Consider the following 55,100-nt stretch of genomic DNA (forward strand, 5'->3'; position numbering starts at 1 on the left):
GCCGGCCCCGAACTGCGCAACAAGCAAGGTGTTTCCCTCGGCGACACGCTGTCGCATGAACTCGGCGTCTCGGCCTCGGGCTTCGGCGCCGGCGCATCCCGCCCCATCATCCGCGGCCTCGAAGGACCGCGCATCAAGGTGCTGGAGAACGGCATGTCGGTGGCGGACGTGTCCACGCTGTCCAACGACCACGCGGTGGCAACGGAATCGTCCACCGCGCGCCAGATCGAGATCCTGCGCGGACCGGCGGCGCTGCTCTACGGCTCGGGCGCGATCGGCGGACTGGTCAACGTGGTGAATGAACGCATTCCCCAGGAACTGGCGACGCAACCCTCCGGCGAAGCCGAGCTGCGGCTGGGAAGCGCCGACCGCGAACGCGGCCTGTCGCTCTCGGGCGACGCCGCGGCGGGCAGCCTCGGCCTGCACGTAGATGGCAGCGCCCGCACCACTGGCGACTACGCGATTCCCGGCCTGGCCGCGCCCAACGATCCCGCCGGTCCGCGCGACCGCCTGCCCTCGTCGGCCACCCGCGCAAGCACCCTGGGCTTCGGCATGTCGCGCATCGGCGACTGGGGCTATGCCGGCGTCTCGGTCGACACGCGCAACAGCCGCTATGGCATCCCCACCGCCGAGCGGTCTTTCATCGACCAACAGCAAACCCGCTTCAACGTCGAAGGCATGGTGCTGCGGCCCGCCGACGGCATCGAAAGCATGCGCTTCAAGCTCGGCGCTTCCGATTACCGTCATACCGAAAAGCTGCAGGACGGGACGCCGGCCACCGACTTCAGCAACCGCAGCAACGAGGCGAGGCTGGAGCTGGCGCATGCGCCGCTTGGCGGCTGGCGCGGCACCGTCGGCGTGCAGGCGGAAACCAGCCGTTTCTCCGCCTTGTCGGCCGAGACCGGCCGGGCGGACACCGTCCCGGCAACCCGTTCGGATTCGGCGGCCGCCTTCGCGGTCGAGGAACGCGAGTTCGGACCGGTGCGCGCCAATGCCGGCCTGCGCCTGGAATCGGTCAGCCGCCGGCCCGACCAGGGCATGCAGCCCGATCGCCGTTTCAACCTGGCGTCGGCATCCGCCGGCGCGCTGTGGCACTTCGTGCCGGGCTACGCAGCCGGCGCCACGATCTCGCTTGCCCAGCGTGCGCCATCGATCGAAGAGCTCTATTCGGAAGGGCCGCATGAATCGACGGCGACCTTCGACATCGGCAACGCCGACCTGCGGAAGGAAACCTCGCGCAACCTCGAACTTAGTTTGCAGAAAACCAGCGGCAAGCTGCGCTGGAAGGCGAACTTGTTCGAGAACCGCATCCGCCATTTCATCTTCGGCCGCATGGACGGCACCATGGTCGGCGAAACCGGCGCGGCCGATGCGGCGGGCGGCTTCATGCGCCGCGTCTGGTCGCAGGGCGATGCCACCATCCGCGGCGCGGAAGCCGAGGTCGGCTGGAACCAGACCGGTTCCGGCTGGTCGCTGCGGGCCTTCGGCGACGTCTCGCGCGGCAGGCTGGACGACGGCAGCAACCTGCCGCTGCAACCGGCAGCCAGGATAGGCGTGGAGACCGGCTATCGCGCCGGTCCGCTGCGCAGCGGCGCGTCGCTCACGCGCGCGCTGGCGCAGGACCGGCTCGCGCCCTTCGAATCCTTCGCCACCCCGGCTTATACGCTGCTCGATGCCAACGTCTCCTACACCTGGAAGACCGCGCGCGCCGAATGGACCGGCTTCGCGATCGGCAAGAACCTGCTCAACCAGGACGTCCGGCTATCGACCTCGCTGCTGCGCGCCGTGGCGCCGCAACCCGGCCGCGATCTCATCGTTGGCGTGCGTACAACGTTCTAGGCGCGGCTGCCGCCAGCGGTGCACCGCAACGGTGCTCCGACTGGCTAGGCATGGCTGCCTGTGTTACCTTACAGATTGCTTGCAACCGGGAATCACTCCCGCTTGCCGGCATCGAACAAGCGTCGCATTCGTGGACATTCGCGGACCATTCTCCATCCTGGGAACACGTGGGAATCTTTTCTTTATTCGGCAAGAAAGACCGTCAGCAGTCGCCTGACGATGCGTCTTCGCGCGCGAAGAAAGGCGGCGCCCGTTCCTCCGCGAAGCCGGGTGCGCGCACGCCGCCGAAGCGGGATGCCCAGACCGCGCTCGCGACCGCGATGAAGATCGATGCCATCGAATCGGAAATGTCTTCCGACTTCCTGCTGAGCCGGGCCATGACGACCATCGCCCGGACGACGCAGGACGGTACGCCTGTTCCTCCTGTTTCATCTGCCTCATCCGCCTCATCGGCGCCTTCTCCCACACCTGCCGCACCCGCTGCGCCGGCAAGATCCGCCAAGCCCGCCGCGCCGGCGCCCGTCGCCAGGCCGCCCAAGCCCGTCGTTCCCGCCGCATCGTCGCTGGATGCCGTCGGCGACCTGCCCGGCCTGACCGACATGGGCACGACCACCCAGTTCCTGCTGGGCGGGTCGAGTTCGCTGGGCGCGGTGGCGGTGGCGGAATCGGAAGTCGCGGCGGTCGTCGAGGAGGCCGCCATCCTGTTCGCCAATGGCCAGTTCACCCTGGTCGAACAGTTGCTCAACAATGCCATCCTCGACAAGCAGGGCGACGACATGCAGTCCATCTGGCTGATGCTGTTCGACCTGTACCAGATCACCGGCAAGCACGCCGAATTCGACAACCTGTCGATTGCCTACGCCAGCCGTTTCGAACGCTCGCCGCCCGCGTGGGCCGGCTCTTCTGCACGCTCGGGCGCGACCGGCGCCGCGGCCGGCAGCGGTTCATCGCCCGCCATTCCGTTCTCCGGACGGCTGGACGCCAACGCCAGGAAGCAGGTCGATCGCGTCGACAAGGTGGCCGAGAGCTACCGCGCGCTGCGCCTCGAATTCACCCGCGTGACCGACGTGGAACCAGCCGGCTGCCGCCTCCTGCTGGACCTGCTGCTGCGTTTGCAGAAGTCGGGCCACGAACTCGTGCTGGTGGGCGCGATGGAACTCGCCGCCAAGGTCCGCGCCACGCTGGAGGTGGGCCGGCAGGAAGATACCGAGCCGGGCTGGCTGCTGCTGCTGGAAATATTGCGCCTGCTCGGCCAGGAAAGCGTGTTCGAGGAAGTCAGCATCGATTACTGCGTGACCTTCGAGGTTTCCCCCCCGGCCTACGTGGCGCCCCAGAACAAGGTCACCACCGCGGCGGCTTCCGCGCCGGCCGGCAACATCGGCAACATCGGCGGCAATGCCGAGGACGGCGAATGCTACAAGCTGCCGCCGGTGATCGACGGCCGGGTCGACAACCTGATCGTCGCCATCGCCGCCTATTCGGACGAGCACTCGCCCGCCATCATCGACTGCTCGGTGCTCACCCGCATCGACTTCGCCTCCGCCGGCCGGCTGATGAGCGGCCTCGCGCCCTTCTGCGGCAACGGCAAGACCTTCGAGTTCCACCACGTCAATCATCTCGTGGCCGCCCTGTTCGAGGTCATCGGCCTGAAGGACATGGTGCGCGTCGTTCCCCGCAAGAACTGACCGGAAAACATCCTCGCCGCCGCCGCCGGCATCGCCTTGTAATTTCCCCCGCCGCCCCCACCTGCCGAAGACTAACGCAGAACTTCAGGGGCATCCATGGAACAATTTCACGGCACGACAATCCTGTCGGTCAGGCGCGGCAATACCGTCGCGCTGGGAGGCGATGGCCAGGTAACGCTGGGCAACGTCGTGATGAAGGGAACCGCGCGCAAGGTCCGCAAGCTGTACCAGGGCAAGGTGCTGGCGGGATTCGCCGGCGGCACCGCCGATGCCTTCACGCTCATCGAGCGCTTCGAAGCCAAGCTCGAGAAGCACCAGGGCAACCTGCTGCGCGCCTCGGTGGAACTGGCCAAGGACTGGCGCACCGACCGCATCCTGCGCCGCCTCGAAGCCATGCTGCTCGTGGCTGATCGCGACGCCACCCTCATCATCACCGGCAACGGCGACGTGCTCGAACCCGAGCAGGGAATCGGCGCCATCGGTTCGGGCGGCGTGTATGCCCAGTCCGCCGCCAAGGCCCTGCTGGAAAACACCGAACTGTCGCCGCTCGATATCGTCAAGAAGTCGCTGACCATCGCCGGCGAACTGTGCATCTACACCAACCTCTCGCACACCATCGAAACCCTCGACTAATCCTCCGGATCCGACACCATGAACATGACTCCGCTAGAGATCGTCTCCGAACTCGATAAACACGTCGTCGGACAAGCCCGCGCCAAGCGCGCCGTTGCCATCGCCCTGCGCAACCGCTGGCGCCGCCAGCAGGTGGAAGAACCCCTGCGCCATGAAATCACGCCGAAGAACATCCTCATGATCGGCCCCACCGGCGTGGGCAAGACCGAGATCGCGCGCCGCCTCGCCAAGCTGGCCGACGCGCCCTTCATCAAGATCGAGGCTACCAAGTTCACCGAGGTCGGCTATGTCGGCCGCGACGTCGACACCATCGTGCGCGACCTGGTCGACATCGGCATCAAGCAGACCCGTGAATCGGAAATGCGCAAGGTGCGCGCCCGCGCGGAAGACAATGCCGAGGACCGCATCATCGACATCCTCGTGCCGCCGCCGCGCGACTTCGGCTTCAGCGCCACGCCCAGCAACGAGGGCGACACCGGCAACAACACGACCCGCCAGACCTTCCGCAAGCGCCTGCGCGAAGGCGCGCTCGACGACAAGGAAGTCGAGGTCGAGGTGGCCGACACCGCGCCGAGCATGGAGATCATGGCGCCGCCCGGCATGGAAGAAATGACCGAGCAGATCAAGTCCATGTTTTCCGGCCTGGGCGGCGGCCGCAAGAAGAAGCGCAAGCTGAAGATCAAGGAGGCGCTGAAGATCCTCGCCGAAGAGGAAGCCGCCAAGCTCGTCAATGACGACGAACTCAAGCAGAAGGCCATCGCCAACGTCGAGCAGAATGGCATCGTCTTCCTCGACGAGATCGACAAGATCGCCAGCCGCGCCGAAACCGGCGGCGCCGACGTTTCGCGCGCCGGCGTGCAGCGCGACCTGCTGCCGCTGGTGGAAGGCACGACGGTCAACACCAAGTACGGCATGATCAAGACCGACCACATCCTGTTCATCGCCTCCGGCGCCTTCCACCTCGCCAAGCCGTCCGACCTGATCCCCGAACTGCAGGGCCGCTTCCCGATCCGGGTGGAACTCGAATCGCTGTCCATTGCCGATTTCGAGCGCATCCTCACCAGCACCGATGCCTGCCTCACCCGCCAGTACGAAGCCCTGCTCGCGACCGAAGGCGTCACGGTCACGTTCGCCGACAGCGGCATCAAGCGGCTGGCCGAGATCGCCTACTCGGTCAATGAAAAGACCGAAAACATCGGCGCGCGCCGGCTCTATACCGTGATGGAAAAGCTGCTCGAGGAAGTGTCGTTCAATGCGACCGATTCGTCCGGCAAGTCGGTGGAGATCGATGGCGCCTACGTGGATGACAAGCTGGGCGAAGTGGCGGTCAATGAAGATTTGTCGCGCTACGTGCTGTAGGCTGGTGGTGCCATGGCGAACAAGGCGCTTGCGAAGCGGCAGAAGTTGATGATCCGGAGCGAGCCGGCACGGCGGCCGGTCAAGGGGCGCGCGCCAGGGACGGGCGTGGCGGCGCGGCCCAACGGCGGTGTGGCGGGTGAGCGCGCGGAGACTGTGCAGCAGAGGTTGTTGAAGAAGTTGATGGGGGAATGAGGGAGTGGTTGACTACCGCTGTCATCTTTGGCAGCAACCGGCATCGCTGCATCGCTCCGTCTTTTCCGCGCTGGCGGGAATCTCATTTCTATTCGGGCCCTACGAAAGTACCCAAAGAAAGCTGCTTTAACACCCATTTGCGAGCCACTTCGGGCGGCTTTGTTCGATGGGTTGAGGGGATGCCGTTCTCTGCGGTAGTAATCACCTGGAAGGCATTCGATGACTCGACCTCCTGCCGTATCGGCATGGCTCTAGCCTGTTCCGACGACGGGGAGCAGGAATCCGCAGACGAATCAGCGCCTCTGTCCTTTCAAGCACCCTCCGCTCTGTCCCCTCCCTTTCAAGGGGGGCCGCCGAGGTGGAGGGCTAGGGTGGGGATGGGTTTCGGTCGTGTTTAAAGAACAGTATTTATTTCGCTGATCATTTCAACGCTGTCCTTTGCTCGCACCGGAAACCCATCCCCACCCCAACCCTCCCCTTGAAAGGGAGGGAGCTTGGTAGTCAGGGCGCGAGTGTGGTGGTGGTAGCGGTCGCCGTCACGCAATGCTGAAGGCGAGCTCGCCGAGGCGAGTCTCGGCAAGCCCACACCTGCGCAGGAAATGACAAAGGTAGCCAGGACACGATCGCCCTAGCCAGGCATGACAGCGCCCCCTACTGCGAGGGCAACGCCTGCTGCATCCCCGCCGGCGGCACCGGCACCGCCGTATTCACCGGCGGCGTCACCCCCGAAGGCAACACCGGATTCACGGCCGGATTGACCGCCATCCCCGGCGCAACGCTCCCCGGCAAACTCACGCCGGAATTCGGCGGCGCCGTCTGAGGCTGCGGCACGATGGGCTGCTGCGTGGCGGGAATCGCCTGGTTGGCGGGAGGCGATACCGGCGGCGGCGAAGGGGGCACGGTGCGCTGCTGGGCGGAGGAAGGCAGCGGGGCCTGCGGCGGCGTGGCTGGCGGTGGTGAGGGCAGGCTTGATGCGGGCGGCATGACCGCGCTGCGGGCCGTGGGCTGGGCCGGCGGCGGAGGCGGCATCGGCCGCGCGGTGACCGGCGGCGCGGAGGCGATCTCCGGCAAGCCCTTGGCGCTCTCCGGCAACTCCACGCGTTTCATCACGCCGTTTTCACTGATCATCACATGGTCGCGGGTGACTTCCTTGACGATCACGCCGGGATTCATTTCCGTGCCGACGCGCACGGCCTGCGCCGGCTTGCCGTCGGCGCTCACGATCGCGACGCTGTCCTTGGTGCCGGCGGCGATGATGCCGCGCAGCTGGTAGTTGCTGGCCACCGCGGTCTTGCCGGCGCGGCCGCCGAACAGCGAAGCGGCGGCGTCGACCGAGGGGTCGGCCTTGACTTCCCGCGGCGGGGCGGCGACCGGGCGCACCGGCGGCTTGAACAGTTGCAGGGCCCAGTAGGCGGTCGCGGCGCACAGGGCGATGAACAGCAGGAAGCTGATCAGGAGCGGCAATCGTCGTTTCATTGTTGTTCTCTTCTCGTGTTTCCCGCTGCGGGCAAGTGTCTCGTGCGCCTCATCTACCGCACCATCTGGTTGATCTCGATGATCGGCATGAGGACCGCGAGCACGATCAGCAGCACCACCACGCCCATCACCAAAATCAGGGCCGGTTCCAGCAGGCCGGCGATGGTCATTGCGCGGCGCTCGAGGTCCTGCTCCTGCGAGTTGGACGCGCGCTCGAGCATGGCGGGCAGTTCGCCGGTGACCTCGCCGGCGCGGATCATGTGGATCAGCATCGGCGGGAAATGCTTGTGGGCCGACAGGGCGCGCGCCAGGCCGACGCCTTCGCGCACGCTGGCGGTGGCTTCTTCCACCTGTTCGCGCATGGCGACGTTGGAGAGGGTGTCGCGGCTGGTCTGCAGGGCGCGCAGGATGGGCACGCCGGAGCCGGTGGTGATGGCGAGCGTGCTGGCGAAGCGCGCGGTGTTGAGGCTGCGCTCGAACTTGCCGTAGAGCGGCGCGTTGAGCAGCCAGCGGTGCCAGCGGTACTTGATGTCAGGGTTCTTGAGCGCGGTGCGCCAGGCCAGGAAGATGGCGACCAGCGCAATGCCGACGATCCAGCCCCAGCTGCGCACGAAGTCGGAAATGCCGAGCATGATGATAGTGAGCACCGGCAGCTTCTGCTTGGTGTTGGCGAACACCGACACGATCTGCGGCACCACGTAGGCCAGCAGGAAGATCACGATGGCGAAGGCAACGACCGTCACGATGGCGGGATAGGTGAAGGCCAGCCTGACCTTCTGCACCAGGGAATTGCGGCGCTCGATGTAATCGGCGAGGCGCGACAGCACCCGCGAGAGCTGGCCGATCTGCTCGCCCGACGACACCAGCGCGCGGTAGATGTCGGCGAAGTCGCGCGGATGGCGGGCCAGGGCGTCGGACAGCGAGGAGCCGCCCATGATCTCGGAACGGATGGAGGCGACGAGGTCGCGCACGTAGGCGCGCTCGGCCTGTTCCAGCAGCGCGGTGAAGGCCTGCTCCAGCGGCAGGCTGGCTTCGAGCAGGCTGGCAAGCTGGCGGGTGAACAGGGCCAGCTCCTGGGTGGACAGCTTGTCGCCGAAGGAAAAGCTGCGCCGGCCTTGCCCCATTTCGTCGACCTGGGCGGTGATGGCATCGACCACGATCGGCACCAGCCCTTGCGCCCGCAGGTCGGAGCGGGCGGCACGCGCGCTGTCGGCATTGACCACGCCCTTGCGCGTCGCGCCGACGGGATCGACGGCTTCGTAACGGAATGCTGGCATCGCTTGGCCTACTCCTTGGTCACGCGCAGCAGCTCGGCCTGCGTGGTCACGCCCTGCTGCAGCCAGCGTTCGCCGTCCTCGCGCATGGTCTTCATGCCGTCGCGCTGGGCGGTGGCGCGGATCTCGTGCTCGGACGCGCGGTCGTGGATCTGGGCGCGGATTTCATCGGTGGTAAGCAGCAGCTCGTACACGCCGACCCGGCCCTGGTAGCCGGTGTGGCCGCACTTGTCGCAGCCCACCGCATGCCAGTGCTCGCCGTCGTTGCGCTTGCACACCGGGCACAGCTTGCGCACGAGGCGCTGGGCCACCACGCCCAGCAGCGAGGACGACAGCAGGAAAGGCTCGATGCCCATGTCCAGCAGACGGGTCACGGCGGAGGCGGAATCGTTGGTGTGCAGCGTGGCCAGCACGAGGTGGCCGGTGAGCGAGGCCTGCACCGCGATCTGCGCGGTTTCGAGGTCGCGGATCTCGCCGATCATGATGACGTCCGGATCCTGGCGCAGGATGGCGCGCAGGGCCTTGGCGAAGGTCATGTCGATGCGGGAGTTGACCTGGGTCTGGCCGACGCCGGCGAGTTCGTATTCGATCGGGTCTTCCACCGTGAGGATGTTGGTGGTGGACGAATTGAGCCTGGTCAGCGCGGCGTACAGCGTGGTGGTCTTGCCGGAACCGGTCGGGCCGGTCACGAGCACGATGCCGTGCGGCTGGGCGATGAGGTCGTCGAACTCGCCCTGCACTTCCTGGCTCATGCCGAGGTGGCTGAGGTCCATGCGGCCGCCTTCCTTGTCGAGCAGACGCAGCACCGCGCGCTCGCCGTGGCCGGTGGGCAGGGTGGAAACGCGCACGTCGACCGGCTTGCCGCCGATGCGCAGGGTGATGCGGCCGTCCTGCGGCAGGCGCTTCTCGGCGATGTCGAGCTGGGCCATGATCTTGATGCGCGAGATCAGCGAGGCATGGATGGCCTTCTTGGGCCGCACGATGTCGCGCAGCGTGCCGTCGATGCGGAAGCGCACCACCGAGACCTGCTCGAAGGGCTCGATGTGGATGTCGGAGGCTTCCTCGCGCAGGGCTTGCGTGAGCAGCGCGTTGATCATGCGGATGACCGGCGCGTCGTCGGCGGATTCCAGCAGGTCCTCGACCGCCGGCATGTCGAGCATGAGCTTGGCGAGGTCGAGGTCGGATTCCACGTCCTCGACCACCGAGGCGGCATCGCCGGCGGAGTTGGCGTAGATTTTCGCGATCGCGGCTTCGAGGTCGGCATGCGGCAGCGACTTGAGCTTGACGCGGCCGAAGCGGCGGCTGACCTCGGCGATGGCGGAGGGCGCGGTGGCATCCGACACCCAGACCTCGACCGCGTTGGCGGCCGTATCGCTGCGGCGCGCCAGCAGGGCGTGGTCGCGCGCGAAGGCGTAGGGAAGCAGGCGGGCGTCGGTCAGTATGGTAGTCATTGCGTTCTTGCGGGTTCGGGCAGCGGCGTGGTCGAGGGCGCCGGCGCGGGTGCGGCCGGCTGCAGGGGTGCCTGGGGCTGCGGGTTGTTGGGCGGGCTGTTGGGCGAATTTCCCGGCTGCACGCCTTGCTGCATGTAAGGCATGGGCTGCGCCGGCTGGTTGGCGGCCGGATTGTTCGATTGCACGCGCGGCATGTTGACGAGCGGCAGTCCCTGCGGCACGCCGTTGTTCAGCGGCGGCAGCATCGGCGCGTTCACGTCGGGCATGGCGAAGGCCGGCTTGGGCTGGCTCGCCGCCTGCACGCCGCGGATGTAGTCGTAGCGGTCGTTGACGAGGTTGACGCTTTGCTCGCTGCTGCGGATCACGGTCGGACGCAGGAACACCATGAGGTTGGTCTTGGTGCGCTTGCGGGTCTGGTACTTGAAGAGGTTGCCGACCACGGGAATGTCGCCCAGGCCCGGCACCTTCTCGTCGCCGTCGCTCACCTGGTCCTCGATCAGGCCGCCGAGCACGATGACCTGGCCGTCGTCGACCAGCACATTGGATTCGATCGAGCGCTTGTTGGTGATGATGCCCGCGGTGTTGGTGGTGTCGCGGATGCTGGACGTTTCCTGGTAGATCGCCATCTTGATGGTGCCGCCTTCGGACACCTGCGGGCGCACGCGCAGCGACAGGCCGATGTCGCGCCGCTCGATGGTCTGGAACGGATTCACGCCGGCCGCCCCGCCGCTGGCCTGGGTGGTGTACTGGCCGGTGATGAAGGGCACGTTCTGGCCGACGATGATGCGCGCTTCCTCGTTGTCGAGCGTGATCAGGTTCGGCACGGAAAGAATGTTGGCGTTGGCGTCGGATTCCAGCGCGTGGGCCAGCGCGCCCAGCGTCAGCGCGCCGTTGATCTGGCGGAAGAGGCCGATGTTCAGGCCGTTGCCGGGCGCGATCGGCGTGCCGGTGCTGCTCTTGGCGATGCCTTGCGAGATCAGGTTGTTGCCGCCGGTCGAGAAGCCGGTGCCGCCGCCGAGGCGGTAGGCGCTGGTGGAATCGCCGGTCAGGCCCAGCCACTGGATGCCGAACTCGGCCGCCTTGTCGGCATTGACCTCGACGATCAGCGATTCGACGTAGACCTGGGCGCGGCGCGCGTCGAGCTGGTCGATGACCGCGCGCAGGTTGCGGTAGACGGCTTCGCTGGCGGTAATGATCAGCGCGTTGGTGGCGGGATCGGCCTGGATGAAGCCGCCGGCGCCGCCGGTGGGCAGCGCGGCCGGGGTATTGGAGGGCTGCAGCTGGCCGCCGCCCAGCGCGCCTTGCTGGCCGGTGGCGTTGAGGGCCGTCTGTTGCTGCTGCGGCTGTTGCTGTTGCTGCTGCACCCCGCCGCTGCCCTGGGCCGCCGGATCGGACGCCACGACGGCGCGCAGGGTCTGCGCCAGGCGCACAGCGTCGGCGTTCTTCAGGTAGACCACGTGCACGTTGCCGGGCAGCGCGGTGGGCTGGTCGAGCTTGGCGACCAGCGACTTGGCGAAGTTGGCGCGGGCCACCGAGGGCGCGCGCACGATGACGGAATTGGTGCGGCTGTCGGCCAGCACCGTGGTGCGGTCCGCGCCCGCGGCCGCGCCGGGAGCGGCGGCGGCCTGGTCGAGCAGGCGGTTCACCATGGAAGCGATGTCGGTCGCCACCGCATGGCGCACGGGAACCACGTCGAGGTCCGAGACTGCCGGGGAATCGAGCGAGGTGATGATGCGCGACAGGCGCTTCAGGTTGTCGGCGTAGTCGGTGATGACGATCGAATTGTTGCCGGGGTTGGCGTTGATGGTGTTGTTCGGCGAAATCAGCGGCCTCAGCACCGGCACCAGGTTGGCGGCCTGCTCATAGTTCAGATGGAAGATCTGGGTGGCGATCTGGTCGCCGCGCACGTTGCCGGCGGCGATCGTCGGGCCGGCCTGCAGCTTGGCGTCGGCTTCCGGCACCACCTTGGTGTAGCCGTCGCTGCGCACCACCGCGAAGCCCTGCAGGCGCAGCGCCGAGGTCAGCATGTCCATGGCCTGGGCCTTGTTGACCGGCTTTTCCGAGACCAGGTTGATGGTGCCCTTGACGCGCGGATCGATGATGAAGGTGGTGCGGGTGAAATGTCCGACCGCCTTGATGACCGACTCGATGTCCGCGCCCACGAAGTTGAGCGTGGCCTGGTTGGACGAAGGATCCTGGGCGTGCACGACCGGCGTGCCGGAAAGCATGCACAGCACCATGGCGGCGGCGCCGATGCGGCGCCATGCCGGTGTGCGTTGGCCATGCCCGGAGGATGCTCGTTCCATGCGGCTTTCGGGGTGCAATGTTCCTGCTGATGATGATTTTTTCATTTGAACTCTAGCGCGATAACATTCTTGTCGCCTTCTCTTCGGCGTTGTCCCAGCAAATTCAGGAGATTTGCCAGCCGTTCTTCCTGCCCTTCTTCTGCTTCCGCCTTGCCGGAAAACTGCATGCGTCCATTCGTCAAACCGCCAGAGCCGTTCAGCAGCAGCGGTCCGTGCAGCGATTTCAGCGCCAGCCGGGCCTGCGGCCCTTGCCAGTCCATTATCAGTTCATAGGCCCCCAGCGGCTTGACGGGCGACAGACGCGAGGCGATGTCTTCCATCCTCAGCGTCATGGTGCCGTTGACGCTGACCTGCGCGCCCTGGCGCGCCACCTGCAGCGGCGTCCACGACAGCTGCATCCGGCCGGCGGGCTGGATGGTGTTGAGCGGGGCGCCCAGTCCGGCCAGGCGCTCGGCCGGCAGCGTGATCGCCGCCGGGCTCACCAGCCACTCGTACCAACTGCCCGTGATCCTGACCGGCTGGCTCAGGGCCTGGGCGTTTTCCAGGTCGGCATCGACCTGCCCGAGCAGGGCCATCGGCGACAGGCGCCAGGCGAAGCGTCCCGGCAGCAGGGGCGTCACCGGATCGGCGCCGCTCGGCGCGCCGCCGATAAAGGCGGAGCCGCGCCACAGGCTGCCTTGCGGATCGCCCAGCGTGAGGCGGCCGCCGGTCTGTCTTTCGACGATGGGCGACATCCACGCTGCCGGCAGGAATGCTCCTGCCGTCAAGGCGATCGTGACCAGGCCGGCCAGTAACCATAGCACAAGACGCAACACGTTCAGCCGCCCTTACTGCGCCGTGCGCTGCTGCCGCAGCGTGATGGTGGCATTGACGGTGTCCTGCTTCTCCTGCGCCTCGATGTTGGCATCGGTCACGGCCAGGCGCGCGGTGCGCTGCGCGTCGGCAAGCCAGTCGGTGATGCCGGCGAAGGAAGCGCCGTTGAGCTGCACCTTGACCTGCTCGCCGGTCACGACCACGCTTTGCGACTTCAGCCCGCGCGACGACAGGGCGCTGTCGATCATGTCCTTGGAAAGCAGCGGCGGCGGCGGCCTGGTCTTGCCGCCGAGTTCGGTGGCTTCACGCGTCATGGACTGCACTTCCGCCGTCTGCTGGCGCAGCGAGGGCAACTGCTTCTGCAGCATCGCGCGCCCGCCGAGGGCCGGGTCGATCAGCAGCACGTAGTAGAGCACCAGCACGAGGGCGATCGCGCCGGCGCCGAGGATGCGGCGCTCGCGGGGATTGCGGTCGCCCCAGAAGCTGGCGACCTGCTGCCTGAACTGGCTCATGGCCGGGGTGCGCTGCTTCATTTGCCGCTCCTGATCTGGAAGATGCCGGCGTTCGGCTGGGTCAGGCTCAGGTTGCGCGCGGCGAGCGCCGGTCGCAGCTGTTCCTCGGTGATGGCGGCGTTGGGCTTGAGCTTCATGGTCAGGGCCCGTTCGTGGTATTCGAGCGAGGCGATGGGGGTTTGTCCGGGCGCGATGCCGCGCATGACCTCGCCGACGGCGGCGGCCATGGAGAGGAAATCATCGGCGGCGAGCTGGCCCGCGTCGCGCTGGCCGGAGGCGATCTTCTGGCGCAGCTGGGCCACCGGATCGATGACCACGGTTTCCTTGGGGAAGGCGTTGCGGTAGGTCTGGGTCATGTTGTTGCGCAGGCCGTCGGCTTCGCGCCGCATGCGCAGCCAGTCGATGTTGAGCCCGACGGCATTGATCGCCAGCAGCAGGGTCGCCAGCACGAGGGGCCAGCGCCAGGGCCGCCAGTCGAAGCCGGCGCTGGCGCCGCCGGCCAAGCCGCTCATGAGGTCGACCTGGGCATTGGACGCGCCGTCGATCCAGCGCGGCCAGTTGTCGGCATGCAGCTTGATGCGTTCGTCCAGCGCGGGGACGATGTTCATCGAGTCCTGGTAGTCGCGCAGGCGAGATTGCGGCACGTAGAGCGTGACCGGCGAATGCGGCACCACGGTGCAGATGGCCTGGATGACTTCGAAGGCGGCGGTTTCGGGCTGGTCGGCGAGGATGGGCAGTCCGATGCCTTCCTGCGGCGCGAGGCGCAGCGCGACCTCGATGTCGTCGCCTTGCTCCATCACCGATGCGGTCACCGTGCCGTCCGGCACCGGCAGGCAGAACTGCGCGGGCAGGGCCACGACCTTGCGCGCGCCCAGCGTGGTGAGCGACTTGTGCAGCAGTTCCACCCAGCCGCGGTCGGCCACCGCAACGGTGCGCAGTCCGTCGAGCGTCGCGCCGGGAACGATCACGCAATCGGCGGGATCGGCCATCAGCGAATCCTCGACCAGGTTGGGCAAGGCGGTGCGCAGCTTTCCGGGAGACAGCGGCGGCACCTTGACGCGCAGCAGCGTGACGTCGCTGGCGGCCAGCAGCAGCACGACGCGCTGGGCGCGGCGGGCCATGTCGCCGAGTTCGGGCAAGGACGTGACGCCTTCGCGCTCGACGCTGCCGTTGGTGGTGGCGAGCGCATACTGGCAATACAGCGGCACGCCGGGCTGCAGGTTGTCGGCGGCGGACTTGCCGGGCAATCGGATGTACAGTGTGCTCAAATCGTGATCTTTCTTGTCGGCGCTTGTTCTAGTTTTCGCGAATCCATACCACGCGCGGGCTCTGGTTCTTCCGCTCGATCAGTGCCTGCATGCGCATCGTCGCGCGGTTGAGGCGCACGTTGCCGTTCACCAGGAAGTAATTGGTCGTGACGCTCAGCTGGCCCGTCTGGATCTCCTTCCCCGCGAGGCGATTGCGAAACGCCTCGACGCTGTAGAACGGCACCGCTTGCCTTCCCGCAACGAGCGCCGTCGCCTCGGCAAGCGACAGTGTACCAATTCTTGCAGCCAGCACCTCCGCCGACGCGGTATTGACGTTGACCGTGGTTTTGCCGGGCAGCACGATGACGAAGTCCTGGATGGCGGCGAGGGCTTCGGGCGTGAAGCCGGGCACTGCCAGCAGGTCATCCACGTGCAGGATCGGCAGCGGACGCGACGTGTCGGAACCGGCCTGGGTGGCGGACATGGCCTGCTGGGCTTGCTGTGCCTGCTGGTCGCCGGTGCCCTGGTTCATCATGCCCTGCGCCTGCTGGGAAGTCTGCTGGGATCCCGGCTGCCCAAACTGCCCCTGCTGCGCCTGCTGCACCGGCTTGGGCTGGGAGGACGCCATCAGGTCCGCCGTGGCCTGAGCCAGCGCCGGGTTGAGGCGGGCATTGCTCAGCAGCCGGCCGAAGGCCGCGACCTCGGCCGGGACGGGCACGCCGTTCTCCGCCAGGCCAGTCAGGTTGAAGCGCCCCTGGGCGTCGGCCAGGCCGCCCGACAGCACGGCGTCGGAGGCTTCCGTTTCGGAGCGGCCGTTCTCCACGTATTCGTCCAGGCGGGTCTCGGCCAGCGGCACCGCCCAGGGTTCGTTCAGGTGATCGACTCGCGTGTCGTCGGTGCGCAGGATGAGGCGGATCCAGTCCAGCGCACCGCGCAAGATCCATTGTTTCTGCAACTGCAGGCGCTGGTTCTCGATGGAGCGCACCTGCACCTGCTGCTGCCAGAACAGGCTGGCGACGATGGTGATCGCCAGCGTGGTCAGCAGCAGGGCGGTGACGACCGCCACGCCGCGCTGGCGATGGCTCCGGCAAGCAGATGCGCGCCGTGATCGGGCGGACCGGGATGGTGGGCGGGCTTGCCGTGTCATACGGTCCCCAGCAGGAAGATCTTGGTCATCGGCGCGCCGCGGTTGAGCAGCTGCAGGTCGACCTGCAGCCCGGTGGGCATGGCGCTGTCGCCGACGGCGTTGCTGTTGGGCGATTGCCCGGGCTGGCGCCAGCCTTGCTGGTCGCGGTACCAGGACTGGACGGCCATGCTGGCGACGTTGCTTTCGAGCTGCACGCCGGGCGGATTCGTGTCGGTGAGCACGGCCTGCCACACGGCATCGAGTTCCTTGAGGTCGCGCGTGCCGGCGGATTCGTAGCGCGTGAGCTTGCCGTCGCGCAGGCGGTAGGCCACCACCTGCATGCGCGAGGGCTGGTTTTCGGCGAATACGACGCGGATCATGGTGATGCGTCCCTGGTCCACCGCCAGCGTGGCGCGGTTGTTGAGTGTCGACGGCAGGACGATGCGGTCGCAGTCGCTCTGCATCTGGGCGAAAGCCAGCTGCATGCCGCGCGTCTGCTCGAGATCGTCGGTCAGGCCGACGCGGGCGCGCACGATGGTGTCGAGGCCGCGCCAGCCGAGCACCGCCACGATGGCCAGCACGGTAATGGCCACCAGCAGCTCGACCAGGGTGAAGCCGCCGGCCTTGCCCGGGTTGGCGCCCTTACGGTCCGTTTTCATTGTAGACAATCTGTGCCAGTTTGATGATGCGCCGCTCCGGCTGCAGGGTATCGACCACGCTGACCTCGACGCGGCGGAAACGCGGATTCGGCGTGGCCAGGATTTCTTCCTCGCAGGTCAGCTGCAGCTCGTCCTGCGGACAGGGGAAGGAACGCTTGGTCAAGGGCGGAAATTCGCGCGCCAGCCGGATCTGCGCGAGGCGGTTCTCGGCGGACCAGGTGGCCATCATGGCGGCGCGCAGCGCGCTGCTGTTCTGGGTGAGGCTGCCGACGGCGCGCAAGCTGGCGCCGAGCGCCGTGCCGACGATGACCAGTGCGACCAGCACTTCGAGCAGGGTAAAGCCGCGTTGCGGCCGGGGCATGCGAGGTTCCATGTCACTCCACCACGAAATGGCCGATGCCGTCGGCGCGAATCGACACGCTGGCATCGTCGGCCGCCAGCGTGAGCACGAAAGGCTTGTCCACCGGCTCGCGGCCGAAGACCACGCGCAACGGATTTGAACCCGCCTCGGTCATGGGCTGGATCGAGACCGACACCGGGGGGCGGCGGAATTCGCGCTCGCGCAGCATGTCGTCCTGGCCCATCGGCTGCCACGACACGTCGTCTCGGATGAGGAAGCGGTAACGGTCCTGCCCGACCTCGAAGGCGATGGGCCGGTTGCGCACGATGGCTTCGTCCCGCGCCAGCTGCATCAGCAGGGCGATGCGACGCGCCTCTTCCTGCAATACTTTCTGCGGGTCGGGAATGGCATTGAACGACACCACGCCGAGCATGATGCCGGCGATGACGATCACCACCAGCAGTTCAAGCAGGGTAAAGCCGGCCGCGTGCCGTTGGCGGGCGGCGGCTGGCCGGGTCGATGTAATCAGAGATCCCACGAACCAATGTCGGCATCGGCGCCGGCGCCACCGGGCTGGCCATCCGCGCCATAGGAAAACACATCCACTTCGCCCTTCACGCCGGGCGAGAGGTACTGGTACGCATTACCCCAGGGGTCCTTGGGCAGCTTGTCGATGTAGCCGCCGGACTTCCAGCCGTTGGCGGCCGGCCCGGAGGTCGGCTTCTGGATCAGCGCCTGCAGACCCTGCTCGGTGGTCGGGTAACGCTGGTTGTCCAGCTTGTACAGCTTGAGCGCCTGCATCAGGGTAGCGATGTCCTGGCGGGCTGCGGTAATGCGGGCATCGTCGGTGCGGCCCATCAGCTTGGGCACCACTAACGCGGCGAGAATACCCATGATCACGACCACGACCATGATTTCGATCAAAGTGAAGCCGCGGCTGACGGCACGCTTGAAGACATGGCGGGGCGGACGGGCGAGTTCGGTACGCATCATAGAAAAGGTTTCTCTGCTTGGAAAAGGAATAACAAAAATCAGAAGTATAAGGCCGAAGCGCCGACGCATCGGCATTCTGGCGGAATCAGCGGGCCGGGACGTGATCGCGTGGCCCATCTTGGAATGCAGCAACATCGTGCCGGAACGATGCGTTTTTTTATTGATATTCAACAATAGCGTTCCGCCGGCACACGCTTCGCGAGGAGGGAAACGTGGCTTTGCACTGCGGAACGTATGACTGGCAGGGTCACGATTAGTTTTCCCGGCTGCAGTAAAAAGCCGTAAATTTTTCGGGGCCGAAAGGCGGCCGGAACGAGGCGCGGCTCCTGCGTGGGCGCACAGGAACAAACCCCGGGCCGGCAGGGTCTTGTTGGAAGTGAACGTCCCTCTCCACCAATACGCCTCCGGAGCAAGCCATGTCCCTGCATCATGCCGAATCGGGTGAAGTCATCGATATCCAGCCGCTGGGCGACAAGCTGCCTTGGGCAGAATCGGTGGCGCTCGTGCGCACGGCCGAATTCGAAGTCATGCGGATGGTGCTGCAGCAGGGCAAGGCCGTGCCCGAGCACCGGGTTCCGGGCGACCTGAGCATGCAATGCCTTGAAGGCTCGGTTGAAGTGCAGGCCGGCGGCAACCATCTCACGCTGGGCGAAGGCCAGCTGGTTTTCCTGAAGGGCAATACCCCGTACGCATTGCGCGCCCTGGACCACGCTTCCCTGCTGGTCACGATGGTCCGCAAGCCCAAGGACAGCGACGAGTAGTCAAAACTCCCGGCCGCGCGATCGCGGCTGACGTCAGGGCGCGGCTTCGGCGCGCGGATCGCGCGACAGCAGGTGCCGGATCATGTCGCCCGGAGCATCGCCGTCGAACAGCACCGCCGCCACCGCTTCCGCGATCGGCATCTCGATGCCCGCGTCCCGCGCCAGCGTGCGCACCGCCTGGGCGCAGCGCACGCCTTCCGCGACATGGCCGAGCTCGCGCACGATCGCGTCGAGCTTCTTGCCCTGCGCCAGCCCCAGCCCGACGCGACGGTTGCGCGACAGGTCGCCGGTGCAGGTGAGGATGAGGTCGCCCATGCCGGCGAGTCCCATGAAGGTTTCCGGTCGTCCGCCGAGCGCCACTCCGAGACGCGTGATTTCCGCCAGGCCGCGCGTGATCAGCGCCGCCCTGGCATTGTGGCCGAGGCCCATGCCATCGGCGACGCCGGTGGCGATGGCCAGGATGTTCTTCACCGCGCCGCCGACTTCCACACCGGCCATGTCGTCGGTGGAATACACGCGCATGGCGCCGCCGTGCATGATGGCGACCACGCTGTCGCGCAAGGCGGCGTCGCGCGACGCGATGGTCAATGCGCAAGGCAAGCCTTGTGCGACCTCCTGCGCGAATGAAGGACCGGACAGGGCGCCGATCGGCAGCGTGTCGCCGAGCACCGCGCGCGCGACCTGGTGCGGCAGCAGCCGGGTGTCTTCCTCGAATCCCTTGCACAGCCAGATGAGGTTAGGAATGTCTTTCGTCGCCAGCCGTTCGCACAGCGGCCGCAGGCCGGCGACGGACGAGGCGATGACGAGCAAGCCTTGCGCCTCTCCCGGTTGCCCGGCGACATGCGCGATGGCGGCATCGAAGTCGGCGGTGGCGCGCACGCCGGGCGGCAGTGCGAAGCCGGGAAGATAGGCGGCGTTTTCGCGGCGCGCCTCGGCATCGGCCATGGCGCCGGCATCTCGGCCCCACAGCACCACGTCATGCCTGGCGGCGAGCGCGATGGCCAGCGCGGTGCCCCACGCGCCGGCGCCGAGCATGCCGATCCTGCGGCGGACGGGAGGGTTGGAAGCCTGCATGCGGATTCCCTTGAAAATGAAGACGGAAGAGGACGCCGGGCGGGGTCAGGCCCGGCGCTGGCGGCCGGGAATGTCGGCGGGAACCGGGCTCATTCGCCCCAGACTTCCTGGGCCCGGACGTAGCCAGCCTGGCCGTCGCGGTGGCGCACCTTCACCCAGCCCGCGCTCAAGGGCTCGACCATGTCGAGCAGCACGCCCTTGTCGGCGGTAAAGACCATGGCCGCGCCATCTTCGCCGGCGGCGCGCACGCGCGCGGAGGCGGCAGTGACGATGACGGTGCGCTTGGGTACCAGGGCCTTGGCTTCCACCCAGGCCAGGTCGCCGCTCGCGTCGCGCACCTTGTTCCACTCGCCGTAGGTCAGCACCACTTCGACCGGCATGCCGCGCGGTGCGACGAAGACTTTCTTGCCCTTCGCGGAAGGGGCGTCGTAGAAGATGGCGGGGGACGCCCCGACGCTCTTGAATTCGACGACGGGCGCCGCATGGGCATTCATCCAGGCAAGCAGCATCGCCGTCGCCACCAGACGCGGAATTCTCATGTTCTCTCCCTGAGGTGTTGCCGGATTGTCGCGTTCGCCGCGTTCGGCTGGCGGCCCTTCCCCGCAGGGAAAAGGCCGGTCTGACGATTACTGGCGGGTGGCCGACGAGCCGTCGGGCATCACGAGGCCGGAGCCGCCCTGCTGCTGGCCCTGCTGCTCGGCGAGCGCCTGCAGGCGCTGCTGGTAGAACACCTCGAAGTTGATCTCGGCGAGGTGGACCGGCGGGAAGCCCGCGCGGGTGATCATGTCGGCGATGTTGGCGCGGAGATAGGGGTAGACGATGTTCGGGCAACCGATGCCGAGCAGCGGGTCCATCTGCTCGGGCGGAATGTTGGCGATCTCGAAGATGCCGGCCTGCTTGCCCTCGACCAGGAAGGCGACCTTGTCCTTGATCTTGGCGGTGACGGTGATGGTGACGGTGGATTCGAAAATGGTTTGGGCCAGGGCTTCGGCGCCGACGTCCACGGACACTTCGATGTTCGGGCCTTCCTGCTCGAGGAAGATGGCCGGCGAATTGGGTTGTTCGACGGACATGTCCTTCAGGTAGACGCGCTGGATCTGGAAGACGGGTTGCTGGTTCTGGTCCTGCTGTTGGTTTTGCTCAGCCATGAGTTGCTTTCTCTGGGTGGTGTTGCGGATTCGTGCCCTCATCGGAGGGGCGCACGAGGCCGGCCGGTTGATAGGGACAAGGGACGGCGGGAGCCATCTAGCCGTCCCCTGGAGCGTCAGCGCCGTTCGCCGCGGCCGGGGATGCGTCGCGGCGCCCTGCCGTGGCTGTCTTGTGAACGCTTTTTCTAGCCAGGGTCGCCAGTCTACGCGCCCTGAAGCAGCGGGTCCAGTTTGCCGGCGCGATCGAGGGCGCTGAGGTCGTCGAAGCCGCCGACGTGGGTATCGCCGATGTAGATCTGCGGCACGGTGCGGCGGCCGGTCTTCTGCATCATGGCGGCGCGCTGCTCGGGCTGCAGGTCGATGCGGATCTTCTCGATGTCATCGACGCCCTTGGCCTTGAGCAGCCGTTCTGCCATCACGCAATACGGGCAGACCCCGGTGCTGTACATTAAGACACGTGCAGTCATGTCAATGCTCCATTATTTGATGAGGGGCAGACCCTGCGCCTGCCAGGCGGCGATGCCGCCGCCCAGGCTGGCTGCCTCGGCGAAGCCCGCCTTCCTGAGCTGGGCGACAGCCTTCGCCGAGGCGCTGCCGTTCTGGCAGACGGCGATCACGGTCCTGGACTTGAATTTCTCCAGCTCTCCCAGCCTGTTGGGCAATTCCTTCAATGGAATGTTCCGGGCGTCACGCAGGTGGCCGGCCTGGAATTCGGCGGGCTCGCGCACGTCGAGGATGAGCGCCTTGTTCTGGTTGATGAGCTGGGTGGCCTGCAGCAGCGACACGGTATTTCCGCGCTGGCGAAGGCTCGGCCACAGCAATGCGCCCCCGGAAATCAGGGCGATTCCGATCAACCATATGTTTTCAATCAGGAATTTCACGTTACTCCAATGGTGTTAGGCAATCCCGACATTATAAAATAGAAGCGCAAGCGCCTTCCAACTCATGCGCGATCCCCGATTCAACCCGATTTCCCAACCACCTTTCCCCTTTTGACATGTACAAAATCGTATTCATGCGCCACGGCGAATCGACCTGGAACCTCGAAAACCGCTTTACCGGCTGGACCGACGTGGACCTGACCGAGAAGGGCGTCGCCGAGGCGCGCGAAGCCGGACGCCTGCTGAAGGAAGCCGGCTTCACCTTCGACCTGGCCTACACCTCGGTGCTCAAGCGTGCCATCCGCACCCTCTGGATCACGCTCGACGAGATGGACCTGATGTGGCTGCCGGTCATCCATGACTGGCGCCTGAACGAGCGCCACTACGGCGCGCTGCAGGGCCTGAACAAGGCGGAAACCGCCGCCAAGTATGGCGACGAGCAGGTGCTGGTCTGGCGCCGCAGCTATGACGTGCCGCCGAACCCGCTGGAGGCGAACGACCCCCGCGCCTCCTACGCCGACCCGCGCTACGCCGGCCTCGAGCACGGACAGATTCCCCTCACCGAATGCCTGAAGGACACCGTGGCGCGCGTGATGCCGGCCTGGGACGAATCGATCGCGCCCGCCATCCGCGCCGGCAAGAACATCCTCATTTCCGCCCACGGCAACAGCCTGCGCGCCCTGATCAAGACGCTGGACGGCATCAGCGACAAGGACATCGTCGGCCTCAACATCCCCAACGGCGTGCCGCTGGTCTATGAACTCGACGCCGACCTCAAGCCGATCAAGAGCTATTACCTGGGCGACCAGGCAGCGATCGAGGCGGCGATGAAGGCGGTTGCCAGCCAGGGCAAGTCGAAATAAACGGCGCGTCCATCCACTTGCACCCCATCGCATGACAATCACCGCAAGCCGGCGCCTGCCCGGATTGCTCGGAGCGCTCGCGCTGGGCGCGGCCGTCCTCGCGTCGGGCGCAAGCGCGCGCGAGAGCGAGCGCCTCCGGCAGAAGCACGCCGCCGAGTCCGAGCGCGCCGAGCTGCAGCAGAAGCTCGACGCGCTCAAGCGCGACATGTCCCGCACCGAATCGGCCCGCAGCCACGCGGCCGATTCCCTCGCGCAGTCTGAGTCGGCCATTTCCCAGGCCAACCGCGCGCTGCGCGACCTCGACGACGAGCATCGCCGCATCGAAGCCCGGATCAGCCAACTGGCCGACGAGCAGGACCGCATCGCCAAGGCTGTCTCCGCGCAGCAGAAACGCCTGTCGCTGCTGCTGCGCGACCAGTACGCCGCCGGCGGCGAGGACCGCATCAAGCTGCTGCTGTCCGGCGACAATCCCAACCGCATCAACCGCGACCTGCAGTACATGGGCTACGTCTCCAAGGCCCAGGCCCGCCTGCTCGAGGCCCTGCGCGCCAACCTCGCGGCGATCGAGGCCAACAAGTTCGCCACGCAGGAGGCGCGCGACGAACTCGACGAGGTGGTGCGCGAACAGCGCGAGCAGATGGCCGTCCTCGAAAAGGAGAAAAAGCGCCATGCCGCCCTGGTGGCCCAGCTTTCCGGCAAGCTCGCCGCCCAGCGCAAGGAAGTCGGCGGCATCGAGCGCGACGAACAGCGCCTTGGCGTGCTGGTCGACCGCCTGGGCAGGTTGATCGAAGAACAACGCCGCGCCGAGGCGGAAGCCGCGAAAGCCGCGGCGGCCCGGGCGGAAGCGGCGAAGGCGGAGGTCGCCCGGGCCGCCGCGGAGCGCCAGGAGAAGCTGCGGCAGGACCAACTTGCGCAGTCCAGGGCGAAAGCGCAGCCGCCGGTCGCGGGAAAAATGAGTTCGGTCAAGACGAAACCGGCCAATCCTGATGCAATAGACAACGACGAACCGCCAAAAACCGTGGCGCGCAATGAACTCGCACCCGAACCCGGCGTCCAAAGCGGGTTGTTTTCCCGGGAGTTCGGTTCCCTGCGCGGCCAGCTTCGGCTGCCGGTCAAGGGGGACCTGATCGCGAAATTCGGCGGCAAGCGCGGCGACGGACCGGCCTGGAAAGGCTTGTTCATCCGCGCCCCGGAAGGATCGGAAATCCGGGCCGTGGCCCAGGGGCGGGTAGTATTCGCCGACTGGCTGCGCGGCTTCGGCAACCTGATCATCCTCGACCACGGCGGCGAATACTTGACCATCTATGGCAACAACCAGGCGGTGCTCAAGCATGCCGGCGATCTCGTCAAGACCGGCGAAGTCATTGCCAGCGCCGGCAATAGCGGCGGCAACGAACAATCGGGTTTATACTTTGAAATGCGGCATCAGGGCCGCGCTTTTGATCCCCTTGGATGGGTGACAGTCAGGTGAAACATGGGCAGTAAACTCAAGAACTTCGGCCTTATCGGTCTGGGCGTCATCGCCGGCGTCGCCGGTTCCATGCAATTCGAGGCCAGCGCGCAAAAGGCGACCGCGCCGCTGCCGCTGGAAGAATTGCGGCAACTGGCCGACGTGTTCGGCCTCATCAAGTCCGACTACGTGGAATCGGTCGAAGACAAGAAGCTGCTGACGGAAGCCATTTCCGGCATGGTCGCCTCGCTCGACCCGCACTCCGCCTACCTCGACAAGAAAGCCTTCAAGGAACTGCGCGAAGGCACCCAGGGCAAGTTCGTCGGCCTGGGCATCGAGGTCGGCATGGAAGACGGCTACGTCAAGGTCATTTCGCCGATCGAGGACTCGCCCGCCTTCAAGGCAGGCCTCAAGGCCGGCGACCTGATCACCCGCCTCGACTCCACGCCGGTCAAGGGCATGACGCTGGACGAAGCCGTCAAGCGCATGCGCGGCGAACCCAACACCAAGATCACGCTGACGGTTGCCCGCAAGGAAGAAGACAAGCCGATCATCGTCACCATTACCCGCCAGGAAATCCGCGTGCAGAGCGTGAAGTCCAAGGTCATCGAACCGGGCTACGCCTGGGTGCGGGTGTCGCAGTTCCAGGAGCCGACGGTCGACGACATGGCGAAGAAGATCACCGCCATCTACCAGCAGGACCCCAACCTCAAGGGCCTGGTGCTCGACCTGCGCAACGACCCGGGCGGCGTGCTGCCCGGCGCCATCGGCGTCTCCGCCGCCTTCCTGCCCAAGGACGTGCCGGTGGTCTCGACCAATGGCCAGCTGCCCGATTCCAAGGCCACCTTCTATGCCCGCCGCGAGTTCTACACGTCCTCGCGCACCGCGCTGACAGACCCGCTGGCCAGGCTGCCCGAGGGCATCAAGAAGGTGCCGATGGTGGTGCTGATCAACGCCGGTTCGGCTTCCGCCTCGGAGATCGTGGCCGGCGCCCTGCAGGACTACAAGCGCGCCACCATCATGGGCATGCAATCCTTCGGCAAGGGCTCGGTCCAGACCATCCGCCAGCTGTCCGCCGACACCGCGGTCAAGCTGACGACGGCGCGCTACTACACGCCCAATGGCCGCTCCATCCAGGCCAAGGGCATCGTTCCCGACCTGCTGGTGGACGAGACCGCCGAAGGCGACGGCATCAACAGCCTGCGCCTGCGCGAGGCCGACCTTACCAAGCACCTGACCAACGACAAGGACAAGGAAGAGGCCCACGCCAAGGTCGACGAGCTCGAGGAAGAGCAGCGCCTCGCCGCCCTCGAGAAACGCCGCAAGCCGCTGGAATTCGGCGGCAAGGACGACTTCCAGCTCGCCCAGGCGCTGAACCACCTCAAGGGCATGCCGGTCCAGCTTTCCAAGTCCGCCAAGGTGGAGAGCAAGAAGGAAAACACCATCAACGAGAAGAAGGATGGCAAGGACGGCAATGGCAACGGTAACGGCAAGAATGGAAACGGCGACAAGAAGTAAGCCGACCTGACCGGAAGAAAAGGCCGCAGTGATGCGGCCTTTTTTGGTGTTGGAGCCGCTTGTCAAGGCTACCGACAGGGCGGCAGCGTTTCATTCCCGCGCAAGTGGGAATCCCATTTTGCCTTTAAGCCGTCGAAGACACCCCGGCGACAATGCAACACCGACATGGGATTCCCGCCTGCGCGGGAATGACAGGATGGGACGAGAATGCGCCGCAGGCGCTCCGTATCACCAGAAAACACGACATGAACGACAACCAGCTCCTCCGCTATTCCCGCCACATCCTGCTCGATGAAATCGGCATCGAAGGCCAGTCCCGCATCCTCGACGCCCATGCCCTCGTCATCGGCGCCGGCGGGCTCGGCTCTCCCGCCGCCTTCTACCTCGCCTCGGCGGGCATCGGCAGGCTCACCCTGGTCGACAACGATACCGTCGATCTCACCAACCTGCAGCGCCAGATCCTGCATACCACCGAGCGCGTGGGCATGTCCAAGGCGGAGTCGGGGAAGCAGACGCTGGCGGGCATCAATCCGGAGGTGGAGGTGATCGCCCTGCAGGAGCGGGTGGATGACGCCCGCCTCGACCAGCTCGTGTCACAGGCGAACGTGGTGCTGGACTGCAGCGACAATTTCGCGACCCGCCATGCCGTCAACCGGGCCTGCGTGCGCCACCGGGTGCCGCTCGTGTCGGGCGCGGCGATCCGCATGGACGGCCAGATCTCGGTGTTCGATCCGCGCCGCGCGGACTCGCCCTGCTACGCCTGCCTGTTCCCCGCGGACCAGGAATTCGAGGAAGTGCTGTGCTCCACCATGGGCGTGTTCGCGCCGCTGGTCGGCATCATCGGCACCATGCAGGCGGCGGAAGCGCTGAAGGTGGTGGCCGGGATCGGCCAGACGCTGGCGGGAAGGCTGATGCTGCTAGACGCGCGGGCCATGGAATGGACCACCATCCGGGTGGCGCGCAGCGAGGATTGCGCCGTATGCGGGCAAGGCCACGGCTGACGTCACCGGCCGAAGCCTGGCGCGTCAGCGCGGCTCCTGCGCGGCGCCGCGCCGCTGGAAATAACGATACGCCTCGAAGTGGCGCTGCCCGGCGCTGGATGGGTCCTGCACGTCGGAGGCATCGGGCATGTCTCCCGCGCCGGACGCCGCGCGGCCGTCGCGCGGCATGCCCCCGCTTTCATTCTGCATGAGTTGCTGCGAACCGCGGCGCAGCGGGCCGTCGCCGCAGGCAACGACGGCGAGCATGGCAGCCAAGGCGGCCAGCGGCACGGCAAGCTTGAAGCCAGACTTCATGTTGTATTCTCCCTGCCCCGATTATTGATGAAACCGCCGGCCGCCTCTTGGCTTGTGTCAATCGCTTAACATCTGCGGATCAAGGCCGCCGCCGATCCGTGGCGCGGCCGCATCAGGTAACGACGATTTCAATGGCAGCGTGGCGCCGTCCGGGTCCCGCACGGCGCGGCGGAACGGGCCGGGTGCTACAATCGAAGCGAACGACCGTTCGTCCTCCGCGCCTTTCCTGTCCCCGATGTCCGCCAGCGATTTCTTCAAGCTTCTCTTCCTGTCTTCCATCTGGGGCGGATCATTCATCTTCCTTCGCATCGCGGTGCCTGAAGTCGGTCCGCTGATGACCGCGCTGCTGCGCACGACGCTCGCCACTGCCGCATTGCTCATCTTTGCCGCCGCCACCGGCGTCTCGATGAACTGGCGGCGCAACGCCAAGCCCTTCGCCATCGTCGGCATCTTTGCCGGCGCCCTGCCGTTCTGCTGCTTTTCCTTCGCGGCGCTGCACCTGCCGGCGGCGCACTCCGCCGTGCTCAACGCCACCGCGCCGCTGTTCGGGGCGCTGTTCTCCGCGCTGTGGCTGAACGAGCGGATGACGGCACGGAAGGCCGCGGGCCTGCTGCTCGGCCTGTCCGGCGTGGCGGTGCTGGTGGGCGCGGGCGCGCTGCCGCTCGATGCGATGACCCTGCTGTCGTTCGGCGCCTGCCTCGCGGCGGCGGCCTCGTATGCCTTGTCGACCATCATCGTCACCAAGACCGGCCGCCCGGGCGGCATCCATCCCATCGCGATGGCCACCGGATCGCTCGCCTTCGGCAGCCTGATCATGCTGCCCACCCTGCCCTTCGCCATCCCACCCGCCATGCCATCGTTGCTGGCGCTGGGCTGCATCGCCGGCGTGTCGCTGCTGTCGTCCGGCCTCGCGCAAGCCATCTTCATCCCGCTGATCGTGAAGATCGGGCCGACCCGGGCAATGTCGGTGTCCTTCCTGATCCCCTTGTTCAGCATGCTGTGGAGCGCGATCTTCCTGCACGAAGGCGTGCACCTGTCGACCGTGCTCGGCGCCGGCATCGTGCTGATGGCCATGGCGCTGGTGCTGCCGACCGCGCACGCGCCCGACGACCTGCATCCGACACGGAGCTGAACCGATGTCCGACGCAGCGCCCTCCTCGCCGAATCCTGTCCTGACCGCGCTGGCCCTCTCGCTCGGCGCCGCAATCTCGCTTGGCATGTCGCGCTTCTCGTATGCGCTGCTGCTGCCGCCGATGCGCACCGACCTGTCGTGGTCCTACCTGCTGGCGGGCGCGATGAACACCGGGAACGCCTTCGGGTATTTCATCGGCGCGCTGGCCACGCCGGCGCTTATGCGCCGCTTCGGCGCGCATGCGGCGCTCATCGGCGGCGCGCTGCTGACCACGGCCTTCATGCTGCTTTCCGGCTTCGTCGTCGATGCCGGCATGCTGCTCCTGCAGCGGGTGCTGGCAGGAATCGCGAGCGCCCTGATCTTCATTTCCGGCGGCGTGCTGGCGGCGAGGCTGGCCGCGGGCCATGCCGGGCGCGCCGGCTTCCTGATCGGCCTGTACTACGGCGGCACGGGCTTCGGCATCATCGCCTCGGCGCTGCTGGTGCCGCTGGCAATCGGGGCCGCCGCCGGACACGGCGCATCCCACGCCTGGCAATGGGCCTGGCTGGCGCTGGGCATCGCCTGCCTGCTCGCGGCCGTGCTCATGGCCGGCCCGTCGCGGCGCATCGACGGCGCGGTGCAGGCGTCGGCGGCCGGCCAGAGATTCCGCCTCGGCGACTTCGGCTTCGGCCTTGCCGGCTACTTCATGTTCGGCGTCGGCTACATCGGCTACATGACCTTCGTGATCGCCCTCTTGAAAGAGCAAGGCATGTCGCCGACGCTGATCACCGCCTTCTACGCCCTGCTGGGCGCTGGCGTGGTGGTGTCGTCGAGGCTCTGGGCGGGACTGCTCGACCGCTACCAGGGCGGACAGCCGCTGGCCATCCTCAACGGCCTGCTGGCGGCCGCCACCCTGCTACCGGTATTGAGCGCTTCCCCGATCGCGGTCTTCCTGTCGGGCGTGGTGTTCGGCAGCGTGTTCCTGTCGGTGGTGGCATCGACCACGGCTTTGGTCAGGCACAACCTGCCGGCGGCGTCATGGTCTTCGGGGATCAGCGCGTTCACCACGGTGTTCGCGCTCGGGCAGATCGTCGGGCCGACCATCGTCGGCTGGATTTCCGACCGCGCCGGCGGTCTGCAGCGGGGACTGGTGTTTTCCGCGTGCGCGCTGCTGGTCGGGGCGGTGGTGGCGACGCGGCAGCGGGCGCGTCTTCGAGAGTCCCCTCCCTTTCAAGGGGAGGGTTAGGGTGGGGATGGGTTTCGGTCGCAGGCAAAGGACAACGTTGACAATGCCCCAATCAAAATCGTGTTCTTTGCTTGCGCCGGAAACCCATCCTCACCCCAGCCCTCCCCTTGAAGGGGAGGGAGTCAAGCGCGCTGATGCGAAGGAGAGTTCGCGGAGTTAAAAACCCACCGCCGCCCGCAACACCCCGCGCAGCGCATTGCACACCACAACCTCTTCCGCCCTGCGCAAATCCTCCACCGTCACTGTCCGCTCCAGCGCATTCCACGCCGGGTCGTCCAGCAGCACGCCGCGCATCATCCCTGGCAGCACGCCCGCCGAGAGCGGCGGCGTCACCCACCCGCCGTCCAGCTTGAGGAAGACGTTGCTGCGGCCGCCTTCGGTCAGCTCCCCGCGCTCATTGAAGAACAGCATGTCGAAGCCGCCCCGCGCCTCGGCCGCGCGCCAGCCGGCGTCGTAGCGGTCGCGCAGGGTGGTCTTGTGACGCAGGAAGAGATCGCCGGAGCGGGTGGGCGCATCGGCGAGGATGAGCTTCACCGGTTCCGGCAAGGGCTGCAGGATGCCGCCCTGCACGGTGGCGCTGCCATCGTGGGCCAGGGCCAGGCGCAGGCGATGAGGCACGCCGTGGGGCATGTCGCGGCAGGCCGCATCGATGCGCGCGCGCAGCCCGGCTTCGTCGAAACGGAAGCCGAAATAGCGCGCCGACGCGCCCAGCCTTTGCAGGTGACGGTCGAGATGCGTACATCCCCCGGCTTCCGCCCGCATGGTTTCGATCAGCTCGAAAGGCGGGACCAGCCCGGTGAGGAAGCGGGCCTTGAGCTGGCATTCGGCGAACTCGTCCGCGGCGACGCTGTCGTGCACGATGCCCGCGCCCACGCCGAGTTCGCCGCGCCGCACGCCGCCGGCCGGCGCTTGCAGGACGAGCGTGCGGATCGGCACCGACAGGCAGAAGTTTCCGGTGGCGCGTCCCGCCGCCGGCGCATCGAACCAGCCTATCGCGCCGGTGTAGAGGCCGCGCGGCTCGGGTTCGAGTTCGCGGATGATCTGCATGGTGCGGCGCTTCGGCGCGCCGGTGATCGAACCGCAGGGATAGATCGCCTCCAGGACGTGCTGCAATCCTGCGTCGTCGGGCAAGGCGGCCTGCACCGTCGAGCTCATCTGGAGCACGCCGCCGAAACGCTCCACCTGGAAAAGTTCGGGCACGCTGACGCTGCCGGTGACGGCCACGCGTCCCAGGTCGTTGCGCAGCAGGTCGACGATCATCAGGTTTTCGGCGCAGTTCTTGGGGTCGGCGGCAAGCGCCCGGGCCTGCGCGGCGTCGGCGCGCGGGTCGCCGCCGGCGGGCGCGGTGCCCTTCATCGGCCGCGTCATGATGCGGCCTTCCTCGTGGCGGACGAACAGTTCCGGCGACAGGGACAGGATGGCGCCGCCCTCCGGGAGCTGGACGAGGGCGCCGTAGGGCACCGGCTGGCGCTGCCGCAGCCGGCGGTAGAGCGCCACCGGGGAGCCGTAGGCATCGAGGCGCAGCCGCATGGTGTAGTTGACCTGGTAGGTGTCGCCGGCCTCGATGTATTGCCGGATGCGCTCGACCGCCGCGCCGAAAGCGGCTTCGTCGACATTCGCCGCCAGAGCGGCGACGCCCGCCGCGTCCCGCTCGCGGTCCTGGCTGGACAGCCAGGCCAGGACCTGCATCGACGACAGCGTTTCCATGCGGCGAAACAGCAGGATGCGCGCCAGCTCTCCTTGGTCCGGGTAAGGCGCGATGCCGTGCATCGCCGCGCCGAGTTCGTAATGGAACAGCGCCACCGCATGCAGGCCGCGCGCCAGCCCGTCCTGCATCCGGGCCAGCAGTCCCGGCCAGCCGGCGATGTCATGGCAGGCCAGCACCGACTCGCATTCGGTGTAGAGGCGCGAACGCCTGTCGCCGATGCTGGCGGCGCAATCGTCAAGCAGGGCGAAGCATGCTTGCGCGGTCGTCGATCCGGTCATGCGCCGCCTCAGCTTCCCTTCTTCGACAGGTAGATACCCAGCAGCAGCAGCGCGCCGCCGAGCATCTGGATTGGTCCGATCGCCTCGCCGAAGATCAGCCAGGCGGCGACCGCGGCGGTCAGCGGCTGGATCAGCAGGCTGACAGAAGACAGGTTGGCCGGCAGGTGGGCGAAGGCATAGGCGATCACCGTCTGCCCGCCGATCTGCGCGACCAGCGCCAGCGCGAACAGCGGCAGCCAGCCGGCCGTCGTATCGGGCAGGAAAGCGCCGGGCGACATCAGGGCCAGGGGCAGCAGCACCAGGCCGGTGACGGTGGTGCTCCAGGCCATCAGGCGGGCGGTGGAGTATTCGGCGCGGGCATCCTTGATCACCAGCTGGTAAGCGGCGTAGAACACCGCGCTGGCGAGGCCGAGGCCGTCGCCGAGCAGCTTGTTGGCATGTTCGACGCCGCCGGCATTGGGTCCGACCAGCATCACGGCGCCGATCAGCGCCAGCACCATGCCGACGATGAAGATGCGGGCGAAGCGCGTGCGGTAGGCGATCCACATCCAGAGCGCGATGAAGATGGGCGCGAAGTTGGACAGCAGGGTGGCGTTGGCCACGGTGGTGTAGTGAAGCGACAGGTGCCAGATCGCCATGTCGCCGGCGAAGTAGATGCCGGCCAGGACGAGGGAGCGGGCGAAGTCGGTGCGCTTGCCGGATTTTTCGTCTTCGCGTTTCACCGCGAAGGCCCATGCCCACAGGACCGGCGCGGCGAGCGCCATGCGCCAGAACGCCGAGGCGATCGGGTTGACGTCGGACAGGCGCATGAAGATGCCGGCGAAGCCGATGGCCATGCCGCCGATGAGCAGGGACGCGAAGGCGAGCGTGGGGAAATGCTTGGGGGAATGCATGAAGGTCGGCGCGGGCCGTGAATGATTGGCAAGGGCCATGAGTTTACTGGGGAATGCCGAAATGCGCATCACGCGGAAAGCCCCGGCAAACCCTCGCACAGGCATTCCTAATCGCAATTAATGCGACGGTTTTCACGCGGTGGGCATATCCGTCACCAAGCCCGGGCGCTGGCGGGAAAACCTCCGGTGCGGCCATTTCCTGCAATTTCCTGCAATTTCCTGCGGCTGGCCTGCCGCGTCCGGACCAACACGAACCCGATGATGACTTTTCCTGCATTGCCCTCCCTGTCGCGCCAGCCTGACACGGAGACCCCGAGCCAGGCGCCCCGTGGCGCCAAGGCGAATTCGCCTTCCTGCAAGATGTCGCTCAGCTCGCGCCTGCTGATGACCTCGGTGCGGCGCGGCCATCTGAAATGGAGCAAGGCGCTGCTGTCGCGCGGCGCGGACATTAATTGCGCCGGCAAGCGCGGCATGACGCCGCTGATGCGCGCCGTCGACCGGGGCGACGCCGGCCTGGTCGGGATGCTGCTGGAGCGCGGCGCCGACAGGCACGCCAGGACGACGGATGGCGTCACCGCGCGCATGCTCGCGGAAAACCGTCACCACGCCGGAATCGTGCGCCTGCTCGACGAACCGCCGCCGCATCTCTCGCACTATGGCGTCGACGAACTCATTCCGGTCCTGAACGCCGGCGACCTGGCCCTGATGCGGGCGCTGCTCAGCTTCGGCATCGATGCCGACCGGCGCAACGACCATGGAATCACCTTGCTGCGTGCAGCCGTCGACAAGGGCGACCTGCGTTTCATCGACCTGCTGCTGGCGCGCCGGGCCGACGTCAACCTGGCCGATGCGCAGGGCTGGACACCCCTGCTCTCGGCCGCCACGCACCCCGATCCCGTGGCGCTCGAATGCCTGCTTGACCATGGCGCCAGTATCGACCACGGCGACCGCGACGGCACGACGGCCTTGATGGCGGCGGCGACCCACAACCGCATCGAAAACGCGGGGATGCTGCTGCTGCGAGGCGCCGACATGGATCTGGCCGACGCACACGGCCGGACCGCCCTGATGATCGCCGTCCTGCACGGCCATGCGGGCATGGCGCGGCTGCTGCTTTGCCAGGGCGCGCGTATCGATGCCGCCGACCGCCGTGGCCGTACTCCCCTGATGGTCGCCGCGCGCGATGGTCATGCCGACATCGTCAAGCTTTTGCTGGCCAAGGGCGCGGGCGTCGATCAGGCGGACACACGTGGCAGGACGCCGTTGATGGCCGCGGCCGGGCGGGATTTCACCGGCATGGCGGCACTGGTCGCGGAGGAGCAGGCAGGCGCGGGACCGGCGCGCCACCCCGGCCTCATCGAGGCGCTCTCCGCCGACATCCTGCAGCAGAACGGCATCGTGTCGATGCTGCTGCGCGCCAATGCCGACCCCAGCCGCCGCGATGCGAAAGGTTGGACTGCGCATGCCCTGGCGGCACGGAGGCGGAATCATGTCATCGCGCGAACCTTGCAAGCGCAAGCCGGTCCCTCCTGCTCTTCCATGCATTCCCGTACGCGCGGGTCAATGTTCGACATCATGAGCAGGACCAGATGAACGCCCGGCCAGGATACTGATGATTCACGACCCGCGGCGCAGGACTCACGGAAAGAAAGCAGCGGAAAGCCGGTCAAAAATTATTCAGCCCTAATAGTTGAAAAATCCTTGATCGGTTCCCGTTTCCCGGCCACGAAAGTAGCAATCCTGACCGGCCCGTAACAGCGCTTCGATGCGCCTGCTTGCGGCATTTTTATTTTTAAAGAACGCCATGTTCCCTTCCAAGATCAGTTCTGCTTCTCCTGTTCATCGAGATGAAGCTGGCCCGGCATCCACTTCCCGGATGAGCCATTCGCAGACGCGGCACCTGGCAGCAAAGGTCTCCGGTCCGTCCGCGACCCTCAACGATGTCAACCTACAGCGTGCAGCCAGGCGTCCCGGCAAAGTGAACCTGCATGCGACTCCCCGGAAGTTCATGCGCTACGTCCAGCAGGGCAACTTGCGCCTCGCCAGATCGCTGCTCGACCTGGGGATGGACGTCAATTGCGCCACGGAAGACGGCACGACGCCGATCATGGCCGCCGCCGCGCGCGGCGATGTCGACATGGCACGGCTGCTGCTGGAACGCGGCGCCGACAGGCATGCCATGAACCGGGAAGGCGAGACCGCGCTCACGCTTGCCGACCGGAGCAAGCATACCGCCGTGTGCAGGCTGCTCGAACAAAACCCCTTGCCGCTATGCGACTGGAACGCGGACGACCTGCTCCCGGTCATGCAGGCGGGCGACCGCGACCTGATGCGGGCGCTGATCCGCTTTGGCGTCGATGTGAACCGCGCTGGACACGATAGTGGCACCCTGCTGATGGCGGCGGTGGCGGCGGACAACAAGCCTTTCATCGAATTGCTGCTTGGCGCCGGCGCCGACCCGCAGCAGGCAAACCGCCAGGGCTGGACGCCGTTGCTCAGCGCGGCGGCGCATGGCGATGTCGCGCTCGCAGATCACTTGCTGGCGAAGGGAGCAAAGGTCGATCACGCCGACAAGGAAGGCTGGACCGCCTTGATGAGTGCTGCCGCGTGCAACAACATTGAAACCGCCGGACTGCTGATGCTGCGCGGAGCCGACATTCATCGACAAGACACGCAGGGGAGAAATGCGCTGATGATCGCCGTCATCCACGAAAACGCCGGGATGGCCGAACTGCTGCTGGGCCGGGGTGCACGGATCGATGAGAAAGACAATCATGGCCGGACCGCCCTTGCTCTCGCGGCGTCGGCCGGCAATGCGGATCTCGTCACGCTGCTGCTCAGGCACCTTGCAACGGTCGACCTGGCCGACAAGGCAGGGCGCACGCCCTTGATGAAGGCAGCCGGCATGGAACATGCCGGCCTGGCGCCGATCGTCACCGGCATCCCCCTCCCGCCGAGGGAACCGCACCAGAAATCTCAAGACACCCAACTGCTGATTGCTGATCTCCTTCGCCAGAAGGCCATCGTCGCTGCCTTGCTCGATGCCGGCGCGGATGCCAGCCGGACTGACCATGAGGGTAATTCCGCGCTCACGCTCGCCATCCGCGAGGTTAACCGAGTCATCGCCCGATTCATCCAGTCTCGTGTTGCGACCAAGGGCACCGGTACGCCAGCGGTAGCGGGCATGTCTTATTTCATGTGATCCCGGATCCGCCTGGTGGGTGGGGTAGGTTCGCGCAGGGGTGGTTGCAAGAACTGCAGACCATTAGACATGGTTAATAGTTATATTTTTTCGTGACGGTTGTTCTAGGCTTGACGGTCATTCCCACCATTGCGCAGGCAAAGCAATGGCACTTTTCCATACGCAGACAAGAGAGGTTTATCATGCCTGGACCTGGTTCCATTTCCCATCAAGGCGGGAATGTTGTTGACCCTACCCTACAACCCGCGCAGGGCCAATCGACTGACCGAAATACTGACCTGACGGTGATCCAACACACTATTGGTCCTGGACTGCAAGTCAGCTCGAAACAAGTCCCTGTGAATAGCGGAACAAAGGTGCTTGGTCAGGCTGTCACAATGAGATTGAGCTCGAAATTATCCGAGGAAGCCAAAAAAGCCCTGAAACAAAATTTCGAGGCGTTCCACAAGCTAGGAAGCGATTCCTCAAGCAAGGAATTGCTGAACCAGATTTCCCCATCACGATCCGAAATTGCCGAGCCGTCAAATGCTTTGGAACGTTCTGGTTCGAGATCCTTAGAAGATTCGATGGGAAACGATGTCGAACGGAGTGGGCTTGAAAATCAAAAAGCTACCAAGTCGGATCCTAGCCCGTTGATATTTGAAAAAATGACAGATGATGAAGGTCGGGTGACGGGATACAAAGTCAATCTGACTGACCTAGAACATCAAGAACCTAGACCAGAACCCGAGCTTTCAGAATCTACCGCGTCAACCCACTGCGAGAATGCAGGTTCTTCCACAACCAGCAGAAGATCCAGCCTAGTTGACATGGTTAGATCACTTTTCAATAAAGATTGAGATTTAAACCTGCCGCCGGCCAGGCTGCGCTCGACAGCGCCTGACCGGCATGCCTACCCTCGCTCTCTACACCAGCACCATCGCCATCTGCGCCTGCGCATTCTCCGTCGGCTTCAACTTGAAGCCGCTCTTGGCGAAGCGGTGCCAGCGCCCGATCACCATCGCCACGATGAGATTGGCGCGCACCGCGACCTCATCCTCCTTCGCCTCCCCCTGGCTCACCGCCATCCGCAGCGACTGCTTGATCGCCAGCTCCACGCGCTCGACGAACTGGTTCATGCGGTGCTGCAGCCGCTCGTCCTCATTGACCAATGCATCGCCGATCAGCACCCGCGTCATGCCGGGATTGCGTTCGGCGAAGTTGAGCAGCATGCCGGTGATGGCCTGGACCTGCGACAGGCCGTTCTCCTGCTGCTCGCTGATCTGGTTGATGAGGCCGAAGACCGTGCCTTCGATGAACTCGATCAGCCCTTCGAACATCTGCGCCTTGCTGGCGAAGTGCCGGTAGAGCGCCGCTTCCGACACGTCCAGCCTGGCGGCCAGCGCCGCGGTGGTGATGCGTTCTCCCTTGGGATGCTCCAGCATCGCGGCCAGCGTCTGGAGGATCTGCAGCTTGCGTTCGCCCGGTTTTGTCGTTGCCATGATCGTTATCGGTGGTGTGAGCAATCGGATTGGGACGTCAGTCGATGCAGCGCCTCTGGCAGCCTGCGTACGGATTGTACTTTGACATCGACGAAGGCGGGGCGGCGCGTGAAGGATGGCGGGCGCTTTCCGGCCAGGGAGGTATGGTTGGGACTCGTGGCGAGATATTGCGTCACCCAGACGGTGCGCATGCCGAGCGCGCGCGCGGCCTTGAGGTTGTCGGCGGTGTCTTCCACCAGGATGCAGCGGCGGGGTGACACGCCCTCTTTCGCCATCAGCTTGCGCAGCAGCTGCTTCGACGGCTTGGGCCGGAGCTGGCGGTGAACGTGCATGGACTCGATCGGGATGTGCTTGGCGAAGTGGCGATGCAGCCCGAGGTGGCGCATGACCTCGTGCGAATAGCGGCGCGGCGCGTTGGTGAGCAGGATCTTCCGGCCCGGCAGCCGCCTGAGCAGCCGGCCGAGGCCGCGCTCGGCGCGGATCATGGTCGGCAGGTCGTCGAAGCGGTGCGCCTCGCGCAGGAAGTCTTCCATGCGCACGTGATGGTGCCTGATCATGCCCAGCAGGGTGGCGCCGTAGCGCTTCCAGTAGGCCAGCCGCGCGGCATTGACGGTGGCGTCGTCCGCCGGCTCGCCGCCCTCCCCCAGCACCGCTGCCATATAGGTGTTCATGTTCCGGTTGATGGCCGGGAAAATGGCATGCGAAGCATTGTGCAGGGTGTTGTCGAGGTCGAACAACCAAATCGGCGAAGGCATCTGCTAGAGTCGTTTGGGTAAGGGAGCGTATGAAAACGAGAATGTCTATCCTGCCCGGCCTGGCCGCGCTGATGCTTGGCTTAATGGCATCGCCTTCGCATGCGGAGAATAATGCAGCGCCTGCCGCGCAAGCACAAGCCCAAAGCGTGCGGCAGCGCGGCACGCTGTATCGCATCCGCCACCAGGGCAATGCCGCCTGGCTGTACGGGACCATCCATGTCGGCGAACCGGGCTTCTTCCCGCTCGGGCCCCAGGTGAGCCAGGCGCTGGCGTCGGCGCGCCGGTTGGTGCTGGAGCTCGACGTGCGCGACAACGACGGCTTCCAGGCCGCGCTGCGGCGCCATGGCGTCTATGCCGACGGCAGCCTCGACCGGCATCTCTCGCCCGAGGCGCTGGCGCAGCTCAAGCTGGAATTGCAGCGCGCCGGCATCCCCTACGACCAGGTCAGCCGGCTCAAGCCCTGGGTGGTGGCCAACCTGCTGGTCGGCGCCCAGCTCGAGCGCAGCGGCTACCGGCGCGGCGACGCCATCGAATTCTTCCTCATGCAGCAGGCCTCCGGCGCGCCGCTGCAGGAACTCGAATCCTCCGATTACCAGATGTCCCTGTTCGACGCGCTATCCGCCGCCGAGCAGGAACAATACCTGCGCGAGAATCTCGCCGAACTCAGCGCCGGCGACACGCTGCGCAAGGCGCGCCTGCTGATCGACGCCTGGTCGCAGGGCGATGGCGAAGCGATGGACGCCTATCTGCGCGAGACGCGCGCGGAAAAGACGCTGGCTTCGGACTTCATGCACCGGGTGCTGCTCGACAAGCGGAACCCGGAAATGGCGGACAAGATCGATGCGCTGCTGAAGGAAGCGGATGGCAGCTTCATCGGTGTGGGGCTGCTGCACCTGCTGGGGGAGAATGGGGTGCCGAACCTGCTGCGGCAGAGGGGGGTGGAGGTGGAGAAGGTGTTTTGAGGGGGACACCCGCTTTAATCGCGCCGCATTCGTTCCCTCCCCTTGAAGGGGAGGGAGCTTAGGGAGCCTGCCTCAATGCGACCGGATCATCGTCCCGAACGCCTGCTCCGTCAGCACTTCCAGCAGCAGCGAATGCTCGATGCGGCCGTCGATGATATGCACCGTGTTGACGCCCGACTTCGCCGCGTCCAGCGCGGAAGAGATCTTGGGCAGCATGCCGCCGGAAATGGTGCCGTCGGCGAACATCTCGTCGATCTCGCGCGCTGACAGGTCGGTGACCAGGTTGCCCTGCTTGTCCATTACGCCGGGGATGTTGGTCATCATGATCAGCTTCTCGGCCTTCAGGATCTCGGCGATCTTGCCGGCCACGAGGTCGGCGTTGATGTTGTACGCCTGGCCATCCTCGCCGAAGCCGATCGGGGAGATGATGGGAATGAAGGCGTCATCCTGCAGAGCCTTGACCACCGCCGGGTTGATGGCGTCGATTTCGCCGACGAAGCCGATGTCGAGAAACTGGCCCGGCTTTTCCTTGTCGGGCATCTGCATCTTGCGGGCGCGGATCAGGCCGCCGTCCTTGCCGGTGAGGCCGACCGCCTGGCCGCCGTAGTGGTTGATCAGCATGACGATGTCCTGCTGCACCTCGCCGCCGAGCACCCACTCCACCACTTCCATGGTTTCCTCGTCGGTGATGCGCATGCCCTGCACGAAGGTGCCCTGCTTGCCGATCTTCTTCAGCGCGTTGTCGATCTGCGGGCCGCCGCCATGGACAACGACGGGATTCATGCCGACCAGCTTGAGCAGGATGACGTCGCGCGCGAATCCATGCTTGAGATGCTCTTCGGTCATCGCGTTGCCGCCGTACTTGACCACGATGGTCTTGCCGTGGAACTTGCGGATGTAGGGAAGTGCCTCGGCCAGGATCTGGGCTTTGATCTGCGGGGCGACAGTACTCAGGTCGGTTGATGGGTTGGTCAGATCCGTCATGGCAATTCCAGAAAAATGAACTCCGCGATTTTACAGGGAATGGAAGAGGATTTCTGCATCCGTGGGGCAGCTTTTCCTTGCGCCGGGGCCGCGGGGGATCTAGGATTTGCGGAAATGGCAAGGCTTTTGCGCGGCGCGGGGAGCCGCCAGGCCGGAAAGGAAACGGAGATGAGTGTTTGCGCGCGCTGCGGCGCGGAGTTCAGATGCGGCATGGCCGATGGCGGAGGCGGCGGCGAACCATGCTGGTGCACCAGGATGCCGGTGCTGCCGTCGAGTGCTTATGAAGTCGCGGCAAAGTGCTTTTGCCCGGACTGCCTGCGGGCAAAGGTTGATGGCTTGGTGGTGGAGCCGGAGGATGGCGGGGATTAGGTTTGCAGTAAGTCCAACAAGCTTCTGTCATTCCCGCCTACTCGCAGGCCCGCACTTCCTGCCGGGCGAAATTCGACTTGATCTTTTCCACCAGCCATTTCTTTTCCGGCTCCAGGTTGCGGAACTGGTACGCCACCAGGTTGGCATGTACCGCGCGCTGTCCGATGCGCGCCGAGCGCACGCCCTTGGCATTGAGCGCCGCCAGGTGCGCCCGTGCCGCCTCCTCGGTGCGGAACACGCCGAGCGAAATGCCCCATCGCAGCGGCGAGCTGTCGGGCATGATGTAGAAGTCGTTGATGCCGAGGCGGCGCAGTTCGCCCGCCTTCCTGTCGGCGGCGTCCTTGTCGGCCTGGGGCGGGATGTAGACGATGTGCGACACCACCTCCTGCACCGTGCGCTCCGACGCGCGCTCCGCCAGGCTGGAACTGGTGAGCTGGGCGCTGAAGCGCTTCGCTTCCTCGGGGTTGAAGTTGCCGACTTCCAGGCAGGCGGCGAGGTCGGGCTTCTTGTCGATCACCTTGGCCACGGCGGGTTCGGCCTTGGATTCGGATGTCGGTTCTGCCTTCGTCTCAGCCCTGGTTTCCGGCTTGGTTTCTGCCTTCGTCTCCGGCCTGGCTTCGGCTGCAGCCGGGCGTGCAGGCGGCGTCTCCTGCCTAGGATCCGGGCCAGCCTCGGATTTCGCGTCCGGCTTGCCAACCGGCGCCGGCGCACTCTCCGCACCCGGTGCCGAGGCCGCCACCAGCGAAGCCGCCGGCTCGGCGGCGCCCGCCTCCTGCGCGCCCGCGGAAACAGGCAGGATCCTCACCTTGTCGGCATTGAGCTGGTTGCCCATGCGCGCCGGCTCGCGTCCGCTGGAAACAATCGCCTCCAGGGCGCCGCGCTGGTAGGCGAACAGCGCGGCGTTGGCGAGCAGGAAAAGCCAGAAGAAGAATTTCAGCATGGCGCCTTACCGGTCATGGCCGCCTGGTGCAGGCCGATCAATACGAGGTTTTCCACTTGCGCATGCGGCACCGAAAGGTGGGGCGCCACCAGCGGCGCGGCGCCGCCGGAGAGCAGGCAGCGCACCGGCAGGCCCGACTGTCGCGCATGGATGGCGACCGCGCGCTCGATGGCGCCGGCCTGGGCCGCGAGGCAGCCGCTGGCGATGGCCGCGTCGGTGTTGTCGGCGAAGGGCGCGTCCACGGCGAGGTCTTCGGCGATCTGCGGCAATTGCGCGGTGTTGCGAGCGAGCGAGCTGGCCATCAGGCCCAGCCCGGGCAGGATCATCCCGCCCAGGAAGACGCCGTCTGCGCTGACCGCGTCGATCGTGGTCGCGGTGCCGCAGGTGGCGACGATCAATGCCTCGCCGGGATGCAGGGCATGGGCGCCGATGGCCGAGGCAAAACGGTCGCAGCCGAGCTGGGCCGGCTGGCGGTAGCCATTGCGCAGGCCGGCCAGTTCGGGCGACGAGCAGAACCATTCCAGCGGCACCGGCGCGAGGCCGAACACGTGCGCCAGCAAGGTTTCGAGCTCCTCGCGCATGGCTTGTCCGGCGACGTTGGAGATCAGCACGCGCACGATGCTCGCGCCGCGCCAGGCGCCGGGCAGTTCGGCGAGCCGGGCATGCTCCACCCGCCCGCAGCCGGACCACTTGCCGAGCGCGTCGCGGCCGCGCATGGCAATCGGCACGAGCGCCCATTTCACGCGGGTGTTGCCCGCATCGATCAGTAACAGCATGGTGTTCTTTTCCTATTCCTTCGGGCGCAGCGACACGTCGCCCGCCATCACCGCGATCCTTCCCCGCGGCGTGTCCAGCAGGAGACGGCCGATGTCGTCGATGCCCGCCGCGCGCCCTTCGTGCAGCACGCTGCCGTTGTCGAGGATAACCACCTCGCGGCCGGCATGCGCGTGCCTGGCGTTCCAGCGGGCGGTGAAGGCCGGCAGGCCGCGCTGCTCGAACAGCAGCATGGCCTCGGCGAGATGATTGAGCAGCGTGGCCAGCAGCAGGTCCTGGTCGAGTTCCAGCAGCCAGTCCGCGCCGGCCGCCGGCCGGCCGATCCGCGCCAGCATCGCCGCGTCCATCGCGAGGTTGATGCCGATGCCGATCACCGCCCAGCTCTCCCGCCCCGCCGCGCCGTCGCCGGCCGCGGTTTCGATCAGGATGCCGGCCAGCTTGCGACCATCGGCCAGCAGGTCGTTGGGCCACTTCAGGCGGGCGTCGAGGCTGAGGCTGGCGAGCGCCTCGGCCAGCGCGACGCCGACCGCCAGCGGCAGGCCGACGAGGCCATGCACCGGCCGGCCGAAGGGCCATGCCAGGGAAAACGTGAGCGACTTGCCCGGTTCGGACAACCAGCTTCGTCCGGCGCGGCCGCGGCCGGCGGTCTGGGAGCGCGCCAGCAGCAGGGTCGGGCCGTCGAGGCGCGGCAGGGCGGACAGCAGGTCGAGATTGGTCGATCCAGTTTCGTCCACGAAGCGCAAGGCGATCCGCCGCGCGGGCGGATGGCAGAGCGAAGCGATGCGGTCGGGTGTATGCGTCATGCCGGGATTGTAGCGGGATGCCCCGCCGCAGTCACCGCAAGCCGCCGGGATTTGTTGGCGGAGCCTGCCGGGGCCAGGTTCGCGGCTTGCGCCACGCCCATGACGCTGCGGCCAATCTCCCTTACACTCGGGGGATGCCAATCCAGCAACCCCCCATGATCTCCATCGAGCAGGGAACGCCGCCCATCGTGCGCGCGGGCGGACGCTGGCAGGTGCAGGCGATGGCAGCGCCCCGCCTCCTGCCCTCCCTGGCGCGGCAGGCGCGGGGCGCCGGTCAAAATGCCGCATGGGACTTGCGCGGCATCAGCAAGCTCGATCACATCGGCGCACAGTGGTTCTGGAACGCTTGGGGCGGACGCCGTCCGCCGGGGCTGCAGCTCGCGCCGGAGCACGAGGAAATCTTCCGGCGTCTGGAACAGGCCGCATCTCTTGATTTGCCTCAACAATCCGGCCAGCCCTGGTGGTCGGTCGACAGCCTCGCCCGGGGACTGCGCAACATGAGCGGGCATGTCGTCGGCTTCATCGGCCTGATCGGCCAGCTCACGCTGGACCTCGGGCATTTCCTGCTCCATCCCGGCAAGGGGCCGTGGAAGGAAATCTCCTCGAACGTCTATCACATCGGCTACCGGGCGCTGGGCATCACCGCGCTGGTGGGATTTTTGATCGGCGTGGTGCTGTCCTACCTGTCGGCGCAACAACTGCACACCTTCGGCGGCGACATTTACCTGGTGAACATCCTCGGCATGAGCATCATCCGCGAACTCGGCCCCATGCTGGCGGCCATCCTCGTCGCGGGACGCTCGGGATCGGCGATCACGGCCCAGCTCGGCGTGATGCGCGTGACCGAGGAACTCGACGCCATGCTGGTAATGGGCATGCCGCACGGTTTCCGGCTGATCCTGCCGCGCGTGCTGGCGCTCGCGGTGTCGATGCCGCTGCTGGTGGTCTGGACCGACGCCATCGCCCTGCTCGGGGGCATGGCGGCCGCCAAGCTGGAACTCGGCCTCTCGGCCACGTATTTCCTGAAGCAGCTGCCGACGGCGGTGCCGCTGACCAACTACTGGATCGGCCTGGCCAAGGGCGTCACCTTCGGCGCGCTGATCGCCCTGGTGGCCTGCCATTTCGGCCTGCGCATCAAGCCCAATACCGAGAGCCTGGGCCAAGGCACGACGCTGTCCGTGGTGAGCGCGATCACGGTCGTCATCGTGGCCGACGCGGTGTTCGCCATCCTGTTCAAGGGCGTGGGATTCTGACATGGAAACGGTGATCGACATCCGCGGCCTCTGGACCCAGTTCGGCGACGTCGTCGTGCACCGCGACCTCGACATGCGGGTCGAGCGCGGCGAGATCGTGTCGCTGGTCGGCGGCTCGGGCTCCGGCAAGACCACGCTGCTGCGCCAGATGCTGGGCCTGGAGCGGCCGACGCGCGGGCACGTAAAGGTGTTCGGCGTGGACGTGCACGGCGGCGATGCCGAGTCGCAGGACTTGCGCAACCGCTGGGGCATGCTGTTCCAGCAGGGCGCGCTGTTCTCGGCGCTGAGCACCTTCGAGAACGTGGCGCTGCCGCTGCGCGAGCTGCGCACCCTGCCGGAAGACCTGATCCGCGCGGCGGCGCTGCTCAAGCTGGAGATGGTCGGCCTGACGCCGCAGGATGGCCTGAAGATGCCCGCCGACCTGTCTGGGGGAATGATCAAGCGCGTGGCGCTGGCACGCGCGCTGGTGCTGGAGCCGGAACTGCTGTTCCTCGACGAACCCACGGCCGGGCTCGATCCCGACCTCTCGGAAAGCTTCGTTTCGCTCATCCGCACGCTGCACCGCGAGCTCGGCCTGACGGTGGTGATGGTGACGCACGACCTCGACACCCTGTTCGCGCTGTCCACGCGCATCGCGGTGCTGGCCGACAAGCGCGTGATCGCCAATGCCCCGCCGCAGGAGGTGCTGGCGCTGGACCATCCCTTCATTCACGAGTTCTTCCTCGGCGAACGCGGCAAGCGCGCCATGGAAGTGCTGCACAACAAGGATGTGACCCATCATGGAGAATAAATCGCATGCCCTCGTCGCCGGGGCCTTCACCCTGGTGCTGCTGACCGCGGTGGTGCTGCTGGCGATGTGGTTCAACCGCGACCGGGTGCAATGGGTGCCCTACGAGATCGCCACCAAGCTGTCCATTCCCGGCCTCAGCCCGCAGGCGGCGGTGCGCTACCGCGGCCTGGAGGTCGGCAAGGTCGACGACATCATCTTCGACCCGAAGGCGGTCGGGCAGATCCTGGTGCACATCAGCGTCAAGCCCGACACGCCGGTCACGCGGTCCACCTTCGCCACGCTTGGCTACCAGGGCGTGACCGGCATCGCCTACGTGCAGCTCGACGACGACGGCACCAAGCCGGTGCGCCTGCCCAGCTCCAAGGAACAGATCGCGCGCATCGAGATGCGCCCCAGCCTGTTCGACGAACTGCAGAACCGCGGCCTGGCCATCCTCAAGCAGACCGAGGAAATCGCGAAGCGCGTCAACGGCGTGCTGACCCCGGAAAACCAGGAAGCCATCGTGGCGGCCTTCAACAACGTGAGCAAGGCAGCCAATGAGATCAGCGCCATTCCGCGCCAGCTCCAGCCCACCCTGGCGCAGCTGCCGCAGCTGACCACGCAGGCGCAGCGCTCGCTGGCTTCCATCAATACCCTGTCGAACGACGCGACGCGGCTGACCAATAGCCTGAACCGCCTGTCCGCCACGCTGGGCGCGCCGAACGGTCCGGTGAACCAGATCGGTTCCGCCGCCGAACAGGTGGGCGCGGTCGCCATCCGCCTGGAAAACGAGGCGCTGCCCCTGGCCACCGACGTCCGCTCGTCGCTGCGCGCGCTCAACCGCACGCTGGAAAGCCTGAACGAACGCCCGCAGAGCGTGCTGTTCGGTTCGCCCGGCCTCACGCCCGGACCGGGCGAGGCAGGATTCAACCCGTCAAGATGAGGACCTGGCAGATGAATGACACTTTCGCATCAGGCGGGCGCGGCCGCCGTCCGGCATGGCGGCTGGTCGCCAGCGTTTGCCTGGCCGCGCATCTTGCGGGCTGCGGCATCGCGCCGCGCTCCTCGCCCGCCATGCAGTTCGATCTCGGTCCCGCGCCGGCCGCCTCCGCGCCGGGCCTGCCGGCATTGCCGCCGGTCAGCATCGCCGACATCGGCGTGCCGAACTGGCTCGACCGTCCGCTGATGTACTACCGCCTCAACTACGACAATCCGATGCAGCCGCGTCCCTACGCCAGCAGCCGCTGGACGATGGCGCCGGCCGAACTGATCGAGCAGCGCCTGAAGCAGCGCATCGTTTCCGCCGGCGGCATCGCCCTGTCGGCATCGGACGGCGCCAGCAACGTCCCGGTGATCCGCATCGAAACCGACGATTTCATCCAGGTCTTCGACGCCCCGGGCCGCAGCGCCGGACAGGTCACGCTGCGCGCCTCGGTGTATCGCGGCCGCAGCCTGCTGGGTCAGAAGACAGTGGCGCGGACGGTGCCCGCGCCCACGCCGGATGCCAGCGGCGGCGCGCGGGCGCTGGCGGAGGCGACGGATGCGGCCTGCCGGGATCTGATCGTGTGGCTCGGGAGCCTGCCGTTGCAGGCGGCGGGGGCGCAAGGGGCTCCGGCTGGCAGGTAAGGGGGCGGGGTGGGGTATCATTCTCGCGAAGCGCTGACCTCTCCCTCCCCTTGAAAGGGAGGGAGAGGTCAGCGCTTCGCGATACATAAGCCCCCTCATGCCAGCAGCCCGCCCCAACCTGCCGATCCCGCCCATCCGCCACGACGCCTCGCTTTTCGCCCGCGTCGGCCTGCTGATGTACACCGTGCTCATCGTGTACGCCAGCCTGTACCCGCTGTCGCACTGGCACAGCATGGGCGTGCCGTTCTGGTCCTTCCTGTTCGCGCCGCTGCCGCATTACTGGACGGCGTTCGACGTCGTCGTCAACATCATCGGCTACATGCCGTTCGGCGCGCTGGCGGTGTTCGCGCTGTATCCGAACGTGCGCGGCGTGGCGGCGCTGCTGATCGCGACCTGCGGCGGGGGCCTGCTTTCCCTGCTGATGGAATCCATCCAGACCTACCTGCCGAACCGGGTGCCGTCCAACCTGGATTTCCTGACCAATGAATGCGGCGCGCTGCTCGGCAGCCTCGCGGCTTGGCGCTCGACCCGGTTCTTCCTCGAGGAAAGCCGCCTGCTCGCCTTGCGGCAGCGCTGGCTTTACCGCGATGCCGGCCGCGGCCTGATCGTGGTCGGCCTGTGGCCGCTGGCGCAGATCTTCCCGCTGGCTTATCTGTTCGGCCACGGACAGGTCCTGCCGGTGGTGTCGTCCTGGCTCGGCGCGCTGCTCGAGCGTCCCGTCGACCTCGGCGACCTGCTGCGCCGGGGCGCCGAACTGCAGCCGCAGCAATACTGGTTGGCGGAAACCATCATTACCGCCTCCGGCCTGACGGGCGCGGTGCTGGCCGCGTCCTGCCTGCTGCGCAAGCAGGCGCCGCGCGCCTGGCTGCTGACGGCGCTGGTGGCCGGCGCCCTGGCTGTCAAGTCGCTGGCCTGCGCGCTGATCTTCGAGCCGGAAAACGCCTTCGTCTGGCTGACGCCCGGCGCGCAGGGCGGCCTGCTGGTAGGCACCATGATGCTGTCGGGACTCATCTTCGCGCCGCATACCGCCCAGCGCCGGCTGGCGATCTTCAGCCTCGCGCTTTCCATCGGCGCGGTCAACTATGCGCCGCCCAACCCGTATTACCTCGCGACCATGCAGACCTGGCCCCATGGCAAATTCCTCAACTTCTACGGCGCCGCGCAATTCCTGGCCCTGTGCTGGGCTTTCTTCGCCATCTGGCTGCTGCTGCGGCCGGTCGAACGCCTGAAAGGGAAGTGACGCGGGTGTATGATTCCGGCTTTGCTTTCTTTGCACGGAAAGACCCGCCATGAGCGATACGCCCTACTATGAGCATCACGTCTTCATCTGCCAGAACTACCGCGAAGAAGGCCGTCCCTGCTGCGCCGACAAGGGCGCCAAGGAAGCGCAGGAACACGCCAAGAGCCGCATCAAGAAGCTCAACCTCAACGGCCAGGGCAAGGTGCGCATCAACAAGTCCGGCTGCCTCGACCGCTGCGAGGAAGGCCCGGTGATCGTGATCTACCCCCAGGGCACCTGGTACACCTACGTGGACACCAATGACATCGATGAAATCATCGACGAGCACATCGTGGGCGGCCGCGTCGTCGAGCGCCTCAAGATCTGATCGCGCCCCATTGTCATGACATTGCCATGAATTCGCAGACCCAATATTTTTCCCTCACCGGCCCGGCGGGCAACCTGGAGTGCGCGCTCGACCTGCCCGACACCGCGCCGCGCGGCATCGCGCTGGTGGCGCATCCGCATCCGCTCTATGGCGGCACCATGGACAACAAGGTCGCACAGACGCTGGCGCGCGCCTTCGTCGCGATCGGCTATGCCACCGCGCGCATGAACTTCCGCGGCGTCGGCGCCTCGGAAGGCGCGCATGACCACGGCAAGGGCGAGACCGATGACATGGCCCTGCTGCTGGCGCACATGCAGGAGCGTTTTCCCGGACTGCCGGTCGCGCTCGGCGGTTTCTCGTTCGGCACCTTCGTGCAGGCGCAATTGCAGGTGCGCCTCGCCGACGAAGGCCGTCCAGCGGAACGCCTGGTGCTGGTCGGCAGCGCCGCCGGCAAGTGGGCGATGCCGGACGTTCCCGCAAACACTATCCTCATCCATGGCGAACTCGACGACACCATCCCCCTGTCCGCCGTCCTCGACTGGGCCCGCCCCCAGGATCTCCCGGTGCTGGTGATTCCCGGCGCCGATCATTTTTTTCATCGCAAGTTGCAACACATCAAGAATTTCGTGGTCGAAAGCTGGCACCGCTGATTGCGGCCAGGAAATGCGTTGACGTTCTGCTCTGATTCCGCGAATCGGGGCAAAGCCGGCGCTATAATTCGCCACTTGTTTTCTCCCGCCAATCTTTTGGATTGGCAACTCCTTCCTATTGCATGATGAAAAAACTGTTCGCGGCCTTCATTGCCACCGTCCTCTCCCTGTCCGCTGCATGGGCGCAGCAGCTTCCGCCGCCGACCATCGCGGCCAAGTCATGGATCCTGCTGGATGCCACCAGCAACCAGGTGCTTGCTTCGCAAGACCCCACGATGCGGATCGAACCGGCATCGCTTACCAAGATCATGACGGCTTACCTGGCCTTTTCCGCCATCAAGGAAAAGCGCCTCGACCCCAACCAGATGGTGAACGTCTCGGTGCGCGCGTGGAAGGTCGATTCCAGCAGCTCCAAGATGTTCATCGATCCCGCCACGCCGGTGAAGGTGAATGACCTGCTCTATGGCCTGATCGTGCAGTCGGGCAACGACGCGGCGGTGGCGCTGGCCGAAGCGGTGTCCGGCACCGAGGATGCCTTCGTCACGCTGATGAACCGCGAGGCCGAGCGCATGGGTCTCAAGAACACGCACTTTGCCAATCCGCACGGCCTGCCGAGCCCGGACAACTATTCCACCGCGCAGGACCTGGCCGTCATGGCCGCGCGCCTGATCGCCGACCATCCGGACTACTACAAGATCTACTCCACCAAGGAGTTCACCTACAACAAGATCACCCAGCCCAACCGCAACCGCCTGCTCTGGCTGGATCCGACGGTCGACGGCATGAAGACCGGCCATACCTCCGGCGCCGGCTATTGCCTGGTCGCGACCGCGAAGCGTCCGAACGGCCAGAGCGGCGACCGCCGCCTGATCTCGGTGATCCTCGGCACCGTGTCCGACCAGGTCCGCGCCCAGGAAAGCCAGAAGCTGTTGAACTGGGGCTTCCAGAACTTCGATACGGTGCGCCTGTACGCGAAGAACCAGGCGGTGGAATCGCCGCAGGTCTGGAAAGGCACGCAGAACCAAGTCAAGATCGGCTTCACGCAGGACGTCTACGTTACCCTGCCTAAGGGCGTCGCCGACAAGCTCAAGCCGGTGCTCGAGCGCAAGGACCCGCTGGTCGCGCCGGTGGCGCAAAACAGCAAGGTCGGCCTGCTCAAGATGATGGTCGATGGCAAGCCGCTGGCCGAACTGCCGGTGGTGGCGCTGGAACAGGTCAACCAGGCCAGCATCTTCGGCCGCGCGGTGGACTCGGTGCGCCTCTGGCTGAAGTAAGAGGCGCCTCTCGCCGCGACGACGTCGCGGCATGAATGCAAAGGCATCGCTTCCGGTGGAAGCGATGCCTTTCTGCTTTTCGGCGCAAGGCTTGGTTTCAGCTTTACCCGGGTTATGCAAAGCTTGCATGGTTTTCCCGCGGAAACGGCCGGGATCGTCCCGCTCGATGCGAACTCGGCATGCCTGCCCGCCCCGCCTTGTGCCAGAATGACCCATCTCCCTCGCGCGTCATCGCGCAGCAGCCCAAGAAAGGAAACACCCATGCAAGACCCGCTGGTCTATCTCAATGGCGACATGACCCCGCTTTCCGAAGCAAAGATTCCCGTGCTCGACCGCGGCTTCATCTTCGGCGACGGCGTGTACGAAGTGGTGCCGATGTATGGCCGCAAGATGTTCCGCGCGAAGCAGCATCTCGCGCGCCTGTCCCGCAGCCTCGATTCGATCGGCATTCCCAATCCGCACAGCGAGCAGGAATGGCTGGCGCTGGTCGACAAGGTCGCCGCCGCCTTTCCCGCCGACGACCAGCTGATCTACCTGCAGGTCACGCGCGGTGTGGCCAAGCGCGGCCATGCCTTCCCGAAGGAGGTCACGCCGACGGTCTTCATCATGACCAATCCGCTCACGCTTCCCTCGGCCCAGGCCCGCGAGCAGGGCGTGTCCTGCGTCTCGCTCGAAGACCGCCGCTGGCTGCGCTGCGAGATCAAGTCGGTGTCATTGCTGGGCAACGTTCTGGCCGCGCAGCATGCGGCGGAAAACGAAGCGGTGGAAGCTATCCAGTTCCGCGACGGCTTCCTGACCGAGGCCTCGGCATCCAACGTGTGGATCGTGAAGGACGGCCAGCTCCTGGCGCCGCCGAAGGACAACCTCATCCTCGAAGGCATCCGCTATGGCTTGCTCGAGGAGCTGTGCGAGCGCGGCGGCATCGCGTTCACGTCCCGCCGCATCCCGCGCGAGGAAGTGTTCGCGGCGGACGAAGTGCTGCTGACTTCCGCCTCGAAGGAAGTCTTGCCGGTCGTCAGCATCGACGGCCAGCGCATCGGCGACGGCAAGCCCGGCCCGGTGTTCCGCAAGCTCTACGCGGCCTATCAGGAAGCCAAGAAGGCGTAAAATAACGGCATGTTCAATTCGCTCCGGCGCGGCGCGCCGGACGCGCGTGCCGGAATCGCCACCATGTCCCAGCCTACCGACAGCCTCATCGAATATCCCAGCGATTTTCCCATCAAGATCATGGGCGTGATGCAGGATGAATTCGCCGAAACCATCGTGCAGGTAGTCCAGCGCCACGATCCCGACTTTCACGCGGGAAAGATGGAAATGCGGGCATCCTCGCAGGGCAAGTACTTGTCGCTCACCGCCACGGTGCGCGCCACCAGCCGGGAACAGCTCGACAACCTCTACCGCGAACTGTCTTCCCATCCGATGGTGAAGGTGGTGCTGTAGAAACCCCTGCTGCACCCCTGCCCTGTCAGCCGCCCAGCCCTTCCTTCTGAAGCTCCTCCATCAGCCAGGCGCGGAACGCCTGCACCTGCGGCTTGCGCATCGCCTCCGGCGGGCAGACGAGATAATAGGATTGCGGGCAGCGCACCTGCACGTCGGACACCCTCACCAGCTCGCCTGAAGCCAGTTCGTTGAGCGCAATCACATGGCGCGCCAGCGCGATGCCGTGCCCTTCCGCAGCGGCACGCACCAGCATCGAGGAATCCTGGAAGACCAGGCCGCCGGCCGGCTCGTCGAGGTCCAGCCCCGCTTCGCGGAACCAGGGCGTCCACGGCTCTCCTTCGCAGCGCAGGAGCAGGCTCTGAGCCAGCTTTTGCGGCGTGCGCGGCAGCTTGCCGCCGTTGAAGCGCGGACTGGCCACCGGATAGTAGTAGTCGTCGGTCAGCTTCTCCACCAGCAAGCCCGGGTAATTGCCGCCGCCGAAGCGTATTCCCACGTCGACGCCCTCGCGCACGAAGTCGGTCAGCGCGCCGCTGGATTGCAGCATCACTTCCAGTCCGGTATGGTTTTCGATGAAGTTGCCGATGCGCGGCGAGAGCCAGCGCGCGGCGAAGGAAGGCAGGGCGGTGATGGTCAAGCGCTTCTGCCGGGTGTCGGCGCGGATCGACTCCGCCGCCGTGGCGATGTCGGTCAGGGCCTTGCGCAGCGTGGCGGCGAAACGCTCGCCCTCCAGAGTGATCGCGATCCGCTTGCCATGCCGGGCGAACAAGGCCACGCCCAGCTCTTCCTCCAAAGCCCTCACCTGGTGGCTGATCGCGCCATGGGTGACGTGGATTTCCTCGGCCGCGCGTGAAAAATTCTGGTGCCGGGCCGCGGCTTCGAAGGCCCGCAGGGCCGCAAGATTCGGAAGTTTTCTGAGGTCCGCCATGGATCCGCCGTTTGCTAATCTGCCTAACAAGGGAATGGAAAATATATCGTTTAGACAAGCGGCTTGCAAGCACTAGAATCACTTTACGCATCAGGCAATTCAGCCACCGACGCAAGCATGCGAGGCATGCCGCGATGCGTTTTCAGGAGCCATCATCATGAGAGGATTGTTTGCAAACCCGTCGTTGACCATTCCCGCCGGCGAAGCCGCATCCGGCGTGGCCGTTCGTTCCGAGACCCTGCGCGTCCGCTCCGGCCGCGTGTGGATCACCGTGGAAGGCCAGTCCCACGACTACTGGCTGCATGCGGGCGACAGCTTCACCGCCGCACCGGGCCGGCAGATCGTGGTCGAAGCCGACCGGGATGACAGCCGTCTCGACCTCGTGCCAACAATTCAGTGGTCCACCATGCTCAAGCTGCTGGCACGCGATCTCGTGCAACGCTTCACCCGTTCCGGCCATGTCGTGGTGCAGCGCTGCAGCCGCAACTTGAGCAACGTGCGCAACGAAGTGCGCAGCATTCCTTGACCTTGACGCAACGGACGGGAAAGACGTCATGCAGAAAATCATTCGCAGCGGCGCCTTCATCGCCGACCGTGCCTGGGGAGCGCTGGACATCGCCAGCATGAACGGCGTGACGGCGCGCCTGCACTGGACCGACCAGCCTTACCGCTGGCATGTCAACGACGGCGAGGAAGTATTCGCCGTGCTCAACGGGCGCGTCGCCATGCATTACCGCGAGGCGGGCGAGGAAAAGATCGCCTTGCTGGAAACCGGCGACGTCTTCTTTGCCGGCGCGGGATGCGAACATATCGCTCATCCCCAGGGCACGGCGCGCGTGCTGGTGGTGGAAAAGGAAGGCAGCGTATAGCGGAAAGCGCCTGCGCCCGCCCCGGCGATCGGCTATCATGCCGCCTTCCCTTCCGCCCTCCGTGGCGGCGCGGGCACGCCATGAACGTCAACGTACTGATCCTGCTGCTGGTGACCCTGGTCTGGGGCACCACCTTTCCCCTGCTGAAGTCGGCCGCCGCCGACCTCGGCGGCGTGGAGATCTCGACCTTCCGCTTCCTGGTCGCGGCCGCCTGTATGTCGCCCTTTCTCCTGAAGGCGACGCGCGCCGCCTGGCGCGACGGCATGCTGCTCGGCGCCCTCGGCCTGGCCTCCTACGTCACGCAGGCCTACGGCCTGCAGCACATCTCTTCCAACCGCAGCGCCTTCCTGACCAGCCTGAACGTGCTGATGGTTCCCTTCCTCGGCATGCTGTTCGGCGGCGCGCCGGACCGGCACGTGCTCTCCGCGGGCGCGATCGCCTGCATCGGCATCGGCCTGCTGTCGTGGGAAGGCGGAGGCAACCTTGCGGGCGATGGCGCGACGCTGCTTTGCGCGCTGGCCTACGCGCTGTACGTGATCGTGCTGTCGCAACGCTCGGCGCGCCACGATTCCCGGCAGCTTGCGGCGACCCAGATCGCGGTCATGGCGGTGCTGGCAACGATCTGGCTGCTGGCACGGGAGGCGGGATCGCCGGAACTGGCGACCTTGCCGTCGCGGGTGGCAAGGCATGGCTGGACGCTGGCCTACCTTGGCGCGGTGGCCACCGCCGGCATGCTGTTCCTGCAGGCGCTTGCCCAGCGTCATGTCGCCGCCGGCAAGGCGGCCATCATCTACGCCATGGAGCCGGTGTTTGCCGCCGGATTCGGCTGGCTCTGGCTGGGCGAGATGCTCGGCATGCGCGGCGCGTTCGGCGGCGCGCTGGTGATCGGCGCGATCGTGTTCAGCGAACGCGCGGGCGCGTCCCGCGCGAAGGCGGCCTGATCAGCGCCTGCCTCCGCGCAGCACCAGCATCGCGATCGTTCCCGCAACCAGGCCCCAGAAGGCCGAGCCGATGCCGAACAGGCTGACGCCGGAGGCGGTCACCAGGAAGGTGATCAATGCCGGCTCGCGGTCATGTTCGTTCGCCAGGGCGGCAGCCAGGCCGTTGCCGATCGTGCCCAGCAAGGCGAGACCCGCCACGACCAGCACCAGTTCCCGCGGGAAAGCGGCGAACACCGCGCCGACGGTGGCGCCGAACAAGCCGATCAGCAAATAGAACATGCCCGCGGCCACCGCCGCGACGTAGCGCCGCGACTTGTCTTCATGCGCCTCGCGCCCCATGCAGATCGCCGCCGTGATGGCCGCGAGATTCATGGCAAAGGCGCCGAACGGCGCCAGCAGCAGGTTCACCACGCCGATCGAACCGATCACCGGCGACAAGGGCACGCTGTATCCCGACGCGCGGATCACCGCCACGCCCGGCACGTTCTGCGAGGCCATGGTCACGACGAACAAGGGCAGGGCCACGCCGATCAATGCGGTCAGCGAAAAGCGGGGCATGACGAATTCCGGCCGGGCCAGTTCGAGATGCAGGGCCTCGGTCTTCAGCAGTCCCAGCGCGGCCGCGATGAGGATGCCCAGGGCCAGCGTCGCCACCACCGCGTAACGCGGGGACACGCGGCGCATGGCGAGATAGGCAAGGAACATCGCCAGCGCCATGCCGAACTGGGTTTTCATGGCGACGAACACATCCATGCCGAAACGCAGCAGCACGCCGGCCAGCATGCCCGACGCGATGGACACGGGCACCCGGTTGATGGCGCGCTCGAACAGTCCGGAGTAGCCGGCGATCACGATCATGGCCGCCGATGCCAGGAAGGCGAACGTTGCCTCGCCGATCGGCACGCCGGCCGCGCCGGTGATGAGCATCGCTGCGCCGGGCGTGGACCAGGCCGTGACCACCGGCACCTTGTAGCGCAGCGACGGCAGGATGCAGGTGACGCCCATGCCGATGCCCAGCGCCCACATCCAGGACGCCAGTTGCGAGGGCGTGGCGCCAACCGCCTGCGCCGCCTGGAACACGATCACCGCCGAACTCGTGAATCCGACGAGAACGGTGACGAAGCCGGCAATGATCGCCGGCACGGAAAGGTCTTTGAAAAAGGACATGACTCTGGAATGGAAAAGCGGGAGGGACGGAGACCCGCGTCAGGCGGAAATTTCGCCGCATCGGTCCTGCGCGAAGGCCAGGCGCACCTGCCCGGGTTCGAGGCCGAGCGCGAACAGGTGGTGCAGCTTGGCGTAGATGGCCTCGAAGCTCATGTCGCCCGCGGATACCACGCCGGCG

Annotated in this window: 60 protein-coding genes (2 of these 60 running past the window's edge); 30 read left to right on the forward strand and 30 right to left on the reverse strand. The window is 66.3% G+C overall.

Annotated features, from left to right (window positions below; genetic code table 11):
• The 5 genes from G3574_RS09655 to G3574_RS09675 form a co-directional block, all read left to right on the forward strand.
• Positions 1-1,839 carry the 3' portion of a TonB-dependent receptor gene (locus G3574_RS09655; RefSeq protein WP_163962435.1) on the forward strand. 174 nt of this gene lie to the left of the window's left edge, so 1,839 of the gene's 2,013 nt are visible here — the last part of the coding sequence; its start codon lies beyond the left edge, outside the window; it ends in the stop codon at positions 1,837-1,839.
• Positions 1,840-2,006: 167 nt separating this feature from the next.
• Positions 2,007-3,524 carry an STAS domain-containing protein gene (locus tag G3574_RS09660; RefSeq protein ID WP_163962438.1) on the forward strand — a complete coding sequence of 506 codons (1,518 nt, stop codon included), beginning with the start codon at positions 2,007-2,009 and terminating at the stop codon, positions 3,522-3,524.
• Between the two features lie 96 nt (positions 3,525-3,620).
• Entirely contained in the window at positions 3,621-4,157 is a 537-nt protein-coding gene (gene hslV, locus G3574_RS09665; protein WP_163962440.1) for an ATP-dependent protease subunit HslV, read from the forward strand.
• An 18-nt stretch (positions 4,158-4,175) separates the two neighbouring features.
• Entirely contained in the window at positions 4,176-5,516 is a 1,341-nt protein-coding gene (gene hslU, locus G3574_RS09670) for an ATP-dependent protease ATPase subunit HslU (RefSeq protein WP_163962442.1), read from the forward strand.
• Positions 5,517-5,528: 12 nt separating this feature from the next.
• Positions 5,529-5,708, forward strand: coding sequence for a hypothetical protein (locus G3574_RS09675; RefSeq protein WP_163962444.1), 180 nt, complete (start codon positions 5,529-5,531; stop codon positions 5,706-5,708).
• A gap of 651 nt (positions 5,709-6,359) precedes the next feature.
• Here the strand turns inward: G3574_RS09675 and G3574_RS09680 are convergent.
• The 12 genes from G3574_RS09680 to gspG form a co-directional block, all read right to left on the reverse strand.
• Positions 6,360-7,184 (reverse strand): type II secretion system protein N, encoded by an 825-nt coding sequence (locus G3574_RS09680; RefSeq protein WP_163962446.1) that lies wholly within the window; start codon positions 7,182-7,184, stop codon positions 6,360-6,362.
• A gap of 53 nt (positions 7,185-7,237) precedes the next feature.
• Positions 7,238-8,461, reverse strand: coding sequence for a type II secretion system inner membrane protein GspF (gspF, locus tag G3574_RS09685; RefSeq protein WP_163962448.1), 1,224 nt, complete (start codon positions 8,459-8,461; stop codon positions 7,238-7,240).
• 8 nt (positions 8,462-8,469) lie between these two features.
• Positions 8,470-9,909, reverse strand: a complete 1,440-nt coding sequence (gspE, locus tag G3574_RS09690; RefSeq protein WP_163962450.1) for a type II secretion system ATPase GspE — start codon at positions 9,907-9,909, stop codon at positions 8,470-8,472.
• Positions 9,906-12,215 carry a type II secretion system secretin GspD gene (gene gspD, locus G3574_RS09695; RefSeq protein WP_163962452.1) on the reverse strand — a complete coding sequence of 770 codons (2,310 nt, stop codon included), beginning with the start codon at positions 12,213-12,215 and terminating at the stop codon, positions 9,906-9,908. Before gspD ends, gspE begins: the two co-directional genes overlap by 4 nt.
• Before the next feature lie 41 nt (positions 12,216-12,256).
• Positions 12,257-13,030 carry a type II secretion system protein N gene (locus G3574_RS09700; RefSeq protein WP_163962454.1) on the reverse strand — a complete coding sequence of 258 codons (774 nt, stop codon included), beginning with the start codon at positions 13,028-13,030 and terminating at the stop codon, positions 12,257-12,259.
• A gap of 12 nt (positions 13,031-13,042) precedes the next feature.
• Positions 13,043-13,561 carry a type II secretion system protein GspM gene (gene gspM / locus G3574_RS09705; protein WP_235953260.1) on the reverse strand — a complete coding sequence of 173 codons (519 nt, stop codon included), beginning with the start codon at positions 13,559-13,561 and terminating at the stop codon, positions 13,043-13,045.
• Complete coding sequence (gspL, locus tag G3574_RS09710) at positions 13,558-14,808, reverse strand: type II secretion system protein GspL (protein WP_235953262.1); 1,251 nt, start codon at positions 14,806-14,808, stop codon at positions 13,558-13,560. The genes gspM and gspL overlap by 4 nt, the downstream gene beginning before the upstream one ends.
• Before the next feature lie 28 nt (positions 14,809-14,836).
• Positions 14,837-15,853: a type II secretion system minor pseudopilin GspK gene (gspK, locus tag G3574_RS09715; protein WP_328804770.1), complete on the reverse strand. Its 1,017-nt coding sequence runs from the start codon at positions 15,851-15,853 to the stop codon at positions 14,837-14,839.
• A 77-nt stretch (positions 15,854-15,930) separates the two neighbouring features.
• Complete coding sequence (locus G3574_RS09720; protein WP_163962459.1) at positions 15,931-16,572, reverse strand: PulJ/GspJ family protein; 642 nt, start codon at positions 16,570-16,572, stop codon at positions 15,931-15,933.
• On the reverse strand, positions 16,556-16,945 hold the full coding sequence (gene gspI, locus G3574_RS09725; RefSeq protein WP_163962461.1) for a type II secretion system minor pseudopilin GspI: 390 nt from the start codon (positions 16,943-16,945) through the stop codon (positions 16,556-16,558). Before gspI ends, G3574_RS09720 begins: the two co-directional genes overlap by 17 nt.
• Before the next feature lies 1 nt (position 16,946).
• A complete protein-coding gene (locus G3574_RS09730) occupies positions 16,947-17,450 on the reverse strand; it encodes a GspH/FimT family pseudopilin (protein ID WP_328804771.1) in 504 nt (167 codons plus the stop codon).
• Positions 17,438-17,902: a type II secretion system major pseudopilin GspG gene (gspG, locus tag G3574_RS09735; RefSeq protein ID WP_163962572.1), complete on the reverse strand. Its 465-nt coding sequence runs from the start codon at positions 17,900-17,902 to the stop codon at positions 17,438-17,440. Before gspG ends, G3574_RS09730 begins: the two co-directional genes overlap by 13 nt.
• A gap of 419 nt (positions 17,903-18,321) precedes the next feature.
• Between gspG and G3574_RS09740 the strand changes: the two genes are divergently transcribed.
• Positions 18,322-18,666, forward strand: coding sequence for a cupin domain-containing protein (locus tag G3574_RS09740; RefSeq protein WP_163962463.1), 345 nt, complete (start codon positions 18,322-18,324; stop codon positions 18,664-18,666).
• Positions 18,667-18,699: 33 nt separating this feature from the next.
• Here G3574_RS09740 and G3574_RS09745 read toward each other — a convergent pair whose 3' ends face one another.
• The 5 genes from G3574_RS09745 to G3574_RS09765 all read right to left on the reverse strand — a co-directional run bounded on the left by G3574_RS09745 (position 18,700) and on the right by G3574_RS09765 (position 21,769).
• Entirely contained in the window at positions 18,700-19,740 is a 1,041-nt protein-coding gene (locus tag G3574_RS09745) for an NAD(P)H-dependent glycerol-3-phosphate dehydrogenase (protein ID WP_163962465.1), read from the reverse strand.
• Between the two features lie 89 nt (positions 19,741-19,829).
• Positions 19,830-20,279, reverse strand: a complete 450-nt coding sequence (locus G3574_RS09750; protein ID WP_163962467.1) for an SH3 domain-containing protein — start codon at positions 20,277-20,279, stop codon at positions 19,830-19,832.
• Between the two features lie 87 nt (positions 20,280-20,366).
• The gene (secB, locus tag G3574_RS09755) at positions 20,367-20,888 is read right to left on the reverse strand and encodes a protein-export chaperone SecB (protein WP_163962469.1); all 522 of its coding nucleotides are present in this window, start codon (positions 20,886-20,888) and stop codon (positions 20,367-20,369) included.
• Positions 20,889-21,091: 203 nt separating this feature from the next.
• On the reverse strand, positions 21,092-21,355 hold the full coding sequence (grxC, locus tag G3574_RS09760; RefSeq protein ID WP_163962472.1) for a glutaredoxin 3: 264 nt from the start codon (positions 21,353-21,355) through the stop codon (positions 21,092-21,094).
• A gap of 12 nt (positions 21,356-21,367) precedes the next feature.
• Positions 21,368-21,769, reverse strand: coding sequence for a rhodanese-like domain-containing protein (locus tag G3574_RS09765; protein WP_163962474.1), 402 nt, complete (start codon positions 21,767-21,769; stop codon positions 21,368-21,370).
• 116 nt (positions 21,770-21,885) lie between these two features.
• Between G3574_RS09765 and gpmA the strand changes: the two genes are divergently transcribed.
• The 4 genes from gpmA (at position 21,886) to G3574_RS09785 (ending at position 26,601) form a co-directional block, all read left to right on the forward strand.
• Positions 21,886-22,632, forward strand: coding sequence for a 2,3-diphosphoglycerate-dependent phosphoglycerate mutase (gpmA, locus tag G3574_RS09770; RefSeq protein ID WP_163962475.1), 747 nt, complete (start codon positions 21,886-21,888; stop codon positions 22,630-22,632).
• A 31-nt stretch (positions 22,633-22,663) separates the two neighbouring features.
• Complete coding sequence (locus tag G3574_RS09775) at positions 22,664-24,103, forward strand: murein hydrolase activator EnvC family protein (protein WP_163962477.1); 1,440 nt, start codon at positions 22,664-22,666, stop codon at positions 24,101-24,103.
• A gap of 3 nt (positions 24,104-24,106) precedes the next feature.
• Positions 24,107-25,600 carry a S41 family peptidase gene (locus G3574_RS09780; protein WP_163962479.1) on the forward strand — a complete coding sequence of 498 codons (1,494 nt, stop codon included), beginning with the start codon at positions 24,107-24,109 and terminating at the stop codon, positions 25,598-25,600.
• Between the two features lie 245 nt (positions 25,601-25,845).
• The gene (locus G3574_RS09785; protein ID WP_163962481.1) at positions 25,846-26,601 is read left to right on the forward strand and encodes a HesA/MoeB/ThiF family protein; all 756 of its coding nucleotides are present in this window, start codon (positions 25,846-25,848) and stop codon (positions 26,599-26,601) included.
• 24 nt (positions 26,602-26,625) lie between these two features.
• Here the strand turns inward: G3574_RS09785 and G3574_RS09790 are convergent, their stop codons facing one another.
• Positions 26,626-26,895: a hypothetical protein gene (locus tag G3574_RS09790; RefSeq protein ID WP_163962484.1), complete on the reverse strand. Its 270-nt coding sequence runs from the start codon at positions 26,893-26,895 to the stop codon at positions 26,626-26,628.
• A gap of 57 nt (positions 26,896-26,952) precedes the next feature.
• Positions 26,953-27,153: a hypothetical protein gene (locus tag G3574_RS09795; RefSeq protein WP_163962486.1), complete on the reverse strand. Its 201-nt coding sequence runs from the start codon at positions 27,151-27,153 to the stop codon at positions 26,953-26,955.
• On the opposite strand from G3574_RS09795, the gene G3574_RS09800 reads away from it, so the two are divergent.
• Entirely contained in the window at positions 27,131-28,027 is an 897-nt protein-coding gene (locus G3574_RS09800; protein ID WP_163962488.1) for a DMT family transporter, read from the forward strand. The two genes, G3574_RS09795 and G3574_RS09800, sit on opposite strands and share 23 nt — an antisense overlap.
• Positions 28,028-28,031: 4 nt before the next feature.
• Entirely contained in the window at positions 28,032-29,252 is a 1,221-nt protein-coding gene (locus G3574_RS09805; protein ID WP_163962490.1) for a YbfB/YjiJ family MFS transporter, read from the forward strand.
• 156 nt (positions 29,253-29,408) lie between these two features.
• On the opposite strand, the gene pabB is transcribed toward G3574_RS09805, so the two are convergent.
• Together pabB and G3574_RS09815 are read right to left on the reverse strand one after the other, a co-directional pair.
• Entirely contained in the window at positions 29,409-31,238 is a 1,830-nt protein-coding gene (pabB, locus tag G3574_RS09810) for an aminodeoxychorismate synthase component I (RefSeq protein ID WP_163962492.1), read from the reverse strand.
• A gap of 8 nt (positions 31,239-31,246) precedes the next feature.
• Positions 31,247-32,131, reverse strand: coding sequence for a DMT family transporter (locus tag G3574_RS09815; RefSeq protein ID WP_163962494.1), 885 nt, complete (start codon positions 32,129-32,131; stop codon positions 31,247-31,249).
• Positions 32,132-32,389: 258 nt separating this feature from the next.
• Here G3574_RS09815 and G3574_RS09820 point away from each other — a divergent pair, with 258 nt between their 5' ends.
• The 3 genes from G3574_RS09820 to G3574_RS09830 all read left to right on the forward strand — a co-directional run bounded on the left by G3574_RS09820 (position 32,390) and on the right by G3574_RS09830 (position 36,172).
• The gene (locus tag G3574_RS09820) at positions 32,390-33,724 is read left to right on the forward strand and encodes an ankyrin repeat domain-containing protein (protein ID WP_163962496.1); all 1,335 of its coding nucleotides are present in this window, start codon (positions 32,390-32,392) and stop codon (positions 33,722-33,724) included.
• 415 nt (positions 33,725-34,139) lie between these two features.
• Positions 34,140-35,333: an ankyrin repeat domain-containing protein gene (locus tag G3574_RS09825; RefSeq protein ID WP_163962498.1), complete on the forward strand. Its 1,194-nt coding sequence runs from the start codon at positions 34,140-34,142 to the stop codon at positions 35,331-35,333.
• Positions 35,334-35,443: 110 nt separating this feature from the next.
• A complete protein-coding gene (locus G3574_RS09830; RefSeq protein WP_163962500.1) occupies positions 35,444-36,172 on the forward strand; it encodes a hypothetical protein in 729 nt (242 codons plus the stop codon).
• A 66-nt stretch (positions 36,173-36,238) separates the two neighbouring features.
• Here G3574_RS09830 and slmA read toward each other — a convergent pair whose 3' ends face one another.
• Both slmA and G3574_RS09840 read right to left on the reverse strand, forming a co-directional pair.
• Positions 36,239-36,814 carry a nucleoid occlusion factor SlmA gene (gene slmA / locus G3574_RS09835; protein ID WP_163962502.1) on the reverse strand — a complete coding sequence of 192 codons (576 nt, stop codon included), beginning with the start codon at positions 36,812-36,814 and terminating at the stop codon, positions 36,239-36,241.
• A 5-nt stretch (positions 36,815-36,819) separates the two neighbouring features.
• Entirely contained in the window at positions 36,820-37,569 is a 750-nt protein-coding gene (locus G3574_RS09840) for a pyrimidine 5'-nucleotidase (RefSeq protein ID WP_163962504.1), read from the reverse strand.
• Between the two features lie 41 nt (positions 37,570-37,610).
• Between G3574_RS09840 and G3574_RS09845 the strand changes: the two genes are divergently transcribed.
• On the forward strand, positions 37,611-38,531 hold the full coding sequence (locus tag G3574_RS09845; RefSeq protein WP_163962505.1) for a TraB/GumN family protein: 921 nt from the start codon (positions 37,611-37,613) through the stop codon (positions 38,529-38,531).
• Between the two features lie 72 nt (positions 38,532-38,603).
• On the opposite strand, the gene argB is transcribed toward G3574_RS09845, so the two are convergent.
• Positions 38,604-39,515, reverse strand: a complete 912-nt coding sequence (argB, locus tag G3574_RS09850) for an acetylglutamate kinase (protein ID WP_163962507.1) — start codon at positions 39,513-39,515, stop codon at positions 38,604-38,606.
• Between the two features lie 168 nt (positions 39,516-39,683).
• On the opposite strand from argB, the gene G3574_RS09855 reads away from it, so the two are divergent.
• On the forward strand, positions 39,684-39,884 hold the full coding sequence (locus G3574_RS09855) for a cysteine-rich CWC family protein (protein WP_163962574.1): 201 nt from the start codon (positions 39,684-39,686) through the stop codon (positions 39,882-39,884).
• A gap of 37 nt (positions 39,885-39,921) precedes the next feature.
• Here G3574_RS09855 and G3574_RS09860 read toward each other — a convergent pair whose 3' ends face one another.
• From G3574_RS09860 to G3574_RS09870, 3 genes are read right to left on the reverse strand one after another with little or no spacing between them, the layout of a single operon-like run.
• Positions 39,922-40,824 (reverse strand): SPOR domain-containing protein, encoded by a 903-nt coding sequence (locus G3574_RS09860; RefSeq protein WP_163962509.1) that lies wholly within the window; start codon positions 40,822-40,824, stop codon positions 39,922-39,924.
• Positions 40,818-41,600: a type III pantothenate kinase gene (locus G3574_RS09865; RefSeq protein ID WP_163962511.1), complete on the reverse strand. Its 783-nt coding sequence runs from the start codon at positions 41,598-41,600 to the stop codon at positions 40,818-40,820. The genes G3574_RS09860 and G3574_RS09865 overlap by 7 nt, the downstream gene beginning before the upstream one ends.
• Positions 41,601-41,612: 12 nt before the next feature.
• Positions 41,613-42,401, reverse strand: a complete 789-nt coding sequence (locus tag G3574_RS09870) for a biotin--[acetyl-CoA-carboxylase] ligase (RefSeq protein ID WP_163962513.1) — start codon at positions 42,399-42,401, stop codon at positions 41,613-41,615.
• 134 nt (positions 42,402-42,535) lie between these two features.
• Between G3574_RS09870 and G3574_RS09875 the strand changes: the two genes are divergently transcribed.
• From G3574_RS09875 to G3574_RS09920, 10 genes are all read left to right on the forward strand, one after another.
• Positions 42,536-43,654, forward strand: coding sequence for an MlaE family ABC transporter permease (locus tag G3574_RS09875; RefSeq protein WP_163962515.1), 1,119 nt, complete (start codon positions 42,536-42,538; stop codon positions 43,652-43,654).
• 1 nt (position 43,655) lies between these two features.
• Positions 43,656-44,444 (forward strand): ABC transporter ATP-binding protein, encoded by a 789-nt coding sequence (locus G3574_RS09880; RefSeq protein WP_163962517.1) that lies wholly within the window; start codon positions 43,656-43,658, stop codon positions 44,442-44,444.
• Complete coding sequence (locus tag G3574_RS09885; RefSeq protein ID WP_163962518.1) at positions 44,434-45,366, forward strand: MlaD family protein; 933 nt, start codon at positions 44,434-44,436, stop codon at positions 45,364-45,366. Before G3574_RS09880 ends, G3574_RS09885 begins: the two co-directional genes overlap by 11 nt.
• An 11-nt stretch (positions 45,367-45,377) precedes the next feature.
• Positions 45,378-46,049 (forward strand): ABC-type transport auxiliary lipoprotein family protein, encoded by a 672-nt coding sequence (locus tag G3574_RS09890; RefSeq protein WP_163962520.1) that lies wholly within the window; start codon positions 45,378-45,380, stop codon positions 46,047-46,049.
• 97 nt (positions 46,050-46,146) lie between these two features.
• Positions 46,147-47,289 (forward strand): VanZ family protein, encoded by a 1,143-nt coding sequence (locus G3574_RS09895; RefSeq protein ID WP_163962522.1) that lies wholly within the window; start codon positions 46,147-46,149, stop codon positions 47,287-47,289.
• 49 nt (positions 47,290-47,338) lie between these two features.
• A complete protein-coding gene (locus G3574_RS09900; RefSeq protein WP_163962524.1) occupies positions 47,339-47,656 on the forward strand; it encodes a (2Fe-2S) ferredoxin domain-containing protein in 318 nt (105 codons plus the stop codon).
• Positions 47,657-47,682: 26 nt separating this feature from the next.
• Positions 47,683-48,306: an alpha/beta hydrolase gene (locus G3574_RS09905; RefSeq protein ID WP_163962526.1), complete on the forward strand. Its 624-nt coding sequence runs from the start codon at positions 47,683-47,685 to the stop codon at positions 48,304-48,306.
• Between the two features lie 125 nt (positions 48,307-48,431).
• Entirely contained in the window at positions 48,432-49,580 is a 1,149-nt protein-coding gene (locus G3574_RS09910) for a D-alanyl-D-alanine carboxypeptidase family protein (RefSeq protein WP_163962576.1), read from the forward strand.
• 261 nt (positions 49,581-49,841) lie between these two features.
• Positions 49,842-50,687, forward strand: a complete 846-nt coding sequence (locus tag G3574_RS09915; protein WP_163962528.1) for a D-amino acid aminotransferase — start codon at positions 49,842-49,844, stop codon at positions 50,685-50,687.
• Between the two features lie 63 nt (positions 50,688-50,750).
• The gene (locus G3574_RS09920; protein WP_163962578.1) at positions 50,751-51,020 is read left to right on the forward strand and encodes an HP0495 family protein; all 270 of its coding nucleotides are present in this window, start codon (positions 50,751-50,753) and stop codon (positions 51,018-51,020) included.
• Between the two features lie 25 nt (positions 51,021-51,045).
• Here the strand turns inward: G3574_RS09920 and gcvA are convergent, their stop codons facing one another.
• On the reverse strand, positions 51,046-51,945 hold the full coding sequence (gene gcvA, locus G3574_RS09925) for a transcriptional regulator GcvA (protein ID WP_163962530.1): 900 nt from the start codon (positions 51,943-51,945) through the stop codon (positions 51,046-51,048).
• Positions 51,946-52,102: 157 nt separating this feature from the next.
• On the opposite strand from gcvA, the gene G3574_RS09930 reads away from it, so the two are divergent.
• The 3 genes from G3574_RS09930 (at position 52,103) to G3574_RS09940 (ending at position 53,755) form a co-directional block, all read left to right on the forward strand.
• Positions 52,103-52,471: a DUF2917 domain-containing protein gene (locus G3574_RS09930; RefSeq protein WP_163962532.1), complete on the forward strand. Its 369-nt coding sequence runs from the start codon at positions 52,103-52,105 to the stop codon at positions 52,469-52,471.
• Positions 52,472-52,499: 28 nt separating this feature from the next.
• Positions 52,500-52,814, forward strand: coding sequence for a cupin domain-containing protein (locus tag G3574_RS09935; protein WP_163962534.1), 315 nt, complete (start codon positions 52,500-52,502; stop codon positions 52,812-52,814).
• An 80-nt stretch (positions 52,815-52,894) separates the two neighbouring features.
• The gene (locus G3574_RS09940; protein ID WP_163962536.1) at positions 52,895-53,755 is read left to right on the forward strand and encodes a DMT family transporter; all 861 of its coding nucleotides are present in this window, start codon (positions 52,895-52,897) and stop codon (positions 53,753-53,755) included.
• On the opposite strand, the gene G3574_RS09945 is transcribed toward G3574_RS09940, so the two are convergent.
• Together G3574_RS09945 and G3574_RS09950 are read right to left on the reverse strand one after the other, a co-directional pair.
• Positions 53,756-54,922, reverse strand: coding sequence for a benzoate/H(+) symporter BenE family transporter (locus G3574_RS09945; RefSeq protein WP_163962538.1), 1,167 nt, complete (start codon positions 54,920-54,922; stop codon positions 53,756-53,758). It abuts the gene before it with no gap.
• 39 nt (positions 54,923-54,961) lie between these two features.
• Positions 54,962-55,100, reverse strand: the 3' end of a protein-coding gene (locus G3574_RS09950; protein ID WP_163962540.1) for an asparaginase. It continues 875 nt past the right edge of the window; only the last 139 of its 1,014 coding nucleotides appear in the window; its start codon lies off the right edge, out of view — the gene reads right to left on this strand; the stop codon is at positions 54,962-54,964.

The organism is Noviherbaspirillum galbum (assembly GCF_010974945.1).
GTDB lineage: Bacteria > Pseudomonadota > Gammaproteobacteria > Burkholderiales > Burkholderiaceae_D > Noviherbaspirillum > Noviherbaspirillum galbum.

Bases quoted from the DNA above. Each gene is read 5' to 3' on its own strand.
- hslV (WP_163962440.1), top strand. From the start codon at position 3,621: ATGGAACAATTTCACGGCACGACAATCCTGTCGGTCAGGCGCGGCAAT.
- hslU (WP_163962442.1), top strand. From the start codon at position 4,176: ATGAACATGACTCCGCTAGAGATCGTCTCCGAACTCGATAAACACGTC.
- G3574_RS09675 (WP_163962444.1), top strand. From the start codon at position 5,529: ATGGCGAACAAGGCGCTTGCGAAGCGGCAGAAGTTGATGATCCGGAGC.
- G3574_RS09680 (WP_163962446.1), bottom strand. From the start codon at position 7,184: ATGAAACGACGATTGCCGCTCCTGATCAGCTTCCTGCTGTTCATCGCC.
- gspF (WP_163962448.1), bottom strand. From the start codon at position 8,461: ATGCCAGCATTCCGTTACGAAGCCGTCGATCCCGTCGGCGCGACGCGC.
- gspE (WP_163962450.1), bottom strand. From the start codon at position 9,909: ATGACTACCATACTGACCGACGCCCGCCTGCTTCCCTACGCCTTCGCG.
- gspD (WP_163962452.1), bottom strand. From the start codon at position 12,215: ATGGAACGAGCATCCTCCGGGCATGGCCAACGCACACCGGCATGGCGC.
- gspM (WP_235953260.1), bottom strand. From the start codon at position 13,561: ATGAAGCAGCGCACCCCGGCCATGAGCCAGTTCAGGCAGCAGGTCGCC.
- G3574_RS09720 (WP_163962459.1), bottom strand. From the start codon at position 16,572: ATGAAAACGGACCGTAAGGGCGCCAACCCGGGCAAGGCCGGCGGCTTC.
- gspI (WP_163962461.1), bottom strand. From the start codon at position 16,945: ATGGAACCTCGCATGCCCCGGCCGCAACGCGGCTTTACCCTGCTCGAA.
- gspG (WP_163962572.1), bottom strand. From the start codon at position 17,902: ATGCGTACCGAACTCGCCCGTCCGCCCCGCCATGTCTTCAAGCGTGCC.
- G3574_RS09740 (WP_163962463.1), top strand. From the start codon at position 18,322: ATGTCCCTGCATCATGCCGAATCGGGTGAAGTCATCGATATCCAGCCG.
- G3574_RS09745 (WP_163962465.1), bottom strand. From the start codon at position 19,740: ATGCAGGCTTCCAACCCTCCCGTCCGCCGCAGGATCGGCATGCTCGGC.
- G3574_RS09750 (WP_163962467.1), bottom strand. From the start codon at position 20,279: ATGAGAATTCCGCGTCTGGTGGCGACGGCGATGCTGCTTGCCTGGATG.
- secB (WP_163962469.1), bottom strand. From the start codon at position 20,888: ATGGCTGAGCAAAACCAACAGCAGGACCAGAACCAGCAACCCGTCTTC.
- grxC (WP_163962472.1), bottom strand. From the start codon at position 21,355: ATGACTGCACGTGTCTTAATGTACAGCACCGGGGTCTGCCCGTATTGC.
- gpmA (WP_163962475.1), top strand. From the start codon at position 21,886: ATGTACAAAATCGTATTCATGCGCCACGGCGAATCGACCTGGAACCTC.
- G3574_RS09775 (WP_163962477.1), top strand. From the start codon at position 22,664: ATGACAATCACCGCAAGCCGGCGCCTGCCCGGATTGCTCGGAGCGCTC.
- G3574_RS09780 (WP_163962479.1), top strand. From the start codon at position 24,107: ATGGGCAGTAAACTCAAGAACTTCGGCCTTATCGGTCTGGGCGTCATC.
- G3574_RS09785 (WP_163962481.1), top strand. From the start codon at position 25,846: ATGAACGACAACCAGCTCCTCCGCTATTCCCGCCACATCCTGCTCGAT.
- G3574_RS09790 (WP_163962484.1), bottom strand. From the start codon at position 26,895: ATGAAGTCTGGCTTCAAGCTTGCCGTGCCGCTGGCCGCCTTGGCTGCC.
- G3574_RS09800 (WP_163962488.1), top strand. From the start codon at position 27,131: ATGTCCGCCAGCGATTTCTTCAAGCTTCTCTTCCTGTCTTCCATCTGG.
- G3574_RS09805 (WP_163962490.1), top strand. From the start codon at position 28,032: ATGTCCGACGCAGCGCCCTCCTCGCCGAATCCTGTCCTGACCGCGCTG.
- pabB (WP_163962492.1), bottom strand. From the start codon at position 31,238: ATGACCGGATCGACGACCGCGCAAGCATGCTTCGCCCTGCTTGACGAT.
- G3574_RS09815 (WP_163962494.1), bottom strand. From the start codon at position 32,131: ATGCATTCCCCCAAGCATTTCCCCACGCTCGCCTTCGCGTCCCTGCTC.
- G3574_RS09820 (WP_163962496.1), top strand. From the start codon at position 32,390: ATGATGACTTTTCCTGCATTGCCCTCCCTGTCGCGCCAGCCTGACACG.
- G3574_RS09825 (WP_163962498.1), top strand. From the start codon at position 34,140: ATGCGCTACGTCCAGCAGGGCAACTTGCGCCTCGCCAGATCGCTGCTC.
- slmA (WP_163962502.1), bottom strand. From the start codon at position 36,814: ATGGCAACGACAAAACCGGGCGAACGCAAGCTGCAGATCCTCCAGACG.
- G3574_RS09840 (WP_163962504.1), bottom strand. From the start codon at position 37,569: ATGCCTTCGCCGATTTGGTTGTTCGACCTCGACAACACCCTGCACAAT.
- G3574_RS09845 (WP_163962505.1), top strand. From the start codon at position 37,611: ATGTCTATCCTGCCCGGCCTGGCCGCGCTGATGCTTGGCTTAATGGCA.
- argB (WP_163962507.1), bottom strand. From the start codon at position 39,515: ATGACGGATCTGACCAACCCATCAACCGACCTGAGTACTGTCGCCCCG.
- G3574_RS09855 (WP_163962574.1), top strand. From the start codon at position 39,684: ATGAGTGTTTGCGCGCGCTGCGGCGCGGAGTTCAGATGCGGCATGGCC.
- G3574_RS09860 (WP_163962509.1), bottom strand. From the start codon at position 40,824: ATGCTGAAATTCTTCTTCTGGCTTTTCCTGCTCGCCAACGCCGCGCTG.
- G3574_RS09865 (WP_163962511.1), bottom strand. From the start codon at position 41,600: ATGCTGTTACTGATCGATGCGGGCAACACCCGCGTGAAATGGGCGCTC.
- G3574_RS09870 (WP_163962513.1), bottom strand. From the start codon at position 42,401: ATGACGCATACACCCGACCGCATCGCTTCGCTCTGCCATCCGCCCGCG.
- G3574_RS09875 (WP_163962515.1), top strand. From the start codon at position 42,536: ATGCCAATCCAGCAACCCCCCATGATCTCCATCGAGCAGGGAACGCCG.
- G3574_RS09880 (WP_163962517.1), top strand. From the start codon at position 43,656: ATGGAAACGGTGATCGACATCCGCGGCCTCTGGACCCAGTTCGGCGAC.
- G3574_RS09885 (WP_163962518.1), top strand. From the start codon at position 44,434: ATGGAGAATAAATCGCATGCCCTCGTCGCCGGGGCCTTCACCCTGGTG.
- G3574_RS09890 (WP_163962520.1), top strand. From the start codon at position 45,378: ATGAATGACACTTTCGCATCAGGCGGGCGCGGCCGCCGTCCGGCATGG.
- G3574_RS09895 (WP_163962522.1), top strand. From the start codon at position 46,147: ATGCCAGCAGCCCGCCCCAACCTGCCGATCCCGCCCATCCGCCACGAC.
- G3574_RS09900 (WP_163962524.1), top strand. From the start codon at position 47,339: ATGAGCGATACGCCCTACTATGAGCATCACGTCTTCATCTGCCAGAAC.
- G3574_RS09905 (WP_163962526.1), top strand. From the start codon at position 47,683: ATGAATTCGCAGACCCAATATTTTTCCCTCACCGGCCCGGCGGGCAAC.
- G3574_RS09910 (WP_163962576.1), top strand. From the start codon at position 48,432: ATGAAAAAACTGTTCGCGGCCTTCATTGCCACCGTCCTCTCCCTGTCC.
- G3574_RS09915 (WP_163962528.1), top strand. From the start codon at position 49,842: ATGCAAGACCCGCTGGTCTATCTCAATGGCGACATGACCCCGCTTTCC.
- G3574_RS09920 (WP_163962578.1), top strand. From the start codon at position 50,751: ATGTCCCAGCCTACCGACAGCCTCATCGAATATCCCAGCGATTTTCCC.
- gcvA (WP_163962530.1), bottom strand. From the start codon at position 51,945: ATGGCGGACCTCAGAAAACTTCCGAATCTTGCGGCCCTGCGGGCCTTC.
- G3574_RS09930 (WP_163962532.1), top strand. From the start codon at position 52,103: ATGAGAGGATTGTTTGCAAACCCGTCGTTGACCATTCCCGCCGGCGAA.
- G3574_RS09935 (WP_163962534.1), top strand. From the start codon at position 52,500: ATGCAGAAAATCATTCGCAGCGGCGCCTTCATCGCCGACCGTGCCTGG.
- G3574_RS09940 (WP_163962536.1), top strand. From the start codon at position 52,895: ATGAACGTCAACGTACTGATCCTGCTGCTGGTGACCCTGGTCTGGGGC.
- G3574_RS09945 (WP_163962538.1), bottom strand. From the start codon at position 54,922: ATGTCCTTTTTCAAAGACCTTTCCGTGCCGGCGATCATTGCCGGCTTC.